This is a genomic window from Halomonas sp. 11-S5, from assembly GCF_029889825.1.
GTDB lineage: Bacteria > Pseudomonadota > Gammaproteobacteria > Pseudomonadales > Halomonadaceae > Halomonas.
In genome coordinates this window covers 56,358-113,386 of sequence record NZ_JARANW010000007.1, presented here as the reverse complement: position 1 = coordinate 113,386, position 57,029 = coordinate 56,358, and the positions used below count along the sequence as shown (strand labels likewise).

Annotated in this window: 48 protein-coding genes and 5 tRNA genes (2 of these 53 cut by a window edge); 27 read left to right on the top strand and 26 right to left on the bottom strand. The window is 67.7% G+C overall.

What is annotated here, in order from left to right; translation table 11 throughout:
* Positions 1-931: the 5' portion of an ABC transporter ATP-binding protein gene (locus tag OP497_RS07740; RefSeq protein WP_280547622.1), read on the bottom strand. 32 nt of this gene lie to the left of the window's left edge; the window shows 931 of its 963 coding nt (coding positions 1-931); it begins with the start codon at positions 929-931; its stop codon lies beyond the left edge, outside the window.
* Between the two features lie 70 nt (positions 932-1,001).
* Positions 1,002-1,433 (bottom strand): helix-turn-helix domain-containing protein, encoded by a 432-nt coding sequence (locus OP497_RS07735; protein WP_280547621.1) that lies wholly within the window; start codon positions 1,431-1,433, stop codon positions 1,002-1,004.
* Positions 1,434-1,519: 86 nt separating this feature from the next.
* Between OP497_RS07735 and OP497_RS07730 the strand changes: the two genes are divergently transcribed.
* Positions 1,520-2,086, top strand: coding sequence for a YIP1 family protein (locus tag OP497_RS07730; protein ID WP_280547620.1), 567 nt, complete (start codon positions 1,520-1,522; stop codon positions 2,084-2,086).
* 48 nt (positions 2,087-2,134) lie between these two features.
* Here OP497_RS07730 and OP497_RS07725 read toward each other — a convergent pair.
* The 5 genes from OP497_RS07725 to OP497_RS07705 all read right to left on the bottom strand — a co-directional run bounded on the left by OP497_RS07725 (position 2,135) and on the right by OP497_RS07705 (position 2,664).
* A tRNA-Glu gene (locus OP497_RS07725) sits at positions 2,135-2,210 on the bottom strand.
* Positions 2,211-2,224: 14 nt separating this feature from the next.
* Positions 2,225-2,299 (bottom strand) — tRNA-Gly (locus tag OP497_RS07720).
* 26 nt (positions 2,300-2,325) lie between these two features.
* Positions 2,326-2,401 (bottom strand) — tRNA-Glu (locus tag OP497_RS07715).
* A gap of 89 nt (positions 2,402-2,490) precedes the next feature.
* Positions 2,491-2,565: transfer RNA gene (locus tag OP497_RS07710), tRNA-Gly, on the bottom strand.
* A 23-nt stretch (positions 2,566-2,588) separates the two neighbouring features.
* Positions 2,589-2,664 (bottom strand) — tRNA-Glu (locus OP497_RS07705).
* Between the two features lie 191 nt (positions 2,665-2,855).
* Between OP497_RS07705 and msrB the strand changes: the two genes are divergently transcribed.
* The 4 genes from msrB (at position 2,856) to htpX (ending at position 6,641) form a co-directional block, all read left to right on the top strand.
* Positions 2,856-3,257, top strand: coding sequence for a peptide-methionine (R)-S-oxide reductase MsrB (gene msrB / locus OP497_RS07700; RefSeq protein WP_280547619.1), 402 nt, complete (start codon positions 2,856-2,858; stop codon positions 3,255-3,257).
* Between the two features lie 91 nt (positions 3,258-3,348).
* Positions 3,349-4,308: a ribosome biogenesis GTPase YlqF gene (ylqF, locus tag OP497_RS07695; RefSeq protein WP_280547618.1), complete on the top strand. Its 960-nt coding sequence runs from the start codon at positions 3,349-3,351 to the stop codon at positions 4,306-4,308.
* Positions 4,309-4,384: 76 nt separating this feature from the next.
* Positions 4,385-5,614, top strand: coding sequence for a pyridoxal phosphate-dependent aminotransferase (locus OP497_RS07690; protein ID WP_280547617.1), 1,230 nt, complete (start codon positions 4,385-4,387; stop codon positions 5,612-5,614).
* Positions 5,615-5,735: 121 nt separating this feature from the next.
* On the top strand, positions 5,736-6,641 hold the full coding sequence (htpX, locus tag OP497_RS07685) for a protease HtpX (RefSeq protein ID WP_280547616.1): 906 nt from the start codon (positions 5,736-5,738) through the stop codon (positions 6,639-6,641).
* Between the two features lie 71 nt (positions 6,642-6,712).
* Here htpX and pdxB read toward each other — a convergent pair whose 3' ends face one another.
* Complete coding sequence (pdxB, locus tag OP497_RS07680; RefSeq protein WP_280547615.1) at positions 6,713-7,885, bottom strand: 4-phosphoerythronate dehydrogenase PdxB; 1,173 nt, start codon at positions 7,883-7,885, stop codon at positions 6,713-6,715.
* A 121-nt stretch (positions 7,886-8,006) separates the two neighbouring features.
* On the opposite strand from pdxB, the gene OP497_RS07675 reads away from it, so the two are divergent.
* On the top strand, positions 8,007-8,285 hold the full coding sequence (locus OP497_RS07675; protein WP_280547614.1) for a hypothetical protein: 279 nt from the start codon (positions 8,007-8,009) through the stop codon (positions 8,283-8,285).
* A 121-nt stretch (positions 8,286-8,406) separates the two neighbouring features.
* Here the strand turns inward: OP497_RS07675 and OP497_RS07670 are convergent, their stop codons facing one another.
* Together OP497_RS07670 and rlmKL are read right to left on the bottom strand one after the other, a co-directional pair.
* Positions 8,407-8,766, bottom strand: a complete 360-nt coding sequence (locus tag OP497_RS07670) for a glutaredoxin family protein (RefSeq protein ID WP_280547613.1) — start codon at positions 8,764-8,766, stop codon at positions 8,407-8,409.
* A 79-nt stretch (positions 8,767-8,845) separates the two neighbouring features.
* On the bottom strand, positions 8,846-11,053 hold the full coding sequence (rlmKL, locus tag OP497_RS07665) for a bifunctional 23S rRNA (guanine(2069)-N(7))-methyltransferase RlmK/23S rRNA (guanine(2445)-N(2))-methyltransferase RlmL (protein ID WP_280547612.1): 2,208 nt from the start codon (positions 11,051-11,053) through the stop codon (positions 8,846-8,848).
* 261 nt (positions 11,054-11,314) lie between these two features.
* Here rlmKL and rmf point away from each other — a divergent pair, with 261 nt between their 5' ends.
* Positions 11,315-11,521 (top strand): ribosome modulation factor, encoded by a 207-nt coding sequence (gene rmf, locus OP497_RS07660; RefSeq protein ID WP_280547611.1) that lies wholly within the window; start codon positions 11,315-11,317, stop codon positions 11,519-11,521.
* Positions 11,522-11,623: 102 nt separating this feature from the next.
* Here the strand turns inward: rmf and OP497_RS07655 are convergent, their stop codons facing one another.
* On the bottom strand, positions 11,624-12,649 hold the full coding sequence (locus OP497_RS07655; RefSeq protein WP_280547610.1) for a quinone-dependent dihydroorotate dehydrogenase: 1,026 nt from the start codon (positions 12,647-12,649) through the stop codon (positions 11,624-11,626).
* A 203-nt stretch (positions 12,650-12,852) separates the two neighbouring features.
* On the opposite strand from OP497_RS07655, the gene mgtE reads away from it, so the two are divergent.
* Entirely contained in the window at positions 12,853-14,205 is a 1,353-nt protein-coding gene (gene mgtE / locus OP497_RS07650; RefSeq protein ID WP_280547609.1) for a magnesium transporter, read from the top strand.
* Positions 14,206-14,294: 89 nt separating this feature from the next.
* On the opposite strand, the gene OP497_RS07645 is transcribed toward mgtE, so the two are convergent.
* The 4 genes from OP497_RS07645 to OP497_RS07630 all read right to left on the bottom strand — a co-directional run bounded on the left by OP497_RS07645 (position 14,295) and on the right by OP497_RS07630 (position 21,995).
* Positions 14,295-19,136 carry an NAD-glutamate dehydrogenase gene (locus OP497_RS07645; RefSeq protein WP_280547608.1) on the bottom strand — a complete coding sequence of 1,614 codons (4,842 nt, stop codon included), beginning with the start codon at positions 19,134-19,136 and terminating at the stop codon, positions 14,295-14,297.
* A 181-nt stretch (positions 19,137-19,317) separates the two neighbouring features.
* Positions 19,318-20,439: a tRNA (uridine(54)-C5)-methyltransferase TrmA gene (trmA, locus tag OP497_RS07640; protein ID WP_280547607.1), complete on the bottom strand. Its 1,122-nt coding sequence runs from the start codon at positions 20,437-20,439 to the stop codon at positions 19,318-19,320.
* A 66-nt stretch (positions 20,440-20,505) separates the two neighbouring features.
* Entirely contained in the window at positions 20,506-21,282 is a 777-nt protein-coding gene (gene murI / locus OP497_RS07635; RefSeq protein ID WP_280547606.1) for a glutamate racemase, read from the bottom strand.
* 167 nt (positions 21,283-21,449) lie between these two features.
* Complete coding sequence (locus OP497_RS07630; protein ID WP_280547667.1) at positions 21,450-21,995, bottom strand: hemerythrin domain-containing protein; 546 nt, start codon at positions 21,993-21,995, stop codon at positions 21,450-21,452.
* A 203-nt stretch (positions 21,996-22,198) separates the two neighbouring features.
* Here OP497_RS07630 and OP497_RS07625 point away from each other — a divergent pair, with 203 nt between their 5' ends.
* Positions 22,199-23,548 carry a replication-associated recombination protein A gene (locus OP497_RS07625; RefSeq protein ID WP_280547605.1) on the top strand — a complete coding sequence of 450 codons (1,350 nt, stop codon included), beginning with the start codon at positions 22,199-22,201 and terminating at the stop codon, positions 23,546-23,548.
* Positions 23,549-23,763: 215 nt separating this feature from the next.
* On the opposite strand, the gene lolA is transcribed toward OP497_RS07625, so the two are convergent.
* Both lolA and OP497_RS07615 read right to left on the bottom strand, forming a co-directional pair.
* Complete coding sequence (gene lolA, locus OP497_RS07620) at positions 23,764-24,393, bottom strand: outer membrane lipoprotein chaperone LolA (protein WP_280547604.1); 630 nt, start codon at positions 24,391-24,393, stop codon at positions 23,764-23,766.
* Positions 24,394-24,508: 115 nt separating this feature from the next.
* Positions 24,509-27,703: a DNA translocase FtsK 4TM domain-containing protein gene (locus OP497_RS07615; RefSeq protein ID WP_280547603.1), complete on the bottom strand. Its 3,195-nt coding sequence runs from the start codon at positions 27,701-27,703 to the stop codon at positions 24,509-24,511.
* 154 nt (positions 27,704-27,857) lie between these two features.
* On the opposite strand from OP497_RS07615, the gene aat reads away from it, so the two are divergent.
* From aat to infA, 3 genes are all read left to right on the top strand, one after another.
* Complete coding sequence (aat, locus tag OP497_RS07610; protein WP_280547602.1) at positions 27,858-28,592, top strand: leucyl/phenylalanyl-tRNA--protein transferase; 735 nt, start codon at positions 27,858-27,860, stop codon at positions 28,590-28,592.
* Positions 28,593-28,623: 31 nt separating this feature from the next.
* A complete protein-coding gene (locus tag OP497_RS07605; protein WP_280547601.1) occupies positions 28,624-29,361 on the top strand; it encodes an arginyltransferase in 738 nt (245 codons plus the stop codon).
* 137 nt (positions 29,362-29,498) lie between these two features.
* Entirely contained in the window at positions 29,499-29,717 is a 219-nt protein-coding gene (infA, locus tag OP497_RS07600; protein WP_040185975.1) for a translation initiation factor IF-1, read from the top strand.
* A 143-nt stretch (positions 29,718-29,860) separates the two neighbouring features.
* Here the strand turns inward: infA and clpA are convergent, their stop codons facing one another.
* The 3 genes from clpA to icd form a co-directional block, all read right to left on the bottom strand.
* Positions 29,861-32,137, bottom strand: coding sequence for an ATP-dependent Clp protease ATP-binding subunit ClpA (clpA, locus tag OP497_RS07595; protein WP_280547666.1), 2,277 nt, complete (start codon positions 32,135-32,137; stop codon positions 29,861-29,863).
* A gap of 137 nt (positions 32,138-32,274) precedes the next feature.
* Entirely contained in the window at positions 32,275-32,622 is a 348-nt protein-coding gene (gene clpS, locus OP497_RS07590; RefSeq protein WP_348533111.1) for an ATP-dependent Clp protease adapter ClpS, read from the bottom strand.
* A gap of 208 nt (positions 32,623-32,830) precedes the next feature.
* Positions 32,831-34,087 carry an NADP-dependent isocitrate dehydrogenase gene (gene icd / locus OP497_RS07585; protein ID WP_280547599.1) on the bottom strand — a complete coding sequence of 419 codons (1,257 nt, stop codon included), beginning with the start codon at positions 34,085-34,087 and terminating at the stop codon, positions 32,831-32,833.
* A gap of 128 nt (positions 34,088-34,215) precedes the next feature.
* Here icd and OP497_RS07580 point away from each other — a divergent pair, with 128 nt between their 5' ends.
* The 9 genes from OP497_RS07580 (at position 34,216) to OP497_RS07540 (ending at position 42,973) form a co-directional block, all read left to right on the top strand.
* Positions 34,216-34,830 carry a pseudouridine synthase gene (locus OP497_RS07580; RefSeq protein WP_280547598.1) on the top strand — a complete coding sequence of 205 codons (615 nt, stop codon included), beginning with the start codon at positions 34,216-34,218 and terminating at the stop codon, positions 34,828-34,830.
* Positions 34,827-35,276, top strand: a complete 450-nt coding sequence (locus OP497_RS07575; RefSeq protein ID WP_280547597.1) for an NUDIX hydrolase — start codon at positions 34,827-34,829, stop codon at positions 35,274-35,276. Before OP497_RS07580 ends, OP497_RS07575 begins: the two co-directional genes overlap by 4 nt.
* 151 nt (positions 35,277-35,427) lie before the next feature.
* Positions 35,428-36,555, top strand: coding sequence for a tRNA 2-thiouridine(34) synthase MnmA (mnmA, locus tag OP497_RS07570; RefSeq protein WP_280547596.1), 1,128 nt, complete (start codon positions 35,428-35,430; stop codon positions 36,553-36,555).
* Complete coding sequence (hflD, locus tag OP497_RS07565; protein ID WP_280547595.1) at positions 36,552-37,193, top strand: high frequency lysogenization protein HflD; 642 nt, start codon at positions 36,552-36,554, stop codon at positions 37,191-37,193. Before mnmA ends, hflD begins: the two co-directional genes overlap by 4 nt.
* Positions 37,194-37,241: 48 nt before the next feature.
* Positions 37,242-38,606 (top strand): adenylosuccinate lyase, encoded by a 1,365-nt coding sequence (purB, locus tag OP497_RS07560; RefSeq protein ID WP_280547665.1) that lies wholly within the window; start codon positions 37,242-37,244, stop codon positions 38,604-38,606.
* Positions 38,603-39,778 carry a cupin domain-containing protein gene (locus tag OP497_RS07555; RefSeq protein ID WP_280547594.1) on the top strand — a complete coding sequence of 392 codons (1,176 nt, stop codon included), beginning with the start codon at positions 38,603-38,605 and terminating at the stop codon, positions 39,776-39,778. The genes purB and OP497_RS07555 overlap by 4 nt, the downstream gene beginning before the upstream one ends.
* 89 nt (positions 39,779-39,867) lie before the next feature.
* Positions 39,868-40,302, top strand: a complete 435-nt coding sequence (locus OP497_RS07550) for a GNAT family N-acetyltransferase (protein ID WP_280547593.1) — start codon at positions 39,868-39,870, stop codon at positions 40,300-40,302.
* A gap of 386 nt (positions 40,303-40,688) precedes the next feature.
* Positions 40,689-42,287 (top strand): isocitrate lyase, encoded by a 1,599-nt coding sequence (locus OP497_RS07545; protein ID WP_280547592.1) that lies wholly within the window; start codon positions 40,689-40,691, stop codon positions 42,285-42,287.
* 218 nt (positions 42,288-42,505) lie between these two features.
* The gene (locus tag OP497_RS07540) at positions 42,506-42,973 is read left to right on the top strand and encodes a glycine zipper 2TM domain-containing protein (RefSeq protein ID WP_280547591.1); all 468 of its coding nucleotides are present in this window, start codon (positions 42,506-42,508) and stop codon (positions 42,971-42,973) included.
* Between the two features lie 104 nt (positions 42,974-43,077).
* Here OP497_RS07540 and OP497_RS07535 read toward each other — a convergent pair whose 3' ends face one another.
* Complete coding sequence (locus tag OP497_RS07535; protein ID WP_280547590.1) at positions 43,078-43,359, bottom strand: hypothetical protein; 282 nt, start codon at positions 43,357-43,359, stop codon at positions 43,078-43,080.
* Positions 43,360-43,613: 254 nt separating this feature from the next.
* On the opposite strand from OP497_RS07535, the gene OP497_RS07530 reads away from it, so the two are divergent.
* A complete protein-coding gene (locus OP497_RS07530; protein WP_280547589.1) occupies positions 43,614-44,096 on the top strand; it encodes a peptidylprolyl isomerase in 483 nt (160 codons plus the stop codon).
* Between the two features lie 80 nt (positions 44,097-44,176).
* On the opposite strand, the gene OP497_RS07525 is transcribed toward OP497_RS07530, so the two are convergent.
* Positions 44,177-44,821: a CDP-alcohol phosphatidyltransferase family protein gene (locus tag OP497_RS07525; RefSeq protein WP_280547588.1), complete on the bottom strand. Its 645-nt coding sequence runs from the start codon at positions 44,819-44,821 to the stop codon at positions 44,177-44,179.
* Position 44,822: 1 nt separating this feature from the next.
* The gene (locus OP497_RS07520) at positions 44,823-47,018 is read right to left on the bottom strand and encodes a bifunctional TVP38/TMEM64 family protein/FAD-dependent oxidoreductase (RefSeq protein WP_280547587.1); all 2,196 of its coding nucleotides are present in this window, start codon (positions 47,016-47,018) and stop codon (positions 44,823-44,825) included.
* 221 nt (positions 47,019-47,239) lie between these two features.
* Between OP497_RS07520 and msrA the strand changes: the two genes are divergently transcribed.
* Positions 47,240-47,839 carry a peptide-methionine (S)-S-oxide reductase MsrA gene (gene msrA / locus OP497_RS07515; protein ID WP_280547664.1) on the top strand — a complete coding sequence of 200 codons (600 nt, stop codon included), beginning with the start codon at positions 47,240-47,242 and terminating at the stop codon, positions 47,837-47,839.
* Here the strand turns inward: msrA and OP497_RS07510 are convergent.
* Positions 47,761-49,020, bottom strand: a complete 1,260-nt coding sequence (locus OP497_RS07510; protein WP_280547586.1) for an MFS transporter — start codon at positions 49,018-49,020, stop codon at positions 47,761-47,763. The genes msrA and OP497_RS07510 overlap by 79 nt on opposite strands.
* Before the next feature lie 110 nt (positions 49,021-49,130).
* On the opposite strand from OP497_RS07510, the gene OP497_RS07505 reads away from it, so the two are divergent.
* A complete protein-coding gene (locus tag OP497_RS07505; RefSeq protein ID WP_280547585.1) occupies positions 49,131-50,018 on the top strand; it encodes a LysR substrate-binding domain-containing protein in 888 nt (295 codons plus the stop codon).
* Between the two features lie 5 nt (positions 50,019-50,023).
* Here OP497_RS07505 and OP497_RS07500 read toward each other — a convergent pair whose 3' ends face one another.
* Complete coding sequence (locus OP497_RS07500; RefSeq protein ID WP_280547584.1) at positions 50,024-50,626, bottom strand: NlpC/P60 family protein; 603 nt, start codon at positions 50,624-50,626, stop codon at positions 50,024-50,026.
* A gap of 221 nt (positions 50,627-50,847) precedes the next feature.
* The gene (locus tag OP497_RS07495) at positions 50,848-53,331 is read right to left on the bottom strand and encodes a DUF1266 domain-containing protein (RefSeq protein ID WP_280547583.1); all 2,484 of its coding nucleotides are present in this window, start codon (positions 53,329-53,331) and stop codon (positions 50,848-50,850) included.
* A gap of 206 nt (positions 53,332-53,537) precedes the next feature.
* Here OP497_RS07495 and OP497_RS07490 point away from each other — a divergent pair, with 206 nt between their 5' ends.
* The 3 genes from OP497_RS07490 to OP497_RS07480 all read left to right on the top strand — a co-directional run.
* On the top strand, positions 53,538-54,983 hold the full coding sequence (locus tag OP497_RS07490) for an NAD-dependent succinate-semialdehyde dehydrogenase (protein ID WP_280547582.1): 1,446 nt from the start codon (positions 53,538-53,540) through the stop codon (positions 54,981-54,983).
* A gap of 34 nt (positions 54,984-55,017) precedes the next feature.
* Entirely contained in the window at positions 55,018-56,316 is a 1,299-nt protein-coding gene (gabT, locus tag OP497_RS07485) for a 4-aminobutyrate--2-oxoglutarate transaminase (protein WP_280547581.1), read from the top strand.
* A gap of 167 nt (positions 56,317-56,483) precedes the next feature.
* Positions 56,484-57,029: the 5' portion of a hypothetical protein gene (locus OP497_RS07480; protein WP_280547580.1), read on the top strand. It continues 69 nt past the right edge of the window; the window shows 546 of its 615 coding nt (coding positions 1-546); it begins with the start codon at positions 56,484-56,486; its stop codon lies off the right edge, out of view.

The window sequence follows — 57,029 nt, the reverse complement described above, 5'->3', positions numbered from 1 at the left end:
CCTTGTTGCTGTTACCCTGCTCCACCATGGAGACAAACATCTCCTCGAGCCGGTTGGCGCGGTTGCGCATCGACATCACCTGCATGCCCTGCTCGCTGAGCGCCGCGAAGACGTCGTTGAGGCGCTGGCCGCGATGCACCACCACCGCCAGCTGGGCATCGTCCACGCGGTTGATCTCGAAGCCCTCGACCTCGGGGGCCGCCTCCACCGGATGGGCGAGGTCGAACAGGAAGGTCTCGGTATCGAGCTCGGCGAGCAGCTGCCGCACGCTGGTGTCCCGGATGATCTCGCCGTGGTTGATGATGCCCACGCGGCGGCAGAGGCTCTCGGCCTCTTCGAGGTAGTGGGTGGTGAGGATGATGGTGGTGCCCTCGTCGCGATTGATGCGGCGCATGTACTCCCACATGCTGCGGCGCAGCTCGATGTCCACGCCGGCGGTGGGCTCGTCGAGGATCAGCAGCCTCGGGCGATGCATCAGCGCGCGGGCGATCATCAGCCGGCGCTTCATGCCGCCGGAGAGCATGCGGGCGCTGCCGTTGCGCTTGTCCCACAGACTCAGGTCGCGGAGCAGTTCCTCGGCCCGCGGCAGTGCCTCGCGACGCGACATGCCGTAGTAGCCGGCCTGGGCCAACACGATATCGATGACCTTCTCGAACTGGCTGAAGTTGAACTCCTGAGGCACCACGCCGAGGTGGTACTTGGCACGGGCGAAATCCCGGTCGATATCGGTACCGAAGATCGCGACGCGGCCCGCCGTCTTCTGCACCAGCGAGCAGACCACGCCCAGGATGGTCGACTTGCCGGCGCCATTGGGCCCGAGCAGGGCATAGAAGTCGCCTTCGGCGACGTCGAGGTCGATGCCCTTCAGGGCCTGGAAGCCATTGCCATAGACCTTGGTCAGGCCACGGATGGACAGTGCCGGTTCGGCCATGTGCGATCCCGTCAGAGAGAAATGGAAGTCGTCGCGAGAACCCCGTGAGATGGGGATGGCCCGGGAAACTTCAAGGTTCGCCCTCCCAGCCCGGCAGCGAGAACTCCTCCTGCAGGTGGCGAAGCTCGGGCTGGTGCAGGGCCGCGATGCGCTCGGCCAGGTCGGCGCCCCTGGCCAGCAGGTGCACCTCCATGCGGCGCCGATCCGCCCGCCCGGGGCGGCGCTCCACCAGGCCCGCCTCCTCGCAGCGCCCGACCAGAGCCACGGTGCCATGGTGCTTGGCCTGCAGCCGCTCGGCCAGCTCCCCCACGCTCGCCCACTCGCGCCCCGCGAAGCCCTTCAGATGCAGCAGCAACTGATACTGCAAGGGGGTGAGGCCATGGTCACGACAGATGTCCTCGCCCTGGCGCAGGAAGCAGCGCAGCCGGTAACGGAAGTGCGACAGGCGCTCGAAGTCCTGCTTGGTCAGGGGCTCGGGGCACGGATCGAGGTCTCGGGACATGGTGGACTCCTTGACAGCGGGCAACACGAGGACTAATACGTATCATAACATGATACAAAACACCGAGCCTGACCACGAGGTGCCCCATGAATGCCATAACCCTCTTCCGCCTGCCCTTCTCGCGCACTACGGGCTGGAAGGAGCTCCAGCAGCGGCGGATCCCGATCCCGAGCCTGGCCTGGCTGGTGGTCCTGCCGATGTCGCTGCTCCCCCCGCTGATGCTCTACTACGCCGGCACCCACTACGGTGACGGCTTCGTCACCGGCTTCGCCGAACGCCCCTGGCGCTTCATTACCACCATCCTCTTCCTGGCCGAGTTGCTGACCTTCTTCGTCATGGGCTGGCTGATCCACGCCGTGGTCAACGGCCAGGAGGAACTGTCGATCGACTACCACGATGCCTACCTGCTGGCCGCCATGGCCCCGCTGCCGCTGTGGAGCGCCTCGCTGGTGCTGTTCGTCCCCAGCCTGCTGCTCAATGCGCTGGCCGTGCTGGTGGCTCTGGGTATCTCATGCAGCCTGATCTACCACGGCCTGCAGGGGCTGTGTCGACGCGGGGATGACGACATGGTGGCCCAGTCGGCGACCTATACCATCATGGCGGCCGGCGTACTGGCGTGGGGCGTGCTGATGGCCGCGGTCTGGGCATACTGATCCGCCCACCTGGAGCGATGGCAGGAAGGGAGTGACATGCTTACGAAGTGGCGTCCCATAGGGGGTTCGAACCCCTGTTACCGCCGTGAAAGGGCGGTGTCCTAGGCCACTAGACGAATGGGACGTATTGGTGCTGCTTGGAGCGGGAAACGAGATTCGAACTCGCGACCCTCGCCTTGGCAAGGCGATGCTCTACCACTGAGCTATTCCCGCAGGTCTCGCGCTGTCAATACCGGAAGTGGCGTCCCATAGGGGGTTCGAACCCCTGTTACCGCCGTGAAAGGGCGGTGTCCTGGACCACTAGACGAATGGGACACATGGAGCGGGAAACGAGATTTGACCGGGCTGGCGCTCCAGCTCGTGAGCCGAGCCTTGGCCTGATCAAATACGCTACCCAATTCAAATGGAGCGGGAAACGAGATTCGAACTCGCGACCCTCGCCTTGGCAAGGCGATGCTCTACCACTGAGCTATTCCCGCACTCCGGTACCTGATGAGTCGAGTGGCGTCCCATAGGGGGTTCGAACCCCTGTTACCGCCGTGAAAGGGCGGTGTCCTGGACCACTAGACGAATGGGACGCAATGTCTCGCCTCGTCGAGGTGCGGCGAATATTACCCAGCACCCGGGAAGCTGTCAAGCGGGTATCGCCGGGCGTTGATATCGCGTTGCCGATCCTGCCGCGCAACTGGAAACACCCGCCCGTGTTGATGTCAGAATGGAGGTGACGCGTGCCGGGCCTGCACCCGGCTCCATGACGAGGAGAGAGGCCATGCGCAGCAAGATCCAGAAGAGCGATGCCGAATGGCAGCAGCAGCTGACGCCAGAACAGTACCGCGTCACCCGCGAGAAAGGCACCGAGCCGCCCTTCAGCGGCCGCTACCACGTGAGTGACGAGCACGGCATCTACCACTGCGTCTGCTGCAACGCCCCGCTGTTCGAGAACGAGCACAAGTTCGACGCCGGCTGCGGCTGGCCCAGCTTCGACCGCCCCTTCACCCCGGGCTGCGTGACGGAACAGACCGATACCAGCCAGGGCATGCAGCGCAACGAGGTGACCTGCGCACGCTGCGACGCCCATCTCGGCCATGTGTTCCCCGATGGCCCGCAGGCGACCACCGGGCTGCGCTACTGCATCAATTCGGTGGCGATCCAGTTCCACGCCGGGGAGTAGACCCCGGCCCGCCACCGCCCGCCCCTGACACGGCCGGCCATCTGCTATGATGGGCGGCCGTTTTCATACATGCTCATGCAGGAGAGGCGCGATGCTCGGCTGGTACCCGGGACACATGAACAAGGCGCGCCGGCAGATCCTCGAGGCGCTGCCGGAGATCGACGTGGTGATCGAGGTGCTCGACGCCCGCCTGCCCTACTCCAGCGCCAACCCCATGCTGGCCGAGCTGACCCGCCACAAGCCGGTATTGAAGATCCTCTCACGGGCCGACCTGGCCGACCCCGAGCGTACCCGCGAGTGGACGGCCTTCTTCGACGCCCAGGACGACACGCGGGCCCTGGCGGTGACCACCACCCAGGCGCGCGAGCTCAAGCGCATTCCCAAACTTTGCCATGAGCTGGCCGGCCAGGTACGTGCGGACCGCGACGTGCGGGTGATGGTCATGGGCATTCCCAACGTGGGCAAGTCGACCCTGATCAACGGCCTGGCCGGGCGCACCATCGCCAAGACCGGCAACGAGCCGGCGGTGACCAAGCGCCAGCAGAAGGTGCGCATCGGCGGCCGCGTGGCACTGATCGATACCCCCGGGGTGCTGTGGCCCAAGATCGAGGACCAGGCCAGCGCCCATCGCCTGGCCGCCAGCGGCGCCATCCGTGACACCGCCATCGACTACGTGGAGGTCGCCGTGGTCGCCGCCGCCGAACTGGCCAGGCGCTACCCCGAGGCCCTCAAGGCACGCTACAAGCTCAAGACCCTGCCCGAGTACGCCCCCCACCCCGAGGCCGACCGGGTCGAGTCCGATGGCCCGGTGCGGATCGACCTGCTCGCGCTGGCCGGCTTCGACGGCCATGCGATACTCGCCGAGATCGCCGCCAAGCGTGGCGGGCTGCGCCCCGGTGGCGAGGTCGACCTGCACCGCGGTGCCGAGGTGCTGCTCCACGAACTGCGTGACGGCAAGCTGGGCCGGTTGACCCTGGAGACGCCGGCGGACATCCCGCCCGAGCCCGACGCCACCGACGCAGTTGGTGGCAGCGGTGCCGAGCCCGCATAATCACCGGCATCAATGCCCCGAGACGACGCCCGCCCCGGCAGAGGCGGCACACCGACATCACTGGATCTCAGCGCCCATGGACACTCCCCCGATCAGGAAATCGCACAAGCTCGAGAACGTCTGCTACGACATCCGCGGACCGGTGCTCGAGCACGCCAAGCGGCTGGAAGAGGAAGGCCAGCGCGTCCTCAAGCTGAACATCGGCAACCCCGCCCCCTTCGGCTTCGAGGCGCCGGAGGAGATCCTCCAGGACGTGATGCGCAACCTGCCCACTGCCCAGGGTTACTGCGACTCCAAGGGGCTCTACTCAGCGCGCAAGGCGATCATGCAGGAGTGCCAACGCAAGGAGATTCCCGGCGTCGGCATCGAGGACATCTACATCGGCAACGGCGTCTCCGAGCTGATCGTCATGACCATGCAGGCGCTGCTCAACGATGGCGACGAGGTGCTGATCCCGGCCCCGGACTACCCGCTGTGGACCGCGGCGGCCAACCTCTCTGGCGGCCATGCCGTGCACTACCTGTGCGACGAGCAGGCCGACTGGGCGCCGGACATGGCCGACATCCGCGCCAAGCTCACCGCCCACACCCGGGCGATCGTGATCATCAACCCCAACAATCCCACCGGCGCCGTCTACCCGCCGGCGGTGGTGCGCGAGCTGCTGGAGATCGCCCGGGAACACGACCTGGTGGTGTTCTCCGATGAGATCTACGACAAGATCCTCTACGACGGGGTCGAGCATGTCTCCACCGGGGCGCTGGCCGGCGAGGACCAGCTGGTGGTGACCATGAACGGGCTCTCCAAGAGCTACCGCTGCGCCGGTTTCCGCTCGGGCTGGATGATCCTCTCGGGCCAGATCGCCAAGCAGCGTGCCGAGGACTTCATCCAGGGGCTGACCATGCTGGCCTCGATGCGCCTGTGCGCCAACGTCCCGGCCCAGCACGCCATCCAGACCGCCCTGGGCGGCTACCAGTCGATCAACGACCTGATCCTGCCCGGTGGACGTCTGCTAGCCCAGCGCGACATCACCGTCGAGAAGCTCAATGCCATCCCCGGGGTCAGCTGCACCCGACCCAAGGGAGCCCTCTACGCCTTCCCGCGACTCGACCCCAAGGTGTTCAACATCCGGGACGACCAGCAGCTGGTGCTCGACCTGCTGCTGCAGGAGAAGATCCTGCTGGTGCAGGGCACGGCCTTCAACTGGCCCAACCCCGACCATGTGCGCATCGTCACCCTGCCCTGGGCCAACCAGCTCGAGGACGCCCTGGACCGTTTCGCCCGCTTCCTGTCGCGCTACCGCCAGTAGGCCGGGGGCATGCCCTGCTGCCCGCCGCTTGAAACCCGGCGGGCAAGCGCGTATCTAAGCAACAGCTTGTGCAGGCCGCGCAGCGCGGCGCCCCCTTCCCGACGACTGGAGATTGCCGGCAATGATGAGAATCCTGCTCTTCCTGGGCACCAACCTGGCCGTGATCGTGGTGGCCAGCATCACCCTGCGCCTGCTGGGGGTGGAGGGCTACCTGACCGAACAGGGCATGAACTTCAATGCCCTGCTGATCTTCTGCTTCATCTTCGGCATGGCCGGATCCATGGTCTCGCTGTTCATCTCCAAGTGGATGGCCAAGCGCAGCACCGGCACCGTGATCATCGAGTCGCCCTCCAACGCCACCGAGAAGTGGCTGGTGGATACCGTGGCGGAACTGGCCCGCGAGGCCGGCATCAAGACGCCGGAAGTGGGCATCTTCCCGGCCCAGCAATCCAACGCCTTCGCCACTGGCTGGAACAAGGACGACGCCCTGGTGGCGGTCTCCGCCGGCCTGCTCAACCGCATGCGCCCGGAAGAGGTGCGCGCGGTGCTGGCCCACGAGATCGGCCACGTGGCCAACGGCGACATGGTCACCCTGGCGCTGATCCAGGGCGTGCTCAACACCTTCGTGATGTTCTTTGCGCGGGTGGTCGCCCAGCTGGTCGACGGCTTCATGAGGAGCCGCAGCGACGGCGAGGGGGGCCTGGGCTTCATGGGCTACTTCGCGGTGGTAATCGTCGCCGAAATCGTCTTCGGGCTGATCGCCTCGGCGATCGTCGCATGGTTCTCGCGCTTCCGGGAGTATCGTGCGGACAGCGCCGGCGCCCACCTTGCCGGCAGCGGGGCCATGATCAATGCCCTGGCCCGCCTCAAGGCCGAGACCGAGATGCCGGACCAGATGCCGGACACCCTGCGGGCCATGGCCATCACCAAGGGCCAGACGCGCTCACTGATGGAGAAGCTGTTCGCCAGCCACCCGCCACTGGATGATCGCATCCGTGCGTTGAAGGAAGCGGCCTACCGGCAGTAACCCCCTGCCAGCCAATACGCAAGCGGGCCCGCCAACCGGCGGGCCCGCTGTCGTTTGTCGCCCCATCGTCGTCAGGCGATGGCGACCCGGAAGCCTGCGCCTCTCAGCAGCGGCGCGAGCTCCCATGCCCCCTCGCGAAGCTCGATGTCGAGGGTCGCGAACTCCCGACGCAGCGGGTAGCCCGCCCGGCAGGCATCGAAGCCCTTCGCCATGCCCTGGCGACGCGCCTCGCGGTACAGGCTGTCGTGGTCACGCCGCACGTCATACACGCTGCGCAGGCACAGGCGTAGCGCCTCCTCGGGGCCAAGGCCGCCGTCCAGGACCAGACGCGTGACGGGGGGCGGGGGCGCGAGGTCGGCCAACGTCAGGCGCGCCGGCAGGCCGGCATGCTGGGCCAGGGCGCGATAGATCCGGTGGGTGCCGCGCAGCTTGCCGTCCAAGCTGTAGCCGGCGACATGCGGCGTGGCGATGGCGGCGAGATCCGCCAGGCCGCTGTCGATGGCGGGCTCGTGCGCCCAGACATCGAGCACCGCGGTGACATCGCCCTGCCCCGCCAGCCGCTGTCGCAGCGCCTGGCCATCCACGCAATCGCCGCGTCCGGCGTTGAGCAGCACGCTGCCCGGGGCCAGGGCGGCGATACGCTGGGCATCGAGCAGGTGGTGCGTGGGGTGAGGCCCCTCGGTCACCAGCGGGGTATGCAGGCAGAGCACGTCGCATTCGCCGATCAGGGTGTCGAGCTCTACGAAGCCGGCCAGCCCCTCGGCGCCTTCCGCCTCGACGCTCTCTGCTTCAACCCTGGGCGGATCGCAGGCCAGGCAGTCGACGCCCATCGCCGAGAGACGCTCGAGCAGTCGCCCGCCCACGTTGCCCACGCCGACGATGCCCACGCGGCACTCGGCCAGCCGCCAGCCCTGGCGCTCGGCCAGGGTCGCCAGGCTGCCCAGCACGTAGTCCACCACCGCCTCGGCATTGCAGCCCGGGGCGCTGGCGAAGGCGATGGCCCGCTCGGCCAGGGCCCGCTCGTCCACGTGATCGGTGCCGATGGTGCAGGTGCCGACGAAGCGCAGCCGGGAAGCACGGGCCAGCAGGGCCTCGTCGACGCGGGTGATGGAGCGCACCACCAGGGCATCGGCCTCGCGCAGCGCGTCGGCATCGATCTCGCGCCCCGGTAGGCGGATCACCTCGCCCAGTTCCCCGAAGCAGGTCTGCGCGGCGGGCACGTTGGCGTCGACGACGATTTTCATGGCTGAACTGACTCCCGGTTGGCTGGTGATACGACTTGTTCAGTGTGCCCAAGCCCTTACAATAGCGCCAAATGCCACTCGCGCGCCGCGGCCTGCGGCGCCCTCCACCTCGGGAGCTGCCGTGATCGTCCGCTGGGAAACCGACCATGACTATGTGCTGGTGCATGTCCATCGGGACATGTTCGGCGACTGGATCTTCAGCCGTGCCTGGGGGCAGATCGGCACCCAATTCGGCGGCCTGAAGCATCGCCTGGCCGATGACCACGTCCAGGCGATGATGTGGCTGGCCGACGAGACCACCATCCTGTCCTCGCGGGGCTTTCGCAAGGTGCTGGAAGTGGAGGACGAGAGCGCCGAGGGACGCGACGCCGTCAGCCAGCTCTCGCTGCTGGAGCCTTAAGCTGGAAGCTGGAAGCTGGAAAGGCAGCTTACTGCCGACTCATCCGCCGACAAGGTACTTCTTCAAGCTTCCAGGCGCGAAGCGCCGCTCTTCCGGCTTCCAGCTCCGGGCGCAGCCCGGGTCATCCCAGATAGCGCCGGCCGCCGCGCAGGGTCGCGCCCTTCGCCGCCCTCTTCGTCACCCCGGGCGACGTCTCGCCACTGAGCGGCTTCTGCAGCTGCTGCCAGGCCGTCTCGTCCAGCCAGCCCCTGGCCGCCAGCCAGTCGGCCAGGCGGTCGGGCTCCATGCCGCGATCCAGCTCCTGCCCCGCCTCGTCCACCAGGACCGGGATACGGACCCCGTAGCGCGCGACCAGCCCCTCGTCCTCGCTGATCTCGACCCGCTCCAGCCGATACGGCACGGCGCAGAGAGTCACGAGCAACGCCTCCAGCTGCTCGCAGAGATGACAGCCCAGGGTGGTGTAGAGGCTCAACCGAATCACGACGCCTCCCGATGACGGATCAGGAAGCCGTGGTGCAGGTCCGGGCGACGCTGGCCGGAGAGAGAGTGGATCGAACGCTTCATGCCGAGGCCTCCCGGTGGCGGATCAGGAACACATGGTGCAGGTCGGGGCGGCGTTGAAAGTCAGGATCGAACGTCTTCGCCGAGATATCCTCCACCCGGAACGGCTCGGCGAGGTCCGCATCCAGCGTGAAGCGCCGCTGGTTGTTGGAGAATACCAGGGTCCCCCCCGGCGCCAGGCGCGCCATGGCCAGGCGCACCAAGCGGCCGTGGTCGCGCTGGACATCCAGGGTATCGGCCATCTTCTTGGAATTGGAGAATGTTGGCGGATCCAGGAAGATCAGGTCGAACTCGCCGCCGGCGGTCTCCAACCAGCGCAGGCAGTCGTCGCGCACCACCCGATGGCGTCCCGGGTCGAGCCGGTTGAGGGCGAAGTTGTCCCGGGCCCACTCCAGGTAGGTGTTGGAGAGGTCGACGCTGACGCTCTCGCTGGCCCCGCCGGCCGGCTCCGTGCCCTCTTTCTGTGACCCCAGGGCGGCCTGAACCGTGGCGGCCCCGGTATAGCAGAAGAGGTTGAGGAAACGCTTGCCGGGGGCCATCTCGCCAAGCAGGCGCCGTACCGGGCGATGGTCGAGAAACAGGCCGGTGTCCAGGTAGTCGCGCAGGTTGACCCACAGCCGCGCCCGACCCTCGTGCACCTCGAAGCGCTCACCACTGGCCGCCTGCTTGTGGTACTGCGCCTTGCCGCTCTGTCGCTCGCGACGCTTGACCACGACCTTACCGGGGTCGACACCGAGCACGTCGGGAATCACGCCCAGCGCCTCGAACAGCCGCTTCTGGGCCTGGGCGGCATCGACGGTTTTCGGTGCCGCATACTCCTGGACGTGCACCCGGTCGCCGTAGAGGTCGATGGCCAGGGCATACTCGGGCATGTCGGCATCATAGAGCCGGTAGCAGCTCTCGCCGCTCTTCTTCAGCCACTTCTTCAGCCGCCGGCGGTTCTTCTCCAGGCGGTTGGCGAACATCTGCGCCCCCTCGGAGCGCGCGGAGACGGCCTCCCCGGAGGGCGACTCCTCCGCCTCGGGAATCGCCATCAGCAGCAGCTTCGCCTCCAGCGGGCCGTTGCGCAGCGAGTACTGCTTGTGGGCTCGCAGCCCGATGCGATGTCCGAGGTCAGGGTTGGCGGTAAAGACCGCCAGCTGCCAGCCAGGGAAGGCCTGCTTGACCCGCTCGCCGAGCTGGCCGTAGAGGCGCACCAGTTCGGGAAGCTCGCCGAGGCGCTCGCCGTAGGGCGGGTTGGTGATCACCAGCCCGCGGTGAGTGTCGGGCAGCCCCTCGGGGCGCGCGAGCCCGGCCAGGGAGGCCCCCTCGAGCTCGATCAGCGCCGGCACGCCGGCACGCATGGCGTTGGCCTTCGCCGCGGCCAGTGCCGGGGGGCTCTCGTCGACGCCGTAAAGCCGCGAGCGGCAGCGCTTGCGCCCGATGCTGGCCCGTGCCTCGGCCTCGCGCTTGAGCTCCCGCCAGCAGCGCTCGTCGTGGCCGACCCAGCCGTGAAAGCCGAAGCGCTCCCGGGCGAGGCCGGGGGCGATGTCGGCGGCCATCAGGGCGGCCTCGATCAGCAGGGTGCCGGCACCGCACAGCGGGTCGACCAGCGGTGCCCACTCCCGGGCCAGCGCCGGCCAGCCGGCGCGCACCAGCAGGGCAGCGGCCAGGTTCTCCTTGAGTGGCGCATGGCCCACGTCGCGGCGATAGCCACGGCGGTGGAGGCTGTCGCCCGAGAGGTCCACGCCCAGGGTCAGCCGTCCACGGTGCAGGTGGGCATAGAGGCGCAGGTCCGGCTGCCGGGTATCGACGTCGGGCCGCGGCCGGCCCTCGGCATGGAGGCGGTCGACCACGCCGTCCTTGACGGTCTGCGCACCGAAGCGGGTGTGGCGGATCGCCTCGGCGCGGCCGTGGAAGTCCACCGCCAGGGTCGCGCCCGGCGCGAGGTGGCGCCGCCAGTCGATGGCCGCGGCGGCGGCACGCAGCGCCTCGGGGGTCTCGATGCCCTCCTCCTGCGCCAGGCAGAGCACCAGCCGGTTGGCCAGCCGCGACCAGAGGCAGATGCGGTAGGCGCTCTCGAGGCTCGCGCGCAGGTGGACCCCGGCCACCGTGGTCTTGCCGGGGACGGCACCCAGGGCGGCCAGCTCGTCGGCCAGCAGCAGCTCGATGCCCCGCGGGCAGGTGGCCAGAAGATCGAGTGAATCAGGGGAGTGCAGTTCAGTCATGACATATCCATCGGCGTGGGGCCTAGCCGGGGTGAAGGCGTGACGGGCAAGTGAACGCCTTGTTACAAATCATCGGTCGACAATCGTCGTCATCCTGGGCTATCAATGAGTGAGTAGCTACTGAATGACGCATGCGTTCTGTCAGCGGGCCTCGAGTCGTCGTGCAGCACGGAGTTGCCGCAGAGACCGATGTCGCCCGGGCAACATGAGTCCGGTCTCGAGACCGGGTTCTGATCGGTACCTTCATCAAGAGGTAGTCCAATGAAACGACAGAAACGTGATCGCTTCCAGCGTGCCTATGTTCATGGGTACAAGGCGGGTCTCTCAGGTCGTTCCCGCGATGACTGTCCAAGTCAGGAAATCAATCTACGCGAGTACTGGATGAGCGGTTGGCGTGAAGGTCGTGGGGATCAATGGTCCGGCATGACGGGAGTCTCCGGCATTCACAAGAACCCCATGGTGATGTGACCCCCGCATTCACCGGGTCATCAGCCCATCGTCAGAGGTGTTGACGAACATATCAAGCCCATGGCCATGCCATGGGCTTTTTAGTGGCCGCCCGCCGGCCCCTCACTGCCCGGCGAAACGGGCCTGCAGCGCCCGGGCACACTCCCCCACCAGCGCCGGCCCGCGATAGATGAAGCCCGAATAGAGCTGCACCAGGTCGGCGCCGGCCGCCACCTTGGCCACCGCCGCCTCGCCGCTGTCGATGCCGCCCACGCCGATGATCGGCATGCCGGGAAGCCGGCGGCGCAGTTCGCGGATGACTGTGTTCGACGGCTCGAATACCGGCCGCCCGGAGAGCCCGCCCTGCTCGTCGGCATGCACAAGCCCCGCCACCGCCTCGCGGGAGACGGTGGTGTTGGTGGCGATCACCGCGTCGATGGCATTCGCCTCGAGGGTGCGGGCCACCAGGCCGACCTCCTCGGGGCTCATGTCGGGGGCGATCTTCACCGCCAGGGGGACACGGCGACCGGACGAGGCGTCGAGCCGGTTCCCCTCCTCGCGCAGGGCACCGAGCAGCGCATCCAGGTGCTCGCCGAACTGGAGGTTGCGCAGCCCCGGGGTATTGGGCGAGGAGAGGTTCACCGTGATGTAGTGCGCCTGGCCATGTACCTTGCGCAGGCAGGTCAGGTAGTCGTCCACCGCCTGCTCCACCGGGGTGGTAAGGTTCTTGCCGATGTTGATGCCGATCACCCCGTCGTAGCGGCTCGCCCTGACACGGGCGACCAGGTGATCCACCCCGGCATTGTTGAAGCCCATGCGGTTGATGATGGCGCCGGCCTCGGGCAGGCGGAACAGCCGCGGCCGGGGGTTGCCGTCCTGGGGCCGGGGGGTCACCGTGCCCACCTCGACGAAACCGAAGCCCAGCGCGCCCAGGGCATCCAGGTGGTCGGCGTTCTTGTCCAGCCCGGCGGCCAGGCCCACTCGGTTGGGAAAGCGCAGCCCCATCAGCTCCACCGGGTCCTCGACCCGCCCGCCGCCGAGTCGCTCAGCCAGGCCCAGGCGATCGGCTAGGTCGAGCCCCTTCAGGGCGACTCCGTGGGCGGTCTCGGCGTCCAGGCGAAACAGCAGCGAACGGGCGAGCGAATACATGGCGACTCCGGGCAAGGGGGGCGGACGGGGCCGCAGAGTATAGCAGTGCCGCGGGCGGGACACGACGCCGACGCCTCGCCAGGCGCCCGACGACCTGCGGCCCCGCAGCGGCAGCCAGGGGGAGTTCTGTGATCTACTGTAGGCAACGTCGCGGCGATCACGGCCGGGTGGGCCGTGCAGCCTAACAAGCCAGGGAGATCCATATGGCCGATACCACCGAAACCCTCGAGGACCGCCTGTCCCGCATTCACCGGGCGCTGAGTGACGAGCGTCTCGATGCCGTCGACGACGTCCTGGCCGACCTGGAGCCGGCGGAGGTCGCCCTGCTGCTGGAGTCGCTGCCCCCGGCGGCGCGCATCAAGCTGTGGGAGCGGGTACCGGGCGAGGTCGACGGCGAGGTCCTGCTTCACGTGCACGACGAGGTGCGCAGCACCCTGCTCGATGACATGGACCCTGCCGAGATCGTGGCCGCCACCTCGGGTCTCGATACCACGGACCTCGCCGAGATCTTCGAGGACCTGCCCCAGCAGGTGGCCGAGGACATGCTGCGCTCGATGGACGAGCTGCAGCGCAGCCGGCTGCAGGAGACGCTCTCCTTCGAGGAGGATAGCGCCGGCCGCCTGATGCGCATCGACACCATCGCCGTACGCGCCGACGTCAGCCTGGAGACGGTCAAGCGCTTCCTGCGCTGGAAGGAGACGGTGCCCGACAACACCCATGCGCTGATGGTCGTCGACCGCAACGGCTTTTTCGTCGGAGTGCTGCCGCTGGCTCGCCTGGTGTCCAACGACCCCGAGATGGCCGTCGCCGACCTGATGGACCACGAGGTGGACAGCATCCAGGTGACCATGCACTCCCGTGACGTGGCCACCCTCTTCCAGACCCACGACCTGGTCTCCGCGCCGGTGGTCGACGAGACCGGCCTTCTGCTCGGGCGCATCGTCATCGACGATATCGTCGACGTGATCCGCGAGAACTCCGAGCAGGCGCTGATGAACATGGCCGGCCTGGACGAGGAGGAAGACCTCTTCGCGCCGGTGATGCCCAGCGCCAAGCGACGCGCCGTATGGCTGGGCATCAACCTGCTCACCGCCTTCCTGGCCTCCTGGGTCATCGGCCGCTTCGAGGATGCCCTGGACAAGATCGTGGCCCTCGCGGTGCTGATGCCCATCGTCGCCAGCATGGGCGGCATCGCCGGCAGCCAGACCCTGACCCTGGCGATCCGCGGCCTGGCCCTGGGCCAGATCAGTCGCACCAACAGCAGCTGGCTGCTGCGCAAGGAGATCGGCATCGCCGCCCTCAACGGCGTGCTCTGGTCGCTGGTGGTGGCCGTGCTCGCGGTGCTGTGGTTCGACAGCATCGCCATCGGCGTCATCATCGCCGCGGCACTCGTGATCAACATGCTGGCCGCCGGCATCGCCGGCATCGTCATCCCGCTGATGCTCAAGCGCTCGGGTATCGATCCCGCCCTCTCGGGGTCGGTGATCCTGACCACGGTGACCGACGTGGTGGGCTTCATGGCGTTCCTGGGACTGGCCACGCTGTTCCTGCTCTGACCGCTGCCCCGTCTGACACCTGCCCCTATCAACAACAACCCCCGCCGATGGCGGGGGTTGTTGTTGATGGCCATGAGAACACCGACCGATCAGGTCTCGCGATTGCTCTCGGCCAGGTCGACCAATTCGCGTACGGCCACCGCGAAGAGCGGGAAGCCGCCATGGGCGCCGCTGCTCACCTCCTCGAGCAGGCGACACCAGCGCTGGTGCATGCCCTGGTGCAGCGAGAGCCACTGTTCGACCCGCTCGGTGGAATCCCTGGGGCCGTCATCCATGCCCAGCACGCTGATGGTCAGCGCCAGCTGCTGGCGATCGATGTCGTCGCGGAAGGTCTCACGGGCCTGAGCCTGCCAGCTGTCGCGCACCTTGAGATCGGTGATCTGCTGGATCATCCACGGCAGCTCCAGGCGATCGCCGATCTCGTAGTACACCTCGGCGACACGCTGGGGCTTCTCGTTGGTCTGGCGGGCCGCCTGGATGATGCCGAGTGCCGCGTAGAGGCTGCCGGCGGCGGCCACGGTAGAGGCCAGGGCCTGTGGCACGCCGGCCTCCATGAGCTCGTTGCGGCGGGCCTCCCAGGCCTCGAGCTCCTCGCCGCGCAGGCGCTTGCCGATGTTCTCCTGCAGCTTTGCCAGGCGCGGGGCGAAGAAATCGATGGCATCCCGGGTATTCATGCCGGTGCGATTGCGCAGGAACCAGCGGGTGGCACGACGCAGCATGCGCATCAGGTCGAGCATCATGGCGTACTGCACGGCGCTGGGCACCAGGTTGTCCAGCGCCTCGATCTGCTCCCAGAGGCGCGGCAGCTGGAAGCTGTCACGCGCGACCACGTAGGAGCGGGCGATAGTGGCACGGTCGGCGCCGGTGGAATCGATCAGCCGGCGCACGAAGACGATGCCCATGTGATCGACCAGGTCGTTGGCGACCTGGGTGGCGACGATCTCGCGCTTCAGGCGGTGGTCGTACATCTCCTGCTTGTAGCGCTCGACCAGCACCCCGGGGAAGATCCGCTCGACGAACTTGACGATGGTCGGGTCGTCGGGCACGTCAGAGGCGATCAGGTCGCCCTTGAGCACGCTCTTGGCGTAGGAGATCAGCACCGAGAGCTCCGGCAGCAACATCCCCTGCTCGTTGGCGGCGCGCTCCTTGAGCACCTCGTCGTCGGGCAGGAACTCCAGCTCGCGGTCGATCTGGCCGGCGGCCTCCAGCTCGCTGATGAAGCGCCGGAAGGGCCCGATACCCTGCCGGGAGAGGAGCTCGGCGAGATCCAGCGCCTGGGTCTGGCGATAGTTGTCCAGCAGCACCAGGTCGGAGACTTCACCGGTCATGTCGGCGAGCAGCTGGTTGCGCTGCTTCTCGGTCATGTCGCCGCGTTTGACCACCTCATCGATGAGGATCTTGATGTTGACCTCATGGTCGGAGCAGTTGACCCCGCCGGCGTTGTCGATGAAATCGGTGTTGACCCGGATGCCCCGGGCGGACGCTTCCATGCGCCCGCGCTGGGTGAGGCCGAGGTTGCCGCCCTCGCCGATGACCCGGCACTGTAGCTCGCGGCCATCGATGCGCAGGCCGTCGTTGGCCTTGTCTCCCACCTGGGCGTCGGTCTCCTCGCTGCTCTTGACGTAGGTACCGATCCCGCCGTTCCACAGCAGGTCGACCCGTGACTTGAGCATGGCGCGGATCAGCTCGTTGGGGGCGAGCTTGTCCTCCTTGATGCCGAACAGCGCCTTCATCTGCTTGGAAATGGGGACGGTCTTGGCCGAGCGCTTGAACACCCCGCCGCCCTCGGAGATCAGCTCGGCGTTGTAGTCTTCCCAGCTGGAGCGCGGCAGGGCGAACAGGCGCTGGCGCTCGGCGAAGCTCGCCGCCACGTCCGGGGTCGGATCGACGAAGATATGCAGATGGTTGAAGGCCCCCACCAGGCGGATCCTGTCGGAGAGCAGCATGCCGTTGCCGAAGACATCGCCCGCCATGTCACCGATGCCGAGCACCGTGAACTCGTCCTCCTGGATGTTCAGCCCCAGGCCGCGGAAGTGGCGCTTGACCGACTCCCAGCCCCCCTTGGCGGTGATGCCCATCTTCTTGTGGTCGTAGCCGTTGGCCCCGCCCGAGGCGAAGGCATCGCCCAGCCAGTGGCCGTACTCGGCCGAGATCTCGTTGGCGATGTCGGAGAAGGTCGCGGTGCCCTTGTCGGCGGCCACCACCAGATAGGCGTCGTCGTCATCGTGGCGCACCACGTCGCGAGGCGGCACGATCTCGCCCCCCACGCGGTTGTCGGTGACGTCGAGCAGGGCACGGATGAAGGTCTTGTAGCAGGCGATGCCCTCCTGCTGGAGGGCATCGCGGTCACCACCCTCGGGAAGGCGCTTGCAGACGAAGCCACCCTTGGCGCCCACCGGCACGATCACGGCGTTCTTGACCTGCTGCGCCTTGACCAGGCCGAGCACCTCGGTGCGGAAATCCTCGAAGCGGTCTGACCAGCGCAACCCGCCCCGCGCGACCTTGCCACCGCGCAGGTGCACCCCCTCCACGCGCGGCGAGCCGACGAATATCTCGTAGGCCGGCCGCGGCTTGGGCATGCCGGTGACCCGGGAAGGCTCCATCTTGAAGGACATGTAGTCCTTGTGACGGCCATCGTCGCCCCGCTGGTAGTAGTTGGTGCGCTGGGTCGCCTGGATCAGCTCCATGTAGCGGCGCAGCAGCTGGTCATCATTGAGGCTGGCGACATCGTCGAGCAGCCGGATGATACGCGCCATGCAGTTATCGATCTCACCTTCCGGCGGGCGTTCGGCTGGATCGAAGCGCAGCTCGAAGAGCGTCACCAGCTCACGGGTGATCTCCGGATGGTTGACCAGGGTGGTGGCCATGTAGTCCTGGGAGACACCGAAGCGGATCTGCTTGAGATAGCGGGCATAGCCTCGCAACATGGCCACCTCGCGCCAGTCCAGGTTGGCGCCGATGATCAGCCGGTTGAAGGGGTCGTTGTCAGCTTCCCCGTTCCAGATCCGCTGGAAGGCCTCGACGAAGGGCCCGCGCATCTCCTGCAGATTGACCTCGGTACTGGTGTGGTGCTCCAGATCGAAGTCGTGGATCCAGTAGCTGCCGTCGCTGGCCTGCAGCTCGTAGGGGCGCTCGCCGATCACCCGCAGCCCCAGGTTCTCCATCATCGGCAGCACGTCGGAGAGCGGGATGGGCTGGTCACGGTGGAACAGCTTGAGGTTGACCCCGCTGCCCTCCTCCTCGACCAACCGGTAGAGGGAGAGCGCCAGCGGACAGCCGTCATCAAGCTCGCTGATGTGCTGCAGGTCGTAGACCGCGGTACGCGCCGAAAAGTCGTCGCGATAGCTGGCGGGGAAGGCATCGCGGAAGCGGTCCATCAGCAGGTTGGCCTGCTCCTCGCCGAATCCCTCGATGGCGGCGCCTTGGAGGTCGTCGCGCCAGTTGCGGGCCAGGGTCGCCAGCTTGACTTCCAGGCGTCGCAGGTCGTAGTCGGCGGGCTGGTCCCCCTTGAAGCGCAGGATGAACTGGATGCGGGCCAGCACCGACTCCGAGAGGTAGGTGTTGAAATCGCCGAAGGTGGCGTCGAGTTCCTCGCAGAGCAGGGCCTGGGTGCGCAGACGCAGCTCGGTGGAGAACACATCGCGTGGCACGAAGGCCAGGCAGGAGTAGAACTTGCCGGAGCGGTCCTCGCGGATGAACAGTCGCACCCGGCGCCGCTCGCGCATGTCGAGGATGCCCAGGGCCGTCTGGGTCAGCTCGTCGGTGTCAATCTGGAAGAGATCGTCGCGCGGATAGACCTCGAGGATGTGCAGCAGGTGCTTGCCGTTGTGTCCCTTGGGGTTGAAGCCGGACTTGTCCATCACCGTCTTGAGCTTGCGACGCAGGATGGGCACGTTGCGCGGCGACTCGTTGTAGACGGTGGCGGTGAACAGGCCGAGGAAGCGGCGCTCGCCGATCACCCGCCCCTGGTCGTCGTAGCGATCGATCGAGATGTAGTCGGGATAGGTCGGGCGATGGATCCGCGCATGATGGGCGCTCTTGGCGAACGACAGCAGCTGGGGGACCAGCACGTAGTGGTCCCCCTCGACGCCCTGGTCGGTGCGGATACGCTCCTGGTAGCGGGGCTGGTCGAGGCGGAACACGCCCAGCTTGCTCTCGTCGACCCGGTCGAGGCGCTGCCGCCCATCGGCCTCGTGGACGACATACTCGTCGTAGCCGAGGAAGGTGAAGTTGTCATGCAGCAGCCATTCGAGAAAGGCGATGGCCTCCTCGTGATCGCCGGCATCGACCTGCTCCGGGCGCGAGGCCTTGAGCTCGGTGACAGCCGCCCGGGCCTGCTCGCGCATCGGCTCGAAGTCGGCCACCGCGGTGCGCACGTCGCGAAGGATTTCCTGCAGGCTCGCCTCGATGTCCTCGAGCAGCGCCGGGTCCGAGTGGCGGTCGACCTCGATGGCGATCAGCGACTCTCGGCCTTGCGGGGCATCGGCCTGCCGGGTCGGAGTGACCCGGTTGAGCCGATGCTGGCCGTCGCGCTCCGTCGCCAGCACCGCATTGTGGATGGCGTGGACGGTCATGCCCCGCCGGTTGAGCTCGATGCGTACCGAGTCGACCAGGAAGGGCATGTCCTCGTGGAGCACGGCGATGAAGGTGTGTGTGGACTGCCAGCCATGCTGCTCGAAGTCGGGGTTGAACACCCGCACCTTGGGATCGGCAGGATCGAATTGCTGCAGGAAGTGCCATACGGCGAGGGTGGCGCCATAGATGTCGTCGAGACGGCGGTCGGCCAGGTCATCGAGCGGTACCGTGGCATAGAAGTGGCGGGCGAAGGCACCGACTTGGGCGGCCTTGTCTTCGTCCAGACGGCCTTGCAGCCGCTCCTCGAGTTGCTTAAGCAGATCCTGGCGGGTCTCCTCGTGTGCGACGTGTTGCATCCATCACCTCGGCTGCCTGCGGCCGCCGGAGGCGGCCGGGAGAACTTGACGTGGCGGCCCCCTGGCCGCATCGCCTTCCAGCTTACGTCACTTCCCGCGCCCACCCCAGCCACATGCCCCTTCACTCATGGAGCATGTCGTTTGCGCATCGCCGCTTGACATCCAGTCGGCCCGCGACGCCTCAGTCACGGCGCTCCAGCAGGACCCCGCATTCACAGTGATGCGTCCAGGGAAACTGGTCGAAGAGCGCGAAACGCCGGATGTCGTGGGTGCGGGCCAGCGTCTCGAGATTGTCGGCCAGGGTCTCGGGGTTGCATGAAATATAGACGATACGCGCATAGTCGCTGAGTTGGCGACAGCTCTCGTCATCGAGACCCGCCCGGGGCGGGTCGACCAGCACCGTGGAGAAGGCATAGTCGTCGAGGGCCATCTCGGCCACCCGGCGCCCACCCTTCTCGCCCTTCAGGGCCTGGGAGAACTCCTCGGCGGACATGCGACCGACCTCGGCGTTGCCGATGCCATTGGCCGCCAGGTTGACCCGGGCACTGGCCACCGAGGTTCGCGAGATCTCGGTGGCCAGTACCCGCCGGAAGTTGTCGGCCAGCGCCACGGTGAAGTTGCCGTTGCCGCAGTAGAGCTCCACCAGGTCACCGTTCTGGCTGCCCCGAGTGACGTCCCGAGCCCAGGCCAGCATCGCGCGGCAGATCTCGGCATTGGGCTGGGTGAAGCTGTTCTCCACCTGCTGGTAGACCAGGTCATCGCCGTCCACGGCGAGGCGCTCCCAGACATGGTCACGCGCCAGCACCAGGCGCTGCTTGCGGGCGCGGCCGATGACCATAATGCCCAATGCCTGCTGGAGGGCACGGGCCTCGGCCTCCCAGGCCTCATCGAGCCGACGATGATAGATCAGGGTGACCAGCGCCTCGCCGGAGAGGGTAGTGAGAAACTCTACCTGGAACAGCCGGCGGCGCAGCAGGTCGTTGTCGCGGATGGCATCGAGCAGGCGCGGCATGAGGTCATTGATCTGCCGGCTGGCCACCGGATAGTCATCCAGGCGGACCACCGTCTTGCGCTTCGGATCCTCGGGGTCCCCCTCGGTCCCCTGCATTTCGAACATCGCATAGAAGAGGTCATCCCCCTGGTGCCAAAGGCGAAATTCGCAGCGCTGACGATAGTGACTCGGCGGTGAGGGAAACACCTCGAGCGTTGGCGGCGCGAAGCGCGCGAAGTCACGGCTGATGCGCTCGCGCTTGGCCGCGAGCTGCTGGTCATAGCGGGCGGGATCGACGACGGGAATGGCCACGGCGGCTCCTGGGAAGAAGATGACAAGATTGCGAGGGTCATGCAGATGACGACATGCGCGATCGGCTCAGGCCGGATGCAGCAGCCTCGGCGAGGCGAAGCCGAAGGTGGCCAGCCCCCTGCCCAGGCGTTCGTCGGGGGTGGTGACGAAGCTCGGCGTGTCGCCCTGGCGAGGGGCGAAAACCGTTACCACCTGGGCCACCCGGCGGGCGATGGCCTCGCCGGAGTCGATCCAGGTCACCTGCCGCGGCGCGGCCTCGGCGAGCCACGGGGCCAGCAGCGGGAAGTGGGTGCAGCCGAGCACCACGGTATCCAGATCGGGATCCTCCCACAGCGGGGCGAGGGCCTGGCACAGAATCGTCCGGTCGGGAAGCTCCCCGGCCACCAGGCGCTCCGCCTCGATGACCAGGGCATCCGCGGCGACCCGGGTCACCCGGCAGTCGGCGGCGAAGTCCTGGATCAGCTGCAAGGTGTAGGGCCGCGACACCGTGGCACGCGTCGCCAGCAGGCCGATATGGCGCGTCCGGCTGAGCTGGGCCGCCGGCTTGATGGCCGGCACGGTGCCGACCACGGGGATCGCCAGGCACTCGCGCAAGACGTCCAGCGCCAGGGTGCTGGCGGTATTGCAGGCCACCACCAGGGCACTACAGCCACTGGCCGCGACGGCGGCCTCGCACACGGCCCGGATTCGCTGTACCAGCCAAGCATCCTCGCGCTGGCCATAGGGCAGCATGGCATTGTCGCAGGCATAGGCCAGAGCGGCCTCAGGCAGGCGCTGGCGCAGCGCCTGGACCACCGACAGCCCGCCGACGCCGGAATCGAAGACCAGGATCGGCCCCGCCATCAACCTTGACTCCGATGCCACAGGGCCAGGTCTCTAGAGATGGTCGAGGGCGTGTGAAGCAGGAGCGGATCATGCATGACGAGAGGAAGGCAGCTGAGCATGTCAGCCATTCTACCCCAGACCCGGAGCAGAGCAGAAACCCGCGCCCGATATCGGCGGCGGGAGGGTCAGGTCATCGGCTCGGGGGCATCGCGTAGCTCGGCATAGAGCTCGGGATAGGCCTCCTGCAGCCGCTCGAGCTGCGCCTGGGCGCCCTCGGGCAGCGCCGCCGCGAGGGCCTCGAGGTCCTGGTCGTTGAAGTGCTCACGGATCAGCGGGAACAGCAGCTCGCGCTCGTCCCGCAGGTAGGCACGGTGACTGTCCAGGTAGGCCTTGAGGTCCTCGGCGAAGCGGTCCATGGGCACCACAGCATCCATCAGGATCATGTCGAGGTCGTTGGACAGCCGCTTTAGCCGGGACTTCAGCGACCGATAGTCCCGGGACAGGCGCTCGGTGACCTCGACACTCGAGGGGTCGAGCTCCTTGAGGCGCTCGGTGCAGACCTTCTCGAGTGGCTGGGTGAAGCCTTCCTGATAGTCGAGAATGTAGTCGACGACCTCCCGGACCAGCTGGAAGTTGGGACGCTCGCCGCACGCCAGGGACTTCTGCTTGAGCTGCAGGACGTGCAACATGCGCGCCATGTTGGCATGATCCTGACGCAACTGCTTCAGCATGGGCATGACAGGAGTCTCCTCTGTGGCGATGTGGAACATCACTCTTCGATTCACCGCGGCAGGTCGGGTTCACCGAGCCGTGCCCCGAGGCAAGGCCAACCTGTCTCAAGCTAGCCCCTCAGGGGGAATTGTGCCTGTCGCCCAAGGTCGTATTGCCTGCGACGACACATCCACTCTAGCAGTCGCGAGCCAAGGAGTCAGAAATGGATCTCTTCCAGGGCAACACCCCCGACGATGCCGCGCCGCTCGCCTTTCGCATGCGCCCGCGCCGGCTCGAGGACTATGTGGGGCAGCAGGCGCTGGTCGGCCCTGGCAAGCCCCTGGCGCGCATGGCCGAGAGCGGCGTGGTGCGCTCGATGATCCTCTGGGGCCCCCCGGGGACCGGCAAAACCACCCTGGCCGAGATCCTCGCCGAGGTATCCGGCGCCCACCTGGAGCACCTCTCGGCGGTGATGGCTGGGGTCAAGGAGATCCGTGCCGCCGTCGATCGCGCCCGGGACAGGCAGGCCCGCGAGCGCCCCACCCTGCTGTTCCTCGACGAGATCCACCGCCTCAACAAGAGCCAACAGGATGCCCTGCTGCCCCATGTCGAGTCGGGGCTGCTGACACTGATCGGCGCCACCACGGAGAACCCCTCCTTCGAGGTCAACTCGGCGCTGCTCTCCCGAGCACGCGTGCACGTATTGAAATCGCTCGCCGAGGAGGAACTCGTGGAGGTGATGCGGCGGGCGCTGGCCGACGAGGCGCGCGGCCTGGGCGCTCGGCAGATCCGCGTGGACGACGCCGTGCTGGCGCTGCTGGCCCGGGCCGCCGCCGGCGATGCCCGCCGCGCCCTGGGCCTGTTGGAGACCGCCTGTGACTTCACCGTGGCCGAGGGCGACGGCGAGCGCCTACCTCGCCAGGCACTGGAAGACGTCATCGGCCACCAGGCCAGCGCCTTCGACAAGCAGGGCGACCACTTCTACGACCTGCTCTCGGCGATCCACAAGTCGGTGCGCTCCTCGCGACCCGACGCCGCCCTCCTCTATATCGCCCGCTTCGTGCAGGGCGGCGGCGATCCGCTGGACGTGATCCGCCGCCTCGCGGCCGTCGCTTCGGAAGACGTGGGCAACGCCGACCCGCGCGCCCTGCCCTTGGTGATGTCCGCCTGGGACGCCTACCTGCGCCTGGGCGACCACGAGGGCCAGCGCGCCATCGCCCACGCCGCCATCCACCTGGCGGTGGCCCCCAAGAGCAACGCCATCGACCAGGCTTGGAAGCAGGCCAAGGCCTTCGTGGCGGAGCAGCCCCAGCTGGAGGTGCCAAGCTACCTGCGCAACGCCCCGACCAAGCTGATGGAATCCCTGGGTCACGGCCAGGGCTACCGCTACGCGCACCACGAGCCCCACGGCTATCCCGCCGGCAGCACCCATGACTGCTGGCCGTCCGCCGTCCCCCAACAGCATTTCTACACGCCCACGGAATACGGCCAGGAGAAGCGCTACGGCCAGCTCATGGCCTGGCGGGAGCAGCTCGACCGGGAAGCGGATGGGGACGGTGGCGACAGCACCTAGAGAACAGTGGCAAGCAGCCAAGCGGCCAAGTGGCAAGCGGCCAAGCGGCCAAGCGGCCAAGCGGCCAAGCGGCCAAGCGGCCAAGCGGCCAAGCGGCCAAGCAGGATAACCTAGCCCCAAAAAGAACCCCCGCCGGACCTCAAATCCGACGGGGGCACTCATTCTTTGCCTCAACGCCTGCCACCTGCCACCGAACAGCTTGGCGGCTCGGCGCTTTATTGCGTATCGCGGATCACGTCGGTGCCCTCGGGGATCTCGAAGGTGAAGCGGCTGTCGTCCAGCGGCTCGTTCATGCGCACGTTGTCGAACTCGATGGCGGTGCGCTGCCCGGTGCTGTCGGTCATCTGCAGCAGGTTCAGCGCCTCGCCGCGGAAGGTCATCTTCAATTCCTCAAACAGGGTATCGGGATCCTTGGGCACCAGGGTAAAGGTCTCGCTGCTGCCCTGCTGCTGACGGCTGACGTCGTAGCTGCCCGTCAACTCGTCGGCGCTGCCGGAGAGCAGCAGGGCCGGGGTATGGGTCACCCGCTGGTCCAGTGGCTGCACCGTGGCCTGCTCCAGGTCCGGGTCGTAGAGGGTGACCTTCTCGCCTGTGGAGACCACCACCTGCTCGTAGGGGGCATCCACCTCCCAGCGGAACTTGCCGGGACGCGATAGCCACATGCGGCCGTGGACCTCCTGCAGGCGCTGGCCGCTGCCATCGAGGATCTGCTGCTCGAAGTCCGCCACGTAGGTCTCGAGCGGCTCGAGAATGTCCGCCAGCCGCTCGGCGCCTTCGCTGGCCAGGGCCGACATCGGCACGGCGAGCGTCATGGTCAGCGCGGCGAGGGTCTTCTTCACTATCATCGTCTGTGTCTCCCTGAACGGGTCCATCATGGCGTCCTGTCACTCGGACCCGGGATACCCCGGCGGGTTGCATCCCCGCCGGGGGCTTCCATCATTGCTGCAAGGTTGCCACGCGTCAGTGGCCCACCGGCGGCGGGGCCAGCACCTCACGCGCACCGTTGGTGCCCATGGTGGAGACCACCCCGGCCATTTCCATGGATTCGACCAGTCGCGCGGCCCGGTTGTAGCCGATCTTGAAGCGGCGCTGCACCGCCGAGATGGAGGCCCGGCGACTCTCGGTGACATAGGCCACCGCCTCGTCGTAGAGGGCATCCTGCTCGGCGTCGTCGTCACCGCCGCCCTCGGCCTCCAGGCCGGTGAGGGCCTCGGCGGAGACGCCGCCGGAGAGGATCTCGTCGATGTACTCCGGCTCGCCGCGGCGCTTCCAGTCCTCGACCACCCGATGCACCTCGTCGTCGTCGACGAAGGCACCATGGACGCGGGTCGGCATGCCGGAGCCGGCCGGCAGATAGAGCATGTCGCCGTGGCCGAGCAGGTTCTCGGCGCCCCCCTGGTCGAGGATGGTGCGCGAGTCGACCCGGGACGAGACCTGGAAGGCCATGCGGGTGGGAATGTTGGCCTTGATCAGACCGGTGACCACGTCCACCGAGGGACGCTGGGTGGCCAGTATCAGGTGGATGCCGGCGGCGCGGGCCTTCTGGGCCAGCCGCGCGATCAGCTCCTCGACCTTCTTGCCGACGATCATGAACATGTCGGCGAACTCGTCGATCACCACCACGATGTAGGGCAGCTTCTCGAGCACCGGCGGCGACTGGTGCATCTCCCAGGGCTGGGGCTCCCAGAGCGGGTCGGCCACCCGGGCGCCGGCCCGCTCGGCCTCGTCGAGCTTGCCGTTGAAGCCGGCGATGTTGCGCACGCCCATGGACGCCATCAGCTTGTAGCGACGCTCCATCTCGGCCACGCACCAGCGCAGCGCGTTGGCGGCCTCCTTCATGTCGGTGACCACCGGCGCCAGCAGGTGCGGGATGCCGTCGTAGACCGACAGTTCCAGCATCTTGGGGTCGACCATGATCATGCGCAGCTCGTCGGGCGTCGCCTTGAGCAGCATGGAGATCAGCATGGCATTGACCCCCACCGACTTGCCCGAGCCGGTGGTGCCGGCCACCAGCAGGTGGGGCATCTTGCCGAGGTTGGCCACCACCGGGCCGCCCCCGATATCCTGGCCCAGGGCCAGGGTCAGCGCCGAGGCCTCGTGCTGGTAGCGGTCGGAGTCGATCACCTCGCGCAGCCGGATCATCGCGCGATGCGGGTTGGGGATCTCGATGCCCACGGTCGGGCGGCCAGGAATCACCTCCACCACGCGCACACTCTTGACCATCAGCGAGCGCGCCAGGTCCTTGGCCAGGTTGCTGATCTTGGAGACCTTCACGCCGGCTGCCGGCTTGATCTCGAAGCGCGTGATCACCGGGCCCGGCCAGGTCTCGACCACTTCGGCCTTGACCCCGTACTCGCGCAGCCGCGTCTCGAGCAGTTCGGCCATCTCGGCCAGCTGCTGCTCGGAGTAGTTGCGCTGCTGGGGCTGCGGCGGCGTCAGCAGCCGCAGGCTGGGCAGCTCGCCATCGGGTTCCGGCAGCTCGTCGAGCACCGGCCGCTGGCTCTGCAGGTGCTCCACGGTCCACAGGGCCGGCCCCTCGGGCTCGTCGGCGGCCTCGCGCCCCTGCTCGGCGGTCGCCACCTGGGGCGCCGGCTCCGGCGTCGGTTCCGGTGGGGCAACCCCCGGATCACGCCGGCCGGTGGACGCCTCCCCGTCCCCCATGGCGCCCTCACTCGTCGGCACCCAGGCCAGTTGCGGTTCGTCCGTGTCGTCGGGCTCCTCCCGGTAGGCGTCCTGCCAGTCGACCAGCTCCGGCTCACGGCGCCGCCCCTCGCGGGCCGGCGAGTGCGGCGAGGCCCCCGAGGAGGCCCGGGCGGGGGGCGGCGCATCGGCCTCCCCGCCGGCTTCGGCGCTGACGGAGGCGGCATCGACGCTTGCATCGAGACGCCCCTCGTCACGCCAGGCCCGCAGGGCGGGACCCTGCCAGGCCGGCATCACCTCGTCATCATCGGGCAGTACCGGCTCGGGCACCGTTTCCGGGACCCGGCGTGTGCTGTCCTTTTCGCGGCTCTCCGGCCCGGTGCGCGACGTCTCGCCAGGCACGGGTGGAGCGGCGTGGCGAGCATCGGGCGTCGGCTCGCGTGAGGCCGGGGGCATCGTGGCGTCGGCAGGCATCGCCTCGGCGTGGGGCGAGGAGGCGGGCATCCGCTGCTCCCCCGGCGGGGTAATCGCCACCCGCGGCTCCATGGCTTCACGGGCGGCCCGGGCGGTGTAGGCCGCCTCGGGCTTCTTGGCCGAGGGCGTGCGCTCGGGCACCTCCCAGGGAATGTCGGTCACACCGTCGTTGCCGAAACCGGGTTCGCGACGCGAGACCCCGTCGGCGGCCAGCACCGGGTCGGCCTCGCGACGACGGCCGCCCCCCAGACGCTGCCACCAGCGCGACCGGTGATCGGCCTCGGGCGAGGCCTCGTCGGCCTCCCGCTCATCGGCTTGGGCGACCGGGGGCTCACTCTCTTCCCGGGCCTGGTCACGCTGCTCGGCGCGTCGTTCGCGCACCAGGCCGAAACGGTCGGCCACCCAGCGCCATAGCGCCAGGCTGCGGTGGCCCAGCTCATCCATCACCGTCAGCCAGGAGAGCCCGGAGAACAGGGGAAAACCGCAGAGCATGGCGGCCACGGCCAGCAGGCCGGTACCGCCCGTCCCCACCAGGGGGATCAGGGCACCGACCAGCCCCTCGCCGAGGATGCCCCCCGTGGAGTAGGGCAAGGAGCCATCGGGACGGTAGAAGTGCAGCGCCCCCAGGGTGGTGGAGCCCAGCAGCAGCAGCACCAGCCCCCCACAGCGCACCGCCAAGGCGGTGGCATCCCACTCGAAGCGCACCTGTCGCGAACTGATCAGCCACCAGGCGGCGAACCCCAGCATGCCGGGCCACCACAGGGCACTGACCCCGAACAGCGAGTACAGCACATCGGCGAGCCAGGCCCCGATGGGCCCCATCCAGTTGACGACCTCGGTCTCGGGGCCGCTGCGCGACCAGCCGGGATCCTGGGCACGGAAGCTGTAGAGCGCCAGCAACAGGAACACACAGGCGGCCAGCAGCAGGATCACCACGCCCTCGCGCGCTGACCCCTGCAGCCGCAGGCCGACGCGCTTCGCCGTCTCCCTGGCATTCGCCGCCGTCACCCGACGTGACGAGGTCCTCTTCTTGGCACTCAAGCGGCCATCCCCCTTGCGCCAACATGGCGTCTTCCAGATTTCATTGTGCTCAATCATACCGAGCAAGTGCTCACCATCACAGGGCCTGCATGCCTTGAGCCTCATCCCGCCGCGCGGCAGACTGGGCGGGTCATCAACGAGGAAGACGCTGCCCATGCTCCCCTGGCTCCCTGAGCGCCCCGTGGGCTTCCCGCCCATCGCATCTGCCCTGCGCGATCCCGACGGCCTGCTGGCCGCCGGCGGGGCCCTGACCCCGGAATGGCTGCTGGCTGCCTATCGCCGCGGCATCTTTCCCTGGTTCAGCGATGACCAGCCGGTCCTGTGGTGGAGCCCGGACCCGCGCATGGTGCTGTTCCCGAATGAGATCCGGGTGCGGCGCAGCCTCGCCAAGCGGCTGCGCAACGCCGGTTTCCATATCACCGCCGACACCGCGTTCGAAGGGGTAGTGGCGGCCTGCATGGCGCCCCGTGACGGTCAGCCCGGCACCTGGATCACCGCCGAGATGCAGACGGCCTATGGGCGCCTGCACCGGCTCGGCGCGGCCCATTCGGTGGAGGTGTGGCACGCCGACGAACTGGTAGGCGGCCTCTACGGGGTGGCCATGGGGCCGGTGTTCTTCGGCGAATCGATGTTCTCCCGTCAGGCGGATGCCTCGAAAGTGGCCCTGGTGCACCTTGCCCGGGCCATGACCGCCGGCGGTGGCCGGCTGATCGACTGCCAGATGCATACCGGGCACCTGGCCAGCCTGGGGGCCAGGGACATCGCCCAGAGCGAGTTCATCGGCTATCTTGAACAGTGGCTGGGCGATGCCGGCAGTGGCCGCCGGGAGACGGTCGACGACATCTCGGCAGCGACCTGGCCCTTCGATGCGATCGACACCCTTGCATGACCGAGCCAGCGATTCAGAGGAGATGGCAGCCTTGAGCAGCAATGCCCCCCGGCAGCCGGTAAGGGACCTGCGCTTCTTCCTGACCGTGCCCCATGCCTGCAGCTACCTGGCAGGCCGCGAGGCGACCACCCTGTTCCTCGACCCCCAGGAGTCACCGGGCCAGGGGGTCTACGATGCCCTGGCCCTGCTCGGCTTCCGCCGCAGCGGTCGTCACCTCTATCGACCCCACTGCGACGCCTGCAATGCCTGCATCTCGGTGCGCATCCCGGTGGCGGAGTTCGTGCCGAGTCGCACCCAGCGCAAGCTGGCCAATCGCAACGCCGACCTGACGCTGCACGTGCGTCCCGCCCTCTTCGATGCCGAGCACTATGCGCTCTATGCCCACTACGTCCGGACCCGTCACGCCGACGGCGACATGTACCCACCGAGCCACGAACAGTACCGTACCTTCCTGACCCTCGATCAGGCCTACGCCAGGCTGCTGGAGTTCCGGCTCGACGGCCGGCTGGTGGCCGTCTCGGCCTTCGACCAGCTCGAGCACGGCCTCTCGGCCATCTACACCTTCTTCGACCCCGCGCTGGAGCTGGAGCGTCGCTCGCTGGGCACCTTCGCCGTGCTCTCGCTGATCCAGCGCGCCCGGGACCAGGGGCTGCCCCATGTCTATCTGGGCTACTGGATCCGCGAGTGCCGCAAGATGAACTACAAGCAGTCCTTCCGGCCGCTGGAGATGCTCGACGGCCGCCACTGGCGCCGCATGATCACCCTGTAAGGGCGAGCGGAGCGCGGGTTCCTTTGCCTTGACGAGCGGCATGCGGCACAATATCGCGCTATCCTGTCGGCACGGGCGGCGAGGCCGTGAGACCGTGCCGCCTTCTTTCGTCATCTCATCAGCGAGGAACCGCCTATATGGCACGTGAAGACCATATCGAAATGGAAGGCGTCGTCGTCGATACCCTTCCCAACACCATGTTCCGTGTCGAGCTGGAGAACGGCCACGTGGTCACCGCCCACATCTCGGGCAAGATGCGCAAGCACTACATCCGCATCCTCACCGGCGACAAGGTCAAGGTCGAGCTGACCCCCTACGACCTGTCCAAGGGCCGCATCGTCTACCGCGCCCGCTGAGCGCCGATCGGGCCGCCAGGGCCCGGACGCCGCTCGAGTGTCGGCCGCCTTCGCGTCCGCCACCTCCTCCCGCTGCAAGGCCCGAACGAACAACGCCCCGTCCGCAGACAGGGCGCTGTGGGTTGGTGGCCGCCTGATCCCCGTCAGGGCGCGTCGGCCAGCTCCGACTCCGTGGAGAGGTGGAGCTCGCCCTCCTCCACGCTGACGTGCACCACCCCGCCGTGCTCGGCCAGCTCGCCGAACAGGATCAGCTCGGCCAGCGGCTTCTTGAGCTTCTCCTGGATCAGGCGGGCCATCGGGCGAGCCCCCATGTCGGGATCGTAGCCCTTCTCGGCCAGCCAGTCCCGGGCGGCCTCGTCCACGTCGAGCTGGACCCGCTTCTCGTCGAGCTGCGCCTGAAGCTCGACCAGGAACTTGTCCGCCACGTTGCGCACCACCGGGGTAGGCAGGGCATGGAACTGGATGATGCCGTCCAGGCGGTTGCGAAACTCCGGCGAGAAGGTCTTGCGGATCACCTCCATGGCGTCCGTGGAGTGGTCCTGGGTCTGGAAGCCGATGGAGCGCCGCGTGGCCTGCTCGACCCCGGCGTTGGAGGTCATGATCAGGATCACGTGGCGGAAGTCCGCCTCGCGGCCATTGTTGTCGGTCAGGCGGCCATGGTCCATGACCTGCAGCAGCAGGTTGAAGACCTCGGGATGCGCCTTCTCGATCTCGTCGAGCAGCAGCACGCAGTGAGGCTGCTTGGTGATCGCCTCGGTCAGCAGGCCGCCCTGGTCATAGCCGACGTAGCCGGGAGGCGCGCCGATCAGCCGCGACACGGTGTGGCGCTCCATGTACTCGGACATGTCGAAGCGCACCAGCTCGACGCCCATGATATGCGACAGCTGCCGGGCCACCTCGGTCTTGCCCACCCCGGTCGGGCCGGCGAACAGGAAGCTGCCCACGGGTTTGTCCGGCGACTTGAGGCCGGCACGCGACAGCTTGATCGCCGCGGCGAGGCTGTCGATGGCCTCGTCCTGGCCGAACACCAGCATCTTCAGGTCGCGATCGATGTTGGCCAGCAGCTTGCGATCGGAACTGGAGACGCTCTTCGGCGGGATCCGCGCGATGGAGGCCACCACCGCCTCGACCTGGTCGACGTCGATGGTGTCCACGCGCACCTCCGGCGGCAGTAGCCGCTGGTGGGCACCGGCCTCGTCGATCACGTCGATGGCCTTGTCGGGCAGGTGGCGATCGTTGATGTAGCGGTCCGACAGCCGGGCGGCACTCTCCAGGGCCGCATCGGTGTACTTCAGCTGATGGTGTTCCTCGAAGCGCGAGCGCAGCCCCTTGAGGATGCGGATGGTGTCCTCCACCGAGGGCGCCATGACGTCGACCTTCTGGAAACGGCGCGCCAGCGCGCGATCCTTCTCGAAGATGCCACGGTACTCCTGGAAGGTGGTGGAGCCGATGCAGCGCAGCTCCCCCGAAGAGAGCAGTGGCTTGAGCAGGTTGGAGGCGTCCATCACCCCCCCGGAGGCGGCGCCGGCACCGATCACCGTATGGATCTCGTCGATGAACAGGACAGCATGGGGCTGCTTGAGCAGCTCGGCCAGCAGGTTCTTGAGACGCTTCTCGAAGTCGCCGCGATACTTGGTGCCGGCCAGCAGGGCGCCCATGTCCAGCGAATAGACCACGGCGTCGCTGATGACGTCGGGCACGTCCTCCTCGACGACGCGCTTGGCCAACCCCTCGGCGATGGCGGTCTTGCCCACGCCGGCCTCACCGACCAGCAGCGGATTGTTCTTGCGCCGGCGGGCCAGGATCTGCACCACCCGCTCAAGCTCGTGCTCGCGGCCGATCAGCGGATCGATCTTGCCCAGCCGCGCCTGCTCATTGAGGTTGGTGGCGTAGCCGGTCAGCGGGTTGGAGCCGGTCTCGGCACCGCCCTCCTCGGCTTCCTCGGCCTCCGGCGAGGGCGACGACTGGCTCTGGCCGTGACCGGCCACCTTGGAGATGCCGTGGGCGATGTAGTTGACGGCATCGACCCGGGCGACGTTCTGCTGCTTGAGGAAATAGACCGCCTGGCTCTCCTGCTCGGAGAAGATCGCCACCAGCACGTTGGCGCCGGTGACCTCGCTCTTGCCCGAGGACTGGACATGGAAGACGGCGCGCTGGAGCACGCGCTGAAAGCCCAGGGTCGGCTGTGTCTCTCGGTCCGACTGGTCATCGGGGATCAGCGGCGTGGTGGAATTGATGAAATCCTGCAGGTCGGACCGCAGCTTGTCGAGGTTGGCCCCGCAGGCACGCAGCACATCCGCCGCCGAGGCGTTGTCAAGCAGCGCCAGCAGCAGGTGCTCCACGGTCATGAACTCGTGGCGCTTGGAGCGGGCCACGGTGAAGGCCGTGTTAAGGGTCAGTTCAAGTTCTTTACTCAGCATGGCAGTCCCCTTCTCGCCGCCCAGGGCTTCGCGTCGGATCATTCATGGTCCGGCATCATCAACATCGGGTACAAACGGCGCCGTTGCAAGTCTCCCTTCAACGCAGGACCGTCGCTGTCCCTCTTCGACCATGCCGCTCAGTCCGCCGCCTCGATGTCGCACAGCAGCGGATGCTGACACTCTCTTGCATATTGATTGACCTGATGGCTTTTGGTTTCCGCAATATCGCGGGTAAAGACACCACAGGTGGCCTTGCCCCGCGTGTGCACGGTCAACATCACCTGCACCGCGGTCTCGCTGTCCATGTGGAAGAAGGTCTGCAGCACCTCGACCACGAACTCCATGGGCGTGAAGTCATCGTTGTGTAGCACCACCTTGTACAAGGGGGGACGCGCCACTTCCGGGTCGGCATGCTGCACCGCCAGGTCGCCGTCGTCCTCCTCGGGGCCCGGCGGCCGGGTCATGCCCCCCCGCGTGGCCACCATGGCCACTCGCCACGCCACCTCATCGTCTCTACTGAACATAAGGGCCACTATCCATCTCGACAAGCCGGAGGCCGTCCATTATCTCAACCGTGATTGGACGCCATCATACCGGCAGGGTTCACCGCCTCTGTTCGCCACCAGGACGCCTCAACGCAAGGGCCCCCGTCCGCCGGGCGGCGGACGGGGGCCCCGGGTCCAGCGTCGCGACTCACATGTTGTCGGCGACGGCCTGGCCGAACTCGGAGCACTTGAGAAGCTTGGCATCGTCCATCTGGCGATGAAAGTCATAAGTGACCTCGCCCTTGGAGATGGCCTTCTCCATGCCCTTGAGCACCAGGTCGGCCGCTTCGACCCAGCCCATGTGACGCAGCATCATCTCGGCGGAGAGAATCAGTGAGCCCGGGTTGACCTTGTCCTGGCCGGCGTACTTGGGTGCCGTGCCGTGCGTGGCCTCGAACATGGCCACGGTATCGGACAGGTTGGCGCCCGGCGCGATGCCGATGCCGCCCACTTCCGCCGCCAGCGCATCGGAGATGTAATCGCCGTTGAGGTTCAGGGTGGCGATGACGTCATACTCGGCCGGACGCAGCAGAATCTGCTGCAGCATGGCGTCGGCGATGACGTCCTTGACCACGATCTCCTTGCCGTTATTGGGGTTCTTCATGGTCATCCAGGGGCCGCCGTCGAGCAGCTCGGCGCCGAACTCCTCCTTGGCGAGCTCATAGCCCCAGTCCTTGAAGGACCCCTCGGTGAACTTCATGATATTGCCCTTGTGCACCAGGGTCAGCGACTCGCGGTCGTTGTCGATGGTGTACTGCAGGGCCTGGCGCACCAGACGCTTGGTGCCCTCGACGGAGACCGGCTTGACGCCGATGCCGCAGTTCTCGGGGAAACGGATGTTCTGGACACCCATCTCCTCGCGCAGGAACTTGATGACCTTGTCGGCCTCCGGGGTACCGGCCTTCCACTCGATGCCGGCGTAGATGTCCTCGGAGTTCTCGCGGAAGATGACCATATCCACGTCGGCCGGCTTCTTGACCGGGCTCGGCACGCCTTCGAACCAGCGCACCGGACGCTGGCAGACGTAGAGGTCGAGCTTCTGGCGCAGGGCGACGTTCAGGGAGCGGATGCCGCCGCCCACCGGCGTGGTCAGCGGCCCCTTGATGGAGACGACATAGTCCTTGACCGCCTCCAGGGTCTCTTCCGGCAGCCAGGTGTCGGCGTCATAGACCTGGGTGGCCTTCTCGCCGGCGTAGACCTCCATCCAGTGGATCTTGCGCTCGCCGTTATAAGCCTTCTGCACGGCAGAGTCGATGGCGATCTTCATGGCCGGCGTCACGTCGACACCAATACCGTCGCCCTCGATGAACGGAATGACCGGCTCATTCGGCACGTTCAGCGTATTGTCGGCGTTGACGGTAATCTTCTGGCCGCCCTCGGGCAGGACGATTTTCTGGAACCCCATTGAGAACTCCCCTGTCTGGTCTGTTCTGGTCTGTTCAGTGGTGCGCGGAGTATAGCATTCACCCTCCGGAGCGGAGTAGGCTTGACGTCAGATTTGTCGACAATCCATGGTAGCAAGACTTTGGTCGAATGAGTGTCCTTTACCTGTTGCACAAGCCCTATCGCATGCTCTCCCAGTTCACCGACCGGAAGGCCAAGGACGGGGAGCGCCGCGCGACCCTGGCCGACGTCATCGACGTGCCGGATATCTATCCGGCGGGTCGACTCGACCACGATTCGGAGGGGCTATTGCTGCTCAGCGACGACGGCGAGTTGATCCATCGCATCAGCGACCCCCGCCACAAGCAGCCCAAGACCTACCGCGTGCAGGTAGAAGGCGAGCCCACTGAGGTCGCCCTGCAGGCACTGCGCGACGGCGTCGCGCTCAAGGAGGGCAGGACCCGGCCCGCGAAGGTGCAGCGCCTGACCGAGAGCGGGCTGCCCGAGCGCGACCCGCCCCTGAAGACGCGACGCCACCCACGCACCACCTGGCTCGAGCTGACCATCACCGAGGGCCGCAACCGCCAGGTCCGCCGCATGACCGCCCATGTCGGTCACCCCACCCTGAGGCTGGTGCGGGTGGCCATCGGCCCCTGGCGCCTGGATGGCCTGGCCCCCGGGCAGTGGCGACGGGAGACGCTTCACGCCCCGCGCAGGCCGCCAGCAGGTGCTCACCGGGGCCCAGCAAGAGGAGGCCGCCGATGAGCCGCTGGCAGCCCTTCATCAGCGTGGCCACCGTGGTGGAGCGGGCCGGGCGCTTCCTGGTGGTAGAGGAGGATCGTGGCGGAGCCGAGACCCTCTTCAACCAGCCCGCCGGCCATCTGGAGCCCGGCGAACGTATCCAGGAGGGCGCCCTGCGCGAACTGCGCGAGGAGACCGCCTGGCAGGTGGGCATCACCGACTACCTGGGCATGTATATCTACCACACACCGGATGGCCTGACCTTCCACAGCCATGGCTTCTTCGGCATGGCGCTGGCCCACCTGGGCAATGAGCTGGACCCGGCCATCCTCGCCGTGCACTGGCTGACCCTCGACGAGCTCGAGGCGCTGGACCGGGAAGGCCGGCTGCGCAGCCCGCTGGTGCTGCGGCGTGTCCGCGATGCCCTGGCGAGCCGCTTCTACCCCATGGACGTGATTCACGAAAGATAAGCGGCCAAGCGGCCAAGCCGAGGCTCAAGCAGAAAGCAGAAAGTAACGAGCCTCCTTGCTCCTTGGAGCTTGTAGCTCGCCTCTCGGCGCCTGGCGGCAAGATCATGTATAATCCCCGCCCATTTGAGCCATACCCGATTCGAGAGCGCCCATGACCGCCACCCCAGTCAAGGTGATCGTCGGCATGTCCGGCGGCGTCGACTCCTCCGTGTCCGCCCTGCTGCTGCTGGAGCAGGGCTACGACGTCGAGGGCCTGTTCATGAAGAACTGGGACGAGGACGACGGCACCGAGTACTGCACCGCCAAGACCGACCTGGCCGACGCCGAGGCGGTATGCGAGACGCTCGGTATCCGGCTGCACACCGCCAACTTCGCCGCCGAGTACTGGGACAACGTCTTCGAGCACTTCCTGGCCGAGTACCAGGCGGGGCGCACGCCGAACCCGGACATCCTCTGTAACCGCGAGATCAAGTTCAAGGTGTTCCTGGAGTATGCCGAAATGCTCGGCGCCGAGAAGATCGCCACCGGCCATTATGTTCGTCAAGGGCGGGTGCGCCAGGGGCAGGGCGACATTCGTCCGAGGTTGCTCAAGGGGCTCGACCCCCAAAAGGACCAGAGCTACTTCCTGCATGCCGTCCCCGAGGCTGCCATCGCCCGAACCCTCTTCCCGGTGGGCGAGCTGGAGAAGCCCGAGGTGCGCGCCATCGCCGAGCGCCATGACCTGATCACCGCGCGCAAGAAGGACTCGACGGGCATCTGCTTCATCGGCGAGCGCCGCTTCCGCGACTTCCTCAAACAGTATCTGCCCGCCCAGCCCGGCATGATCGAGACCCCCGAGGGCGAGGTCATCGGCGAGCACATGGGGCTGATGTACTACACCCTCGGCCAGCGTCAGGGGCTCGGCATCGGCGGTCTCGCCGACCATCCGGACGCGCCCTGGTACGTCGCCGCCAAGGACCTCGAGCGCAACGTGCTCGTCGCCGTACAGGGCAAGCATCACCCGCTGCTCTACACCGACGCGCTGGTCACCGAGGCCATGGACTGGGTGGCCGGCACGCCACCCGCCGCCGAGGGCCGCTATACCGCCAAGACCCGCTACCGCCAGGCCGACGTGCCCTGCCGGATGCGCGTCACCGCCGACGGCGGGGTGGAGGTGGGCTTCGATGAGCCCCAGCGCGCCGTCACCCCTGGTCAGTCGCTGGTCCTCTACGATGGCGAGATCTGCCTCGGCGGCGGGGTCATCCGCGAGACCTGGAACACCACGGAGCCTGCCTCATGACCGACTCGACCCCGATCCACCGCGCGCCGGATACCCCGGTCGCCCGTCAGGCCCTGGCGCTGGCCGGTGTCTTCCAGGCCGCCAGCCTGGTCGACGAGCTCGCCCGCACCGGCCAGGTCGAGTCGCGCGCCTGGGAAACCCTGATCCGTGCCACCCTGGACACCAACCCAGAGAGCTTCGAGGCGATCTACGGCGGCCATCCCAACAACCTGCGCCGCGGCCTCGACGTGCTCGAGGGCGTGGTCGGCCGCCAGCAGGTCAACCCCGTGGTGCTGCGCTACGGCTTCTCGCTGTTGATGCTGATGAACAAGCTGCGCGGCAACGACGCCCTGATGGATGACCTCGGCACGCGCCTGACCCGTATCCAGGGCCAGGCCGAGCACTTCGGTGAGACCCACGAGAACGTCATCGCCAGCCTCGGCGAGGCCTATCAGGAAACCCTCTCGACCTTCAAGACCCGCATCGTCGTCCAGGGCGACCCCTCGCTGCTGCAGAGTCGCATGATGCCCGAGCGGGTCCGCGCCATCCTGCTCGCCGGCATCCGTTTCGCCCTGCTCTGGCACCAGCAAGGGGGCCGACGCTGGAAGCTGGTCTTCCAGCGCGGCGCCCTGAAGAAGACCCTGGAACAGCTGGGCTGAGCCCCTTCCACTTCCCTTGACCGGAATCCGACCATGCACGCCGCTTCCCTGCCCCTCTCCGCCCTGACTGCTCTCTCCCCCATCGATGGCCGCTACGCCGGCAAGGCCAAGGCCCTGCGCGAGCACTTCAGTGAGTTCGGCCTGATCCGCGCCCGGGTCATCGTCGAGATTCGCTGGCTCCAGCGCCTTGCCGAGCATCCGCAGATCACCGAAGTACCCAGGCTCTCCGCCGAGGCCACCGCCTTCCTCGAGGCCCTGCTGCGCGACTTCTCCGTAGAGGACGCCGAACGCATCAAGACCATCGAGCGCACCACCAACCATGACGTCAAGGCGGTGGAGTATTTCATCAAGGAGAAGATCGCCGGCCAGCCGGAGCTGCACGCCGTCACCGAGTTCGTGCACTTCGCCTGCACCAGCGAGGACATCAATAACCTCTCCCACGGCGTGATGCTGACCGACGGACTCCGCGCCCTGCTCCCGGTGATGCACCGGGTGGCAGACGAGATCGCCCGCCTGGCCCATGATCACGCCGCCCAGCCGATACTCTCGCGCACCCACGGCCAGACGGCGAGCCCCACCACCCTGGGCAAGGAGATGGCCAACGTCGCCTACCGCCTGCGCCGCCAGCTCGCGCAGATCGAGGGCGTCGAGATACTGGGCAAGATCAACGGCGCGGTCGGCAACTACAACGCGCACCTGGCCACCTATCCCGAGGTGGACTGGGAAGCCAACGCCCGCAGCTTCGTCGAGGGGCTGGGGCTGACCTTCAACCCCTATACCACCCAGATCGAGCCTCACGACTACATCGCCGAGCTGTTCGACGCGGTGTGCCGCTTCAACACCATCCTCATCGACTTCGATCGCGACGTCTGGGGCTACATCTCGCTGGGTTACTTCAAGCAGAAGACCGTCGAGGGCGAGATCGGCTCCTCGACCATGCCCCACAAGGTCAACCCCATCGACTTCGAGAACTCCGAGGGTAACCTGGGGGTGGCGAATGCCCTCCTCGGCCACCTGGCCCAGAAGCTGCCGATCTCCCGCTGGCAGCGCGACCTCACCGATTCCACGGTGCTGCGCAACCTGGGCGTCGGCCTGGCCTATGGCCTGATCGCCTACCAGGCCTCGCTCAAGGGCATCGGCAAGCTCGAGGCCAACCCGGCGCGCATCGCCGAGGACCTCGATGCCAGCTGGGAGGTGCTGGCCGAGCCGATCCAGACGGTGATGCGCCGCTACGGCATCGAGAAGCCCTACGAGAAGCTCAAGGAGCTGACTCGCGGCAAGCGCATCGACCAGACCGGCTTCGCAGCCTTCATCGACACCTTGCAGCTTCCCGAGACCGTAAAGGAAGAACTGAAGGCGCTGACCCCGGCGACCTATATCGGCAACGCCGAAGAGCAGGCGAGGAAGCTATGAACTCCGATGCGCCGCTGCCCATGCTGGGCGGCCTGACCGCCGCCGAGTTCCTGCGCGACGTCTGGCAGCAGAAGCCGCTGCTGATCCGCGGCGCCTTTCCCGATTTCGCGTGCCCACTGGACCCGGATGAGCTGGCGGGGCTCGCCTGCGAGGAGGGCGTCGAGGCCCGTCTGGTGGAGGAGCACGGTGCCGACGGCGCCTGGCAGGTCCGCCACGGCCCCTTCGATGAGGTCACCTTCGCCACACTGCCCGAGCGCGACTGGACCCTACTGGTCCAGGCCGTCGACCACTACGTGCCCGAGGTGGCCGAGTTACTCGAGGCCTTCGACTTCCTGCCCCGCTGGCGACTCGACGACATCATGATCAGCTACGCCCCCCCAGGCGGAAGCGTCGGCCCGCATGTCGACCAGTACGACGTCTTCCTGCTGCAGGGCAGCGGCCAGCGCCGCTGGCAGCTGGGCGGCAAGGTCGGCGACGACGCCCCGATCCTCGATGGCATCGACCTGCGCATCCTCGAACGCTTCGAAGTGGCCCCTGGCGATGACTGGATTCTCGAACCGGGCGACATGCTCTACCTGCCGCCCGCCTGGGCGCACCATGGCGTCAGCCAGACCGACGACTGCCTGACGTTCTCGGTGGGCTTCCGCGCGCCCTCCGCGGACGAGGCGATCACCTCGTTTGCCGACTATCGCGGTGAGCAGCTGCCGGCATCGAGGCGCTACGCCGATGCCGGCATGACGCCGCCCAAGGACCCCGCCGAGCTCGACGATGACGCCGTGGCCCGCATGCGCCAGCTGATCCTGGAGACCCTGGACGACCCGGCCCAGCTGGCCCAGTGGTTCGGCCGCGTGATGACCCAGCCCAAGTACGTCGACCAGCTGGTCCCCACCGAGACGCCGACCGAGGTAGAGGACCTTGTCGCCGCCCTTCAGGAGGGCGAGGAACTGGCACGCAGCCCCGGTTCGCGCTTCGCCTGGCGGGCCCTGGACGACGACCGCGCAACCCTCTTCGCCGATGGCGACGGACTGAACTGCCCCCTGCCCCTGGCCCGGCATGTAGCCTCCGATGCCCCGCTGGACGAGGGCCTGCTCGCGCTGCCCGGTGCCGCCGCGCTGCTCGCCCGCCTGCTCGATATCGGCAGCCTGGCCTGGGCGGACGAGCTGGAGGAGTAGCAAGGAGCAAGGAGCAAGGAGCAAGGAGCAAGGAGCAAGGAGCAAGGAGCAAGGAGCAAGGAAAACAATGTGTCACCAGGAGAGACGAAGTGAAAGAGACAGAGCTGGCCATTAAAGAGGGCAGCTGGGACGCGTTAGGCGCCGAGGCCAGCGAGATCCGCCGGGTGGTCTTTATCGAGGAGCAGCAGGTGCCTCAAGAGGAGGAGTGGGACGGCCGCGACCCCGACTGTCGCCACTTCCTGGTCCTGCACGACGGCATTCCCCTGGGCACCGCCCGGCTGCTGCCCGATGCCCATATCGGTCGGGTGGCCGTGCTCGCCCAGGCCCGCGGCCTGGGGATCGGCGCGGCCCTGATGCGGGCCGCCATCGAGGCCGCCCGCCGCGACGGCCATAACACGGTGGAGCTCGCCGCCCAGACCCACGCCCTGACGTTCTACGAACACCTGGGGTTCAGGGCCTTCGGTGACGACTTCCTCGAGGCCGGTATTGCGCACCGCAATATGCGCCTTCCCCTCGGCGCTTGAATCGCGACCCCCTGCTTCCGCACGGAAACTCGACTACAGGAAAGGCCTCTCCCCGCACCGTCCTGTAGTCGAGTTACAACGCCCTCTCCCCCCAAGGATCAATTGCTGAAGCCCGCCATCAGGGGCCATAGTGGCTTCCATGGCGAGGGTAAAACAGCTGTTTACCAGCGGCCCGAAGGGGTCAGGCAGATCGGCTGGCACACCCTCCCCGAGGTTCGACCAAGGCCGTAGAGACAAGCCCCGGCATCTGTTCGGCCCTGACAGTTCTTCGCAGATGCAGCATAAGGCATTGCCGAATGGTGCAGCAGGCGATTCCAGCGGCCGCGACACCGGTTTTTCCCGACATCGCGATCACGAGATTCCACTCCTGACCCGAAGGATGGCCCATGACGACATTCAAAGACGAACTCAAGGCTCTGGCTCAACTGCGCGAAGCCCAGCAGGGCAAGTGGGACAACATCAACCCCGAGCATGCCGCCCGCATGCGGGTGCAGAACCGCTTCCAGACCGGCCTGGACATCGCCCGCCACACCGCCGGGATCATGCGCGAAGACATGGCGGCCTATGACGCCGACACCGCGCAGTACACCCAGTCGCTGGGCTGCTGGCATGGCTTCATCGGCCAGCAGAAGATGATCTCCATCAAGAAGCACTTCGGCACCACCAAGCGTTCCTACCTCTACCTCTCCGGCTGGATGGTCGCCGCCCTGCGCTCCGAGTTCGGCCCCCTGCCCGACCAGTCCATGCACGAGAAGACCACCGTGCCGGGCCTGATCGAGGAGCTCTACACCTTCCTGCGCCAGGCCGATGCCTGGGAACTCAATCACCTGTTCCATGACCTGGACGAGGCCAAGAAGGCCGGTGACCAGGCGAAGGCCGACGAGACCATGGCGAAGATCGACGGCTTCGAGACGCATGTCGTGCCGATCATCGCCGACATCGACGCCGGCTTCGGCAACGCCGAGGCCACCTACCTGCTGGCCAAGAAGATGATCGAGGCCGGGGCCTGCTGCATCCAGATCGAGAACCAGGTCTCCGACGAGAAGCAGTGCGGCCACCAGGCCGGCAAGGTCACGGTGCCCCACGAGGACTTCATCGCCAAGATCAACGCCGTGCGCTATGCCTTCCTGGAACTCGGCGTGGAGGACGGCGTGATCGTTGCCCGCACCGACTCCCTGGGCGCCGGCCTGACCCAGAAGATCGCCGTGACCCACGAGCCCGGCGACCTCGGCGACCTGTACAACGGCTTCCTCGATGGCGACGCGATCGCCTCGGCCTCCGACATCAACAACGGCGACGTGGTGATCAAGCAGGACGGCAAGCTGGTCAAGCCCAAGCGCCTGGCCTCCGGCCTCTACGAGTTCAAGCCGGGCACCGGCGAGGACCGCGTGGTGCTGGACTGCATCACCAGCCTGCAGAACGGTGCCGACCTGCTGTGGATCGAGACCGAGAAGCCCCATGTCGGCCAGATCGCCGGGATGGTCAACCGCATCCGCGAGGTCTGCCCGGATGCCAAGCTGGTCTACAACAACAGCCCGTCCTTCAACTGGACCCTGAACTTCCGCCAGCAGGTGTTCGACGCCTGGGAGACGGAAGGCAAGGACGTCTCAGCCTACGAGCGCGCCGACCTCATGAACGCCACGTACGACGACACCGAGCTCGGGCAGCTGGCCGACGAGTGGACCCGCAACTTCCAGCGCGACGCTGCCCGCGAGGCCGGCATCTTCCACCACCTGATCACCCTGCCGACCTACCACACCGCGGCCCTCTCCACCGACAACTTGGCCAAGGGCTACTTCGGCGACGAGGGCATGCTGGCCTATGTGGCCGGGGTGCAGCGCAAGGAGATCCGCGAGGGCATCGCCACCGTCAAGCACCAAGACATGGCCGGCTCCAACATCGGTGACGACCACAAGGAGTTCTTCCACGGCGAGGCGGCGCTCAAGGCCGGCGGCAAGGACAACACCATGAACCAGTTCGGCTGAAGCCGCTGGCGGTAACCACTGGAAACCTTGGGGAGGCCGATTGACCTCCCTTTTTTCATATTATTGGCCGCATGGCGACGCTACACTCATGGCCAGGGAGTCCGACGCGCTGGCCAAGCCGGTTCGCAGTGGGTAGACTCGTTAAAGAACACCGTCCATTAACCTTTGGTCACCATCCCGGGACCGAGTGTTCGTCACGGACATCAAGGAGATCCTGCATGAAACGCCTTCTTCCCGTTCTGGCCATCGGCGTCCTGACCCTGGCCGGCTGCGCCAACACCGCGCCCTATTCGGGCAACGTCTACAGCGGCAACCAGGCCAAGTCGGCCCAGACCGTGACCTTCGGCACCATCACCGCCCTGCGCCAGGTGCAGATCCAGGCCGACAGTCGGGCCGGGGGCCTGCTCGGCTCCGGCGGCGGTGCCGTGATCGGCGGCATCCTCGGCAACCAGGTGGGCGGCGGCACAGGGCGCCAGCTGGCCACCGTGGCCGGCGTCATCGGCGGCGCCGTCGCGGGCACCAAGGTCGAGGAGGCGACCAACCGCATCACCGCCTGGGAAATGGAGATTCGCCAGGATAACGGCCAGAACGTGGTCGTTGTCCAGAAGGCGGACCAGAACTTCCAGGTCGGCCAGCGCGTGCGCCTGATCGGCAGCGGCAGCAGCGTCAGCGTGGCCCCCTACTGAGGGCAGCCCTGGCCGCATGGGCGGCCGTCAATAAAGAAGGCCCGCGGAGCGATCCGCGGGCCTTCCTCGTTCCGGTGGCGACAGCCGGCGTAACCGGGACATCCTCAGTGCAGGTCGACCTTGTTCATGGCCCAGCCGGCCAGCTTGGTGGCGATCAGTGCCACCAGGCCAATCACGATCACGGTGAACAGCATGTCCACGGGGCGCACGATGAAGGTGGCGCCGAGCACCGCCAGGGCCGGGCTCCATATCCAGCGATCATCTTCGCTGCGCAGCACGGCCGGCAGCAGCGTGTCGAGAATACCGCTGACGGAGGCCTCCCAGCGCTTGAGGAAGAGATACAGGAGCACGGCGAAGGCGATCAGCCAGATCAGGGTCAAGGTCATGGCACTCTCCAGGGAAGGGTCGATCGAGGACCAGGGAAGGGTCGATCGAAGGGAATCGGGAAATCGGACTCCGGCAAGGGTATCCCTGCCCGGTAGGCCACGCAACCGTCCGAAAGTCCCCGCCCCGGGACCGGAAAGGCGTGAATGCGACTCAGGATCGGCCCTCACATCCTGAATTTCCTCCATGCCCCTGACAGTCGCTTGACTGCCGCGTTACCATGTCGCGCTACATGCACTCACCGAAAGGTTCATCAATGCAGATTGCGCAGAATTCCGTTGTCGCGTTCCACTACACCCTGACCAACGATGCAGGTGAAGTGCTGGACAGCTCGGAAGGCCGCGAGCCACTGACCTACCTCCACGGCGCAGGTAACATCATTCCGGGCCTCGAGAAGCAGCTGGAAGGTCGCGCCACCGGCGACAAGCTCGAGGCCAAGGTTGCCCCGGAAGAGGGCTACGGCGACGTCCAGCCTCAGCTCGTGCAGGAAGTGCCGCGTGACGCCTTCCAAGGCGTCGAAGACGTCGAGCCGGGCATGCAGTTCCAAGCCCAGACCCAAGGCGGTCCGCTGATGGTCACCGTGACCAAGATCGAGGGCGACACCGTCACCGTCGATGGCAACCATCCGCTCGCCGGCCAGCCGCTGAACTTCGACGTGGAAATCGCCGAGGTCCGCGAGGCCAGCGAGGAAGAAGTCGAGCACGGCCACGTGCACGGCGAGGGCGACCACGAGCACTGATATCTCGTGCCGACCGCACCGGCCGCCGACAGGCGAAACCGGGATCACGAAGGGGCAGCCAAGGGCTGCCCCTTCGTCGTTCAGGCGCGCGGTCGTTTCGGGCCCTCGTGCTCGAAGGCCCGCAGGGTGCGATGACCGCCCCAGAGCCGCATCGCGGTGGTCACCAGGCAGGCCCCGCCGAAGACCATCGCCAGCAGCGGGAAGTGCCCGGGAAACAGGCAGAAGAGCACGAAGGCCAGCACGGTCTCCGTGCCCTCGGTCAGGCCGTGCAGGTAATAGAAGGCCTTCTGCTGGAAGCGTGGCCGTTCCAAGCCATGGCGCGTGGCCATGATGGCGAAGGCCAGGAAGGAGGTCCCGGTGCCGATGAAAGCGAACAGCAGGAAGGCCGCCGCCAGGGCATTGGCTGCCGGGTCGGCAAGGGCGAAGCCCAGCACGACCGCCGCGTAGAAGACGAAGTCCAGGCCGATGTCGAGGAAGCCCCCGGCATCGCTCGCCTCCCCCGTCAGCCTGGCCAGGGCACCATCCAGCCCGTCGCCCAGACGGTTGAGCAGGATCGCCACCAGCGCCGGCAGGTACCAGCCAAGGGCCAGCAGCGGCAGAGACAGCATCCCCACCAGGAAGGCCGTGACCGTCACCTGATCGGGGCGGACCCTGAGCCTGGCGAGGCCGCGGGCCAGCGCCGACAGCGGGCCCTGGGTCAGCGGCATGGTCCAGCGATCGAGCATGCTAACGCCCTGTCTCGTCGGCCCCGTCGCCACCCCGCCGCCAGGCGAAGTAGCGCGCCAGCCAGCCCAGCAGGCGCTCCGGCTTGTGGGCATTCTTCCACACCCCGGCCGTGGCCTTGACCGCCTCGCTGTGGGTCGGATAGGGATGGATGGTGCCCAGCAGCTTGTTGAGCCCGATGCCGCGGGTCATCGCCAGGGTGAACTCGGCGAGCATCTCCCCCGCCCCCTGGCCGACGATGGTGGCCCCGAGGATCCGGTCGCGACCGGGCACGGTCAGCACCTTCACGAAGCCGCGGGTACTGCCCTCGGCGATGGCGCGATCCAGCTCGCTCAGGGCGTAGCGGGTGACCTCGACCTCGACGCCCGCTGCGAGGGCCTCACGCTCGTTGAGCCCGACCCGCGCCACCTCAGGGTCGGTGAAGGTGACCGCCGGCAGGGCCCGATAGCTCACCCGAAAGCGCTTGAGCTCGCCGAACAGCGCATTCACCGTGGCATGCCAGGCCTGGTGGGCGCTGGCATGGGTCAGCTGGTAGGGGCCCGCCACGTCGCCGCAGGCCCAGACATTGGGCAGTACGCTCTGCAGCGACTCGTCCACGGCCAGGGTGCCATCGGACCGGGTCTCGACGCCGAGGGCCTCCAGGCCCAGTCCCTCGACATTGGCCTGGCGCCCCACCGCCACCAGCAGGTGGGTGAAGGGCAGCCGCTCGAGCACCGGTTCTTCCCCGTGGGCGTCATGCCGCTCGACCTCCAGGGCATGGCCACCGCCCTCATCAACCACCACCCGCAGCGCCCGGGTGGCGAGATGCACCGCCAGGCCTTCCTCACCCAGCCGGGCCTCGACCTCGCTGGCCACCTCCCGGTCTTCCCGAGGCAGCAGCTGGCCGCCCATCTCCACCAGCGCCACCCGGCTGCCCAGCCGGGCGAAGCTCTGGCCCAGCTCGCAGCCGATGGGCCCACCGCCCAGCACCACCAGGCGTTCGGGGAGCGTCTCGAGTCGCCAGAGATTGTCGGAGGTGAGCACCTCGATGGCCTCCAGGCCCGGCAGCGGCGGCACGCGCGGCCGCGCCCCGCTGGCGATGATCACATGGCGGGTAGTGATCACCCGCTCCGTCTCGCCCTCCCGGATCCGCACTCGCCAGGGATCGTCGAGAACGGCATTGCCTTCGATCACCTCGACGCCCAGCCCCTCGTAGCGCTCGCGACTGTCGTGGGGCGCCACCTCGCGGATGGCGCGCTGGACATGGCCCATCACGGCGGTGAAATCCACCTCGGGTTCGCCGGCAGTGACGCCGTAACGTGGCGCCTCGCGGATCTCATTGGCGAGGCGGGCGGCGCGGATCAGCGCCTTGGAGGGCACGCAGCCGGTGTTGAGGCAGTCACCGCCCAGGCGATCACGCTCGACCAGGACCACCCGCGCCTTCACCGCCGAGGCAATGTAGCTCGCCACCAGCCCCGCCGAGCCGCCGCCGATCACCACGATGTCCTGGTCGAAGCGGGCCGGCCGCGCGAAGCGACGGGCCAGCTGGCGGCGCTTGCCGATGGCCACCAGGCCACGGGCCAGCCAGGGGAAGAGGCCGATCAGCACGAAGGAGCCGATCAGGCCCGGCGAGAGGATGCCGGCCAGCGACTCCAGGTTGCCGAGTTCGCGTCCCGCGTTCACGTACACCGCGGTGCCGGGCAGCATGCCCAGCTGGCTGACCCAGTAGAAGGTCGTCAGCCGCATGCGGGTCAGGCCCATCACCAGGTTGATGACGAAGAAGGGAAACAGCGGGATCAGCCGCAGGGTGAAGAGATAGAAGGCCCCCTCGCGCTCGATGCCGGCGTTGATGCGCTCGAGCTGGGTGGCGAAGCGTCGCTCCAGGGGCCCGCGCGCCAGGGTGCGGGCGATCAGCGCGGCGAGCGTCGCCCCGAGGGTACTGGCGAAGGAGATCAGCAGCAGCCCCCAGCCGAAGCCGAACAGCGCCCCGCCGAGCAGGGTCAGCAGGGTGGCCCCGGGCAGCGAGACGGCGGTGATGGCCACGTAGATCAGGAAGAAGCCGCCGGCGACGGTCAGCGGTTCGGCGGCCAGCCAGGCCTGGAAGCGCGCCTGCTCGGCCTGGAGGTTATCGAGGGTCAGGGCTTGATCGGCCCCACTGAGGAAGTAGGCCGCGACCAGCAGGGCGATCACGGCCGCGAGTATCAGGCGTCGTCGTGTCAAGGGGGACTCCCGTAGGTAAATGATAAGGGTCACCGCATCCGCGGCCGTCGAAGACGCCCCTCTGTCGTTGTGGCTGACGGTAACTTACGCGGAAGCGACCACAGTGTCCTGTAAGGAACTGGGAGGATAGGGAACTCAATGGCATCACGTCTCTCCAACCTATCAACCCTGATCCATGGAGCCCTACGATGAGAGCCTTGCCCTTTCCTGCCTTTTGCCGGATGAGCCTGCTTGCCTTGCCGGCCGCGATTGGCACCATCGGCCTCGCCCAGGCCGATGGTGAGAGCGCCAGTGCCGTCTTCGCTGGCGGCTGCTTCTGGTGCATGGAGGAAGCCTACGACAAGGTCGAAGGGGTACTGGCGACCACCTCCGGCTACAGCGGTGGCCACACCGAGGACCCGACCTATGACCAGGTAGCGGCCGGCGGCACCGGCCATGCCGAGGTGGTCAAGGTCGACTACGACCCCGAGCAGGTGGACTACGAGACCCTGCTGCACGTGTTCTGGCGCAACATCGACCCCTTCGCCGAGGACCGCCAGTTCTGCGACAAGGGCGCCCCCTACCGCAGCGCCATCTTCCCCATGGACGCGGAGCAGCACGCGCTGGCCGAGGCCAGCCGGGACGCCGCCGCCGAGCGCTTCGACCAGCCCATCACCACCGAGATCACCGACTTCGAGGCCTTTTACCCGGCCGAAGACTACCACCAGGACTACTACCTCGAGAACCAGGTGCGCTATCGCTTCTACAAGTCGGGCTGCGGCCGCGTCGACCGGCTCGAGGAGGTCTGGGGCGACGAGGCCGGCGCCAACTCGGCCCCATGATCCTCGTGGCGTTCGCGTCGCCACAGCCAGCCGGCCAGCCCCAGGGTCACTGACAGCATCAGCCAGGAGGCCAGGACCACGCCCTGCCAGCCGGCGGCCCGCCAGAACGGCTCCAGCCAGAAGCCGCCCAGGCTGGCACCGCTGTAGTAGAACACCAGGTAGAGCGCCGAGGCACTGCCCCGTGCCGAGCGGGCCCGGCGCCCCACCCAGCTCGAGGCCATGGAGTGGGCCAGGAAGAACCCGAAGGCGTTGACGGTCAGTCCGGCGATGATCCACCAAAGCGACCCGGCCAGAGTCACCGCGGTGCCGACGATCAGGATCAGGATCCCCAGCATCATGCAGGCCGGCTGCGACCAGCGCGCGGCCAGCCGTCCGGAGAGCGACGAGCCGAGGGTACCGCCCAGGTAGGTCAGGAAGATCAGCCCCAGCACCCGGGTCCCCAGCCCGAAGGGGGGATCGGCCAGCCGGAAGGTGATGTAGCTGTACTGGTTGATGAAGATCAGGAAGTTGATCCCGCCGAGCAGGTAGGCGCCGAGCAGCAGCGGATTGCGCAGGTGACTGCCCAGGTCGGCCAGGGCACCGCGCAGCCCGAAGCGCCGCGGCGTGAAGGCGCGGGCGGCGGGCAGCAGCTTCCAGAACAGCGCCAGCCCGACCAGCGTCATCGCCCCCACCACCAGGAAACTGGCCGATGCCCCACCGACCTCGGCCACCACACCGCCCACCACCCGGCCACTAATGCCGCCCAGGGAGTTGGCACCGATATACAGCCCCACCGCCGAGAGCAGGGCCGGGTGCTCGAACTCGTCGCCCATCCAGGCGATTGCCACCGCCGGCAGCCCGCCCAACACGAAGCCCTGCAGGGCGCGCATCGCCAGCAGCGTCTCGAAGTTCGGCGCGAACGCCAGCCCCAGCGAGAGCAGCCCGGCCGCCAGCAGGGTCAGGCGCATGATGGCGCCCCGGCCGATGGCATCCGAGAGCGGGCCGAACACCAGCAGCGAGGCGGCCAGCGCCAGGGTGGCGACCGACATCACCAGGCTGATTCCCAGCGTCGAGACCCCGAAAGTCTCGCGCAGCGCCGGCAGCAGCGGCTGTGGGACATAGAGGTTGATGAAGACCAGAAAGGAGCCCAGGCACAGGGCCAGGGTCGCGCGCCACCAGGCGCGGGTATGTGCGGCGATCATGACGTCCTCCGACTTGGCAGGCCATGATCCACCGGCGAGAATGATAAGCCAAACAGAATATCCAGATCATTAACATCTGGTTTTCTTATGACCCGATCCCCGGAGCACCGATGAGCCTGCCCTTCGACCTGCGCACCCTCAGGGTCTTCCTGGCCGTGGCCGACCAGGGGGGCTTCACGGCCGCCGCCCGGGCACTCCACGTGGCGCAGTCGGCGGTCAGCCAGACCATCGCCGGTCTGGAGAAGGGCCTGGAGTTGTCGCTCTTCCACCGCCACGAGCGACGCATCGCCCTGACCCCGGAGGGCGAGGCCCTGGTGCCCCATGCCCGAGCGCTACTCGAACGCGCCGAGGCCGCGCACCTCGCCATGCGCGAGCTGCATGGTCTGGTCAAGGGCGAGGTGCGCATCGGCATCCCCTCGATGCTCGGTTCCTACTACTTCCCGCCGCTGCTGATGGGCTTCAAGGCCCGCCATCCCGGCATCCGGCTGACCGTGGTGGAGGCCGGTGCACGACGCCTGCAGCGAATGATCGCCGAGGGCGAGCTGGACCTGGGGGTGGTGATCGACGACGATAGCTGCCGTCACCTAGAGCGGCGACGCCTGGTGCGCGAGGAGATGGTGGTCTGCGTGCCGCGGGAGCACCCCTTCGCCAGGCGCGCCAGCGTCTCCGCCGAGGCCTTCTTCAGCGAGCCCCTGGTGCTGTTCCAGGATGGCTACTTCCACCGCGAGTTCGTCGATGCCATGGCGCGCGAGACCGGCACCACGGCCGACATCGCCTTCCAGTCGAATCTGATACCGCTGACCAAGGCGATCGTCCGCCAGGGGTTCGGCATCACCACCTTCCTGCGGCGGGTGGTGGAGGAGCCGGAGCTCCGGGCGGTCTCCTTCGACCCGCCCGCCTGGCTGGACCTGTCGCTGGCCTGGGGACGCGGCGCCTACCTGTCGCGGGCCGAACAGGCCTTCCTGGACTTCGTGCTGGCCCACCGTGAGGTACTCTAACCGAGTCAGCCCTCGCTGGTCTCGCCCAGGCGTCTAGCCAGCAAGGTTGGCTCCAGGGTGCGCCTCGCCTGCCAGAAGTGGCGCCGCCAGTAACGGTTGTCGAGCTCGGAGATCATCACGCCCCGGGAGGTGGAGGCGTGCAGGAAGCGGCCCTCGCCGACATAGATGCCCACATGGCGATAGACCCCGGGGGGACGAAAGAACACCAGGTCGCCGGGGCGCAGGGCATCACGCTCGACCTCGAGGCCGGCTCGCACCTGTTCCTCGGTGGTCCGCGGCAGGTCGAAGCGGAAGGTATCGCTGAAGACGTTCTGCACCAGGGCCGAACAATCGATCCCCCGCATGGAGCTGCCGCCCAGCCGGTAGGGCGTGCCAGCCCAGCGCTCGTGCTGGGCCAGCAGGGCCCGGCGGATCAGCGTCGGGGGCGGGTTGTGCAGGCCGCGGGCTTCCAGGATGGGGTTGTCCACGGGAGACATCAGGGGGTCGGCGGGCATCCCCGGCAGGTCCCGGGCGAAGTAGCCGCCGACGACATGCTCCTCGACGCCGCTCGAGGCGGCACAACCCGCCAGCAGCACCAGGGCGCCCCCCAGGGCGGTGATACGACACATGCGTTTGTCCAGCATCCTGCGACGACCTCGTTCCCTGAGCCGCACCCGGCATCTCTCGGTCCCGCGGTGATGTCGCTGTGGCAGTGCTGCCGGGATGCGGCCCGGTGCCACTGCCAAAGCGGCCTGTCGGCGGCTCGCTGCCTGGAAGTGGCTCCCGACAGGAGGAGCCATGTCATAAACCCTACTGACTATAAACCATACGTTCTTAACAGGGCGAGCCCTCAGTGGAGGGTACGACGGTCGCCCGGCAGCGTATCGATGTGCAGCGGCGCCCAGTGGCGTGGCCGTGCCCCGGGAAAGTCGAGGCTGGCCCAGGCCCCCGCTAGCGGCGGCGCCCCCGAGAGCCAGGCCACCAAGGCCTGGCGGAGGCCGGCCAGGAAGCTCTCGCGCTCCGGGGTCTCGCCCATGAAGAACGAGAAGCCGGCGTGCAGGCCGCGGGCATACTCCTCCCAGCCCGCGTAGTGCTCGACGGCTAGCCCATGAGCACGCTCGAGCAGGTCCAGGAACGCCGCCTCGTCGAGCCACCCCAGCTGGCGGCCGGCGATGGCCAGGTCCACGGCCTGGGCGATGTCCCAGGCCGCCAGATCGACCTCGTTGCAGCCGTCCTCATTGTCCCTGACCCGCTGCAGGCGCAGCAGATGAGCGCCCTCCTCCTCGCTGCACGCGCCGCTCCCCAGGGTAGCGATCTCGGAGGCCAGCCGCCCGTGGTTGAGCGTGTAGGGGGCATAGTTGATCTGGTACTCCTGGCGATCGCCGACCTCGATCAGGTACCCGAGGAACTCACCCAGCTCCGCCGCCCCATGAAGGGCATAATGCCCATCGACCCAGTCGCGGATGGCCGCGCATTCGCGCTCGCTCTCCGGCTGCGGCAGGCTCCAGGCCGGGCTGTTGAGCGGCCCGACCAGCGCCATCGCGGTGAAGTGGACAAGCGTCGGTCGCGGCCCGGGCTCGCGCCAGGCCCCGCCGCGCCAGTCGAGCCAGTGGAAGAGGCTCCCGGGGTCCTCCAGGTGCCAGCGGATCTCGGCGACCATCGGGGGCTGGTCGGGCTCGGGCAACAGGCTCTCCCAGTGGGCCCAGGCCTGCAGCAGGCGACGTGCATCGGGGTAGAAGCGGCACAGCGAGCCCTGCAGGGCCTCGGCCAGCGTCGCCAGGCGGGCCGCATCGAAGTCCCCGCTGTCCATGGCCATCTGCAGGTGGAAGGCAAACTTCTCGGCCATGTGGATGGTGGCGGCGTGACGGCTCGCCTGCCTGAGGGCATCGCGGCTCGCCAGCTCGTCCGCGACCGGATGGCCGAAGGGGATCTCGGCCGGCGGCAGGGCGCCATGGACGGCATCCGCCGCCAGCTGGTTGAGGTGGTGGGCCTGGGCCGGCAGCCAATAGCGGGAAAGCGCCTCGACGCCCTCGTCGGCATGCAGGTCTAGGGTCTCGACCAAGTAGCGGCGCGCCTCCTCGCGCCGAGCGACCGGCAGCTCAGGCACCGGCCCCTGGCAGGCGGCGAATTCGGGCTCGCGTACCGCCGCCAGCGCCAGTGTCCAGTGGCGGGGGTCGCCACGCCAGCGTCGCAGGGCGACGCGCGAGGCCTCGATGAGTTCCTCCGGGATCAGCCCCTGCAGAGCCGGGCGCCAGGGGCTCACCGGCGAGTGCAGCAGTAGCGCCCAGTCCGCCTGGAGGTCGGGCAGCCGGTTGCGGCCCTCGAACAGGCTGCGCCCCCGCTGGTAGGCCCGAGTCAGGGCCGCCCAGTCGCTGTAGCGGCGCAGCGCCAGGTCGGCGCCATGGACGGCGAAGTCGCGGGCCTCCTGCGCCTCGAGCCAGCCCAGGCAGGCGCCGGCCCAGGCCAGGTCGATCAGCCGCAGCCAGTCCCAGGCGGCCCACTCCAGCGGCTCGCCCTGATCGAGGAAGCCCAGCAGCACCCGGCCATAGTCGCGCTCGCCCCCCGCCAGGGCCTCCCGCCACTGCCGGCGCTCCTCGGCGTTTGCCTCGAGCAGGCGTCCGGCATCCAGGTCCCAGGCCTGGCGATCGCCCTGGGAGGCCAGCCACAGCAGGCTGCGCACCAGGTCCTCGCGGCTGCGAATCTCCCAGGCCTCCTCCAGCCAGCCCGCCAGCCCCTGCCAGTCGTGCGGCCCGGCGGGCAGCTCGACGACCGGCGAGAAGGCGGCGCGCAGCCGCCAGACCCGATCCTCGGGGGCCGTCGGCCAGAGCGCGGGCGACGTGGCAGGGGCGGCATGGGTGGCATGGGTGGCCAGCCACTCCTGCAGCATGTCCCAGGTCACCCCCTCCCCGTCGTGCTCCAGGACCGAGAGGGCCTCGCAGGCCTCGAAGAAGCCGTCGTCGCCGCGTACCCAGCCCTCGGCACTGCGGGCATGCAGCAGCGCCTCCAGCCAGGCATCGAGGCTGGCGTGGTGGGCGCTGACCTCCTCGGCGAGCCGCTGGGCCCAGGCCCGGGCACGCGCCTCCCCGAGCCAGCCCGCCGCACCGCCCAGGGCGATGACCTCCAGGCCGGCCAGCAGCCTGGCCGGGTCGACGCCGGCGCCCCCGGCGCCCAGGGCCTCCAGCAGGCACCAGCCCAGCTCGCCACGGTCGGCCACCCCGAGGGCGGCCAGCCGCTCGACGGCCGTATCGGCCTCCACCGTCAGGGGATCGGGCGTGAAGGCCCAGTCACACAGCACCAGCTGCTGGGCCCACCAGGCATTCAGGGGATCGACCAAGGCTCACCTCGCCATAAAACCGGAACAGAAACGTGCCGCGCCGCACACCGCAGCGAATCGGCGCCATAGTGTAGCGGAAAGCGTTGCCGCCGCCGATGGCCGAGTGGCCAGCGGCCATGAAAAACGGGCGGAGCCGGGGCTTGGCGGCTTGTTTTAAATAATGCACACTCGTCCAACAAGATGATCAATCCCGACGAGGAATCACCATGTCCGCGGAACCCCAGCTACTGATCGACAAGGCCTATGTGGCCGGCCAGTGGCGCGATGGCGCGCGCCGCTTCGCCGTGGCCAACCCCGCCACCGGCGAGACCCTGGCCGAGGTCCCGGACCTCGACGCCGAGGATGCCCACGAGGCCGTCACCGCCGCGGCAGACGCCTGGCCAGCCTGGCGGCGCCGCACCGCCAAGGAGCGCGCCGCCCTGCTGCGCGCCTGGTTCGACGCCATCATGGCCCATCAGGAAGCCCTGGCGCGGCTGATGACCCTGGAACAGGGCAAGCCGCTGGCCGAGGCCCGCGGCGAGGTGGCCTATGGGGCCTCCTTCGTGGAGTACTATGCCGAGGAGGCCAAGCGCGTCGCCGGCGAGACCCTGCCCAGCCACGGCGCGGACAAGCGCATCCTGGTGTTCCGCGAGCCGATCGGCGTGGTGGCGGCCATCACCCCCTGGAACTTCCCGTTGGCGATGATCACCCGCAAGTGCGCCCCGGCCCTGGCCGCCGGCTGCCCGGTGGTGATCAAGCCCGCCGAGGCCACCCCGCTCACCGCCCTGGCCCTGGTGAAGCTCGCCGAGGAAGTCGGCTTCCCGGCCGGGGTGATCAACGTGGTCACCGCCTCCCGGCCGGCCGAGATCGGCGAGGTGCTGACCACCGACCCGCGGGTGCGCAAGATCTCCTTCACCGGCTCCACCCCCGTGGGCAAGCGGCTGCTGGCCCAGTGCGCCGGCACCGTCAAGAAGGCCTCCATGGAGCTGGGCGGCAATGCCCCCTTCATCGTCTTCGACGACGCCGACCTGGACGCCGCCGTGGAAGGGGCGGTGGCCTCCAAGTACCGCAACTCCGGCCAGACCTGCGTGTGCACCAATCGCCTGCTGGTGCAGGCCGGGGTCTATGATGCCTTCATCGAGAAGCTCGCGGCCCGCGTCGTCTCCCTCGAGGTCGGCAATGGCCTCGACGAGGGCGTGGTGCAGGGCCCGCTGATCAACGCCGCGGCGGTGGAGAAGGTCGAGGCACACATCGCCGACGCACTGGACAAGGGCGGCCGCTTGGTGTGCGGCGGCAAGCCCCACGCCCTGGGTGGCACCTTCTTCCAGCCCACGATCATCGCCGACGTGACCGAGGAGATGAAGGTGGCCACCGAGGAGACCTTCGGGCCCCTGGCGCCGGTGTTTCGCTTCGAGACCGAGGAGGAGGCCATCGCCATGGCCAACGCCACCGAGTTCGGCCTCGCCGCCTATTTCTATGCCCGCGACTATCGTCGTATCTGGCATGTCATGGAAGGGCTGGAATATGGCATGGTGGCGGTGAACGAAGGCATTCTATCCACCGAGCTGGCGCCCTTCGGTGGAGTCAAGGAGTCGGGGCTGGGACGCGAAGGGTCGCGCCACGGCCTGGATGAGTACACTGAACTAAAATACGTCTGTGTCGGCGGCCTCTGATCGCCCGCCGCCTCTTACCAAGGAGACAGGACCCATGAACAACGCACAGCTCAACGAACTCAAGCAGCGCTACGTGGCCAGCGGCGCCGCGAGCCCCGCCACCCAGTTTGCCGACCGCGCCGAGAACGCCCTGGTGTGGGACGCCGACGGCAATCGCATCATCGATTTCGCCGGCGGCATCGGCGTGCTCAACATCGGCCACCGCCATCCCAAGGTGGTCCAGGCGGTCAAGGACCAGCTCGACAAGGTGATGCACACCTGCCAGACCGTGATGCCCTATGAGGGCTACGTGAAGGTGGCCGAGAAGCTCAGCCAGGTCACCCCGGTGCGCGGCCACGCCAAGGTGATGCTGGCCAACTCCGGGGCCGAAGCACTGGAGAACGCCGTCAAGATCGCCCGTGCCGCCACCGGCAAGAACAACGTGATCTGCTTCGACGGCGGCTACCACGGCCGCACCTTCATGACCATGGCCATGAACGGCAAGGTCGCCCCCTATTCCACCGACTTCGGCAGCATGCCGGGCAACGTCTTCCGCGCCCCCTACCCGGTGCCCTACCACGGCGTCAGCGAGGACGAGGCCCTGCGCGGCCTGAAGATGGCGCTCAAGACCGACGCCAACCCGCGCGACACCGCGGCCATCGTGCTCGAGCCGGTGCTCGGCGAGGGCGGCTTCTATCCGGCACCGGCCAGCTTCCTCAAGGCGATCCGCGAGATCTGTGACGAGCACGGCATGCTGATGATCGTCGACGAGGTGCAATCCGGCTTCGGGCGCACCGGCAAGATGTTCGCTATCGAGCACAGCGGCGTCGAGCCCGATATCATCACCATGGCCAAGAGCATGGCCGACGGCATGCCGATCTCGGCGGTGGTCGGCACCGACAAGCACATGGACGCCTCCGGCGCCAACTCCCTGGGCGGCACCTACACCGGCAGCCCGGTCTCCTGCGCCGCCACCCTGGCCGTGCTGGAGGTCTTCGAGGAGGAGAACATCCTCGAGAAGAGCCAGGCGCTCGGCGACAAGCTGGCCAAGCGCTTCGCCCAGTGGCAACAGACGTTCGATTGCATCGACAACGGCCGCAACATGGGCGCCATGGCGGCCATCGACCTGGTCTCCGACAAGGCCAACCACACCCCGGACGCCGACCTGGCCGGCGCGCTGTGCAAGAAGGCCCGCGAGAAGGGGCTGATCCTGCTCTCCTGCGGCCTCTACGGCAACACCATCCGCTTCTTGATGCCGGTCACCATCGAGGATGAGGTGCTCGAGGAAGGCCTCGCCATCGTCGAGGAGTCCCTCAAGGAGCTAGTCGGCAGCAAGCGCGCCGCCACCGCCTGACCGGGCTTGCCCGGAAACGGCACACAACGCGAACCGCCCGGCTGTCTCCAGCCGGGCGGTTCGCGTTGGCGCCCCAAGGCGTTGACGCCATGAGGCCGAAACCCTGCTATGGTCGCAGCTTGGCTGCTCGGTCCTTCGCTCTCCCGCTCGCCTATCGGTATGGCACCATGATCCTTCGCACGCTCTCCCTGCTGCGCTCCCTGCAGGGCGCTCATCACACAGTCACCGATGCCCAGGCCCGCATCCAGCAGGCCGGTGACTACCGCTGGCTCCGCCGACAGCTGGGCCAGGGAATGGTCGACGCCCGGCAGACCGCGCTGGCCGACGACACCCCCGCCGTGTCGGTAGTACTGCCCTTCGTGGCCACCCCCGCGCGGCGCCGCGGGGGGCGCTGGCCGGAGGACCCCGATGAACGAGAGGGCTGCTTCGTGGAGGGGGCCCACGCCTGTCGGGCCGCCGGGGCCCCGGGCTACCGCAAGCTGGAGAGTCTCTCCCAGGGGCTGGCGCAGGGTGGCATGGCGGTGCTCAAGGACGCGGCGCGCTTCCAGTACCTGCTCGACCAGCAGGCCCTGCGGCTCACCTGGCGGCGCCCGGGTGCCCTGCCGCCCGACCTCGCCCAACAGCTCGGCCGCCACCTGCCCGACGGCGATGCCAAGCGTCACGGCCTCTTCCTGCTGACCCTCAAGGTGCCCGCCTCCCCCCCCGAGGGCATG

Bases quoted from the DNA above. Each gene is read 5' to 3' on its own strand.
- gabT (WP_280547581.1), top strand. From the start codon at position 55,018: ATGAACAACGCACAGCTCAACGAACTCAAGCAGCGCTACGTGGCCAGC.
- OP497_RS07540 (WP_280547591.1), top strand. From the start codon at position 42,506: ATGAAACGCCTTCTTCCCGTTCTGGCCATCGGCGTCCTGACCCTGGCC.
- OP497_RS07510 (WP_280547586.1), bottom strand. From the start codon at position 49,020: ATGATCGCCGCACATACCCGCGCCTGGTGGCGCGCGACCCTGGCCCTG.
- clpS (WP_348533111.1), bottom strand. From the start codon at position 32,622: ATGGTGGCCACGCGGGGGGGCATGACCCGGCCGCCGGGCCCCGAGGAG.
- rlmKL (WP_280547612.1), bottom strand. From the start codon at position 11,053: ATGACTGAACTGCACTCCCCTGATTCACTCGATCTTCTGGCCACCTGC.
- OP497_RS07655 (WP_280547610.1), bottom strand. From the start codon at position 12,649: ATGTATTCGCTCGCCCGTTCGCTGCTGTTTCGCCTGGACGCCGAGACC.
- htpX (WP_280547616.1), top strand. From the start codon at position 5,736: ATGATGAGAATCCTGCTCTTCCTGGGCACCAACCTGGCCGTGATCGTG.
- OP497_RS07625 (WP_280547605.1), top strand. From the start codon at position 22,199: ATGGATCTCTTCCAGGGCAACACCCCCGACGATGCCGCGCCGCTCGCC.
- murI (WP_280547606.1), bottom strand. From the start codon at position 21,282: ATGGCGGGGCCGATCCTGGTCTTCGATTCCGGCGTCGGCGGGCTGTCG.
- OP497_RS07630 (WP_280547667.1), bottom strand. From the start codon at position 21,995: ATGCTGAAGCAGTTGCGTCAGGATCATGCCAACATGGCGCGCATGTTG.
- pdxB (WP_280547615.1), bottom strand. From the start codon at position 7,885: ATGAAAATCGTCGTCGACGCCAACGTGCCCGCCGCGCAGACCTGCTTC.
- OP497_RS07555 (WP_280547594.1), top strand. From the start codon at position 38,603: ATGAACTCCGATGCGCCGCTGCCCATGCTGGGCGGCCTGACCGCCGCC.
- OP497_RS07735 (WP_280547621.1), bottom strand. From the start codon at position 1,433: ATGTCCCGAGACCTCGATCCGTGCCCCGAGCCCCTGACCAAGCAGGAC.
- msrB (WP_280547619.1), top strand. From the start codon at position 2,856: ATGCGCAGCAAGATCCAGAAGAGCGATGCCGAATGGCAGCAGCAGCTG.
- lolA (WP_280547604.1), bottom strand. From the start codon at position 24,393: ATGATAGTGAAGAAGACCCTCGCCGCGCTGACCATGACGCTCGCCGTG.
- OP497_RS07525 (WP_280547588.1), bottom strand. From the start codon at position 44,821: ATGCTCGATCGCTGGACCATGCCGCTGACCCAGGGCCCGCTGTCGGCG.
- OP497_RS07575 (WP_280547597.1), top strand. From the start codon at position 34,827: ATGAGCCGCTGGCAGCCCTTCATCAGCGTGGCCACCGTGGTGGAGCGG.
- OP497_RS07690 (WP_280547617.1), top strand. From the start codon at position 4,385: ATGGACACTCCCCCGATCAGGAAATCGCACAAGCTCGAGAACGTCTGC.
- OP497_RS07535 (WP_280547590.1), bottom strand. From the start codon at position 43,359: ATGACCTTGACCCTGATCTGGCTGATCGCCTTCGCCGTGCTCCTGTAT.
- ylqF (WP_280547618.1), top strand. From the start codon at position 3,349: ATGCTCGGCTGGTACCCGGGACACATGAACAAGGCGCGCCGGCAGATC.
- mgtE (WP_280547609.1), top strand. From the start codon at position 12,853: ATGGCCGATACCACCGAAACCCTCGAGGACCGCCTGTCCCGCATTCAC.
- icd (WP_280547599.1), bottom strand. From the start codon at position 34,087: ATGGGGTTCCAGAAAATCGTCCTGCCCGAGGGCGGCCAGAAGATTACC.
- OP497_RS07505 (WP_280547585.1), top strand. From the start codon at position 49,131: ATGAGCCTGCCCTTCGACCTGCGCACCCTCAGGGTCTTCCTGGCCGTG.
- OP497_RS07500 (WP_280547584.1), bottom strand. From the start codon at position 50,626: ATGTGTCGTATCACCGCCCTGGGGGGCGCCCTGGTGCTGCTGGCGGGT.
- OP497_RS07530 (WP_280547589.1), top strand. From the start codon at position 43,614: ATGCAGATTGCGCAGAATTCCGTTGTCGCGTTCCACTACACCCTGACC.
- hflD (WP_280547595.1), top strand. From the start codon at position 36,552: ATGACCGACTCGACCCCGATCCACCGCGCGCCGGATACCCCGGTCGCC.
- clpA (WP_280547666.1), bottom strand. From the start codon at position 32,137: ATGCTGAGTAAAGAACTTGAACTGACCCTTAACACGGCCTTCACCGTG.
- aat (WP_280547602.1), top strand. From the start codon at position 27,858: ATGCTCCCCTGGCTCCCTGAGCGCCCCGTGGGCTTCCCGCCCATCGCA.
- OP497_RS07730 (WP_280547620.1), top strand. From the start codon at position 1,520: ATGAATGCCATAACCCTCTTCCGCCTGCCCTTCTCGCGCACTACGGGC.
- infA (WP_040185975.1), top strand. From the start codon at position 29,499: ATGGCACGTGAAGACCATATCGAAATGGAAGGCGTCGTCGTCGATACC.
- OP497_RS07490 (WP_280547582.1), top strand. From the start codon at position 53,538: ATGTCCGCGGAACCCCAGCTACTGATCGACAAGGCCTATGTGGCCGGC.
- rmf (WP_280547611.1), top strand. From the start codon at position 11,315: ATGAAACGACAGAAACGTGATCGCTTCCAGCGTGCCTATGTTCATGGG.
- OP497_RS07545 (WP_280547592.1), top strand. From the start codon at position 40,689: ATGACGACATTCAAAGACGAACTCAAGGCTCTGGCTCAACTGCGCGAA.
- OP497_RS07580 (WP_280547598.1), top strand. From the start codon at position 34,216: ATGAGTGTCCTTTACCTGTTGCACAAGCCCTATCGCATGCTCTCCCAG.
- msrA (WP_280547664.1), top strand. From the start codon at position 47,240: ATGAGCCTGCTTGCCTTGCCGGCCGCGATTGGCACCATCGGCCTCGCC.
- OP497_RS07645 (WP_280547608.1), bottom strand. From the start codon at position 19,136: ATGCAACACGTCGCACACGAGGAGACCCGCCAGGATCTGCTTAAGCAA.
- mnmA (WP_280547596.1), top strand. From the start codon at position 35,428: ATGACCGCCACCCCAGTCAAGGTGATCGTCGGCATGTCCGGCGGCGTC.